The following is a 40,408-nucleotide window of genomic DNA, read 5'->3' on the forward strand; positions in this document are numbered from 1 at the left end:
GGTCTTTGTCTGACGAGGCTTCATAAAACTCACCCATTTCTGCAACTTTTTGGGCCTTATGGCGTATTTATAGCAAGATTTAGGTATTAACTATCGTATAAAAACACTTTTTATTCAAAGGGTTGCAAGCTATTCAGGGGCGACTAACGCTTAATATTTCGCGCCTCATCTTTAGCCAGTATGCTTTGATTAACTTTTTTAAGGCTTTCCACATAGTTGGTGCAATTTCTAGGCACTGACTTAAAGGATAAAGCTTACCAAGCATCATCGGATGCTTGGCTCGCAGGGGATCATCTAGCTGTCTACGCAAGGCGGTAAGAAGCGACATTAGCTGTGTGAAAACAGGGAGCTGGGCAAGCAAGTCTTACTGCCCAAAATTCTCTATTCGGGGCTCGTTGGGAACGATTATCCGACTGCAACATTCTTAATAAACTCGCCTATTCCTATTACCACCACCCTACCAACAAGAATTTACTTACTATAATCTGACAAATGAACTAGATTTATGCACATATCTACACCTACACATTTAACTAAGGTTATCTTTGATGACATCCCAACATTCTAGCGCCACAAAACAAGTCACTTTTATTGATTCTGGTCTACCTGACTATCAGGTATTGGTTGCCGGCCTGCCAGATAGTATGGAAGTTGTCTTAGTCAACCCTGATCAAGACGGTGTTCAAGTGATGGCGGATTGGGCTGCAACGCATTCTGATTACGATGCCATCCATATCCTGGGGCACGGCTCTACGGGTGCTCAGCGACTCGGTACGGCGACGCTCTCTACTGACAGCCTTAGCCAATACCAAGCGCAACTTAGCCAGATTGGCGGTGCACTGACTGAAGGCGGCGATATCCTGCTATATGGCTGTAATGTGGCCGCCAACCGAACGGGTATCGACTTTATTGGCAAACTGGCGCAAGTAACCGGAGCAGATGTAGCTGCATCGGAGGATTTGACCGGAGCAGAGATCTTAGACGGAAATTGGGTCTTAGAAAAGCAAACTGGAATCATTGATAGCACGGATTTGGCCGCTAGATTTACGTATTACAGATTTGTTTTAGATACCGCTACTTTTGCTGGTACTGGTGCTGCTGACAGTGGCGGGGCTGGTTTTAAAACCATTACTGACACCAATTTGGTAATAGATAATAGCTTTACGCCTTTCTCACCAGACATCGCCTACAATAATACGACTGACTTATCTAAGACATTGATCATTAAGGCTGATAATGTAGATGCTGAATCGTTTGATGTTAGTGAAATTATATTGTACGCCTTCAACGCTAATGGCATAATGATTGATTCCACTTCAACAATTGTATTCAAAGATAAGAGCGGTAATGCTCTTCAGACAATGACGTTGAACTCTGACAAATCAATGACTCAAAACATAGATACAAATATGTTTGACATGTTTGAATCAGGCAATAGCTCTCCTGTGACGGGCGTTAGCTCTATTGAGTTTAATTTCGTCCTTGATGGAAACACAAATAATGGAAATAATTTTTCCAACTTAACATTTAAAAGTATTACCTATGAAAATGTAGTGGCCCCTATTAACACCCCCCCTACCATTTCCAATTCACCTTCTAATATCACAGTAACAGAAGATGTTGCGTCTAACGTGGATTTATCGGCTATAACATTTACTGATGCAGACGGCGATACATTAACCGTTACTCTTGCTGCCTCCGCAGGTACCTTAACGGCAACCACTGGTGGCAGTGTAACGGTCACTAACTCAAGTACGAGCACACTGACACTGTCTGGTACAGCGGGGAATATTAATACCTATCTAGCTACCCCAACCAAGATCCAGTATTCAAGTGCGAGTAATGCCAATGGTGACAATGCGGCTACAATCACGATTACTGCCAGCGATGGCAATGGTGGCAGCTTAGCCAGCAACCCTGTTATCAATCTTGATATTACAGCTGTCAACGATGCACCAACGGTAGCGACAAACACTGGAATTCCCGTTAATGAAAGTTCAGTTGTTACTATTGCCAATACAGCGCTTAATGAAGGCGATCCTGATGACTCAGGGACAGGCTTAACTTATACGATCACAACTGCCACAAGCAATGGTCAATTATTCTTAGATGCGGATATCGACGGCGAAGTCGATAATGGTGAAGCGCTAGCGCTAAACGACACCTTTACTCAAGGTGATATTGATAATAATCGCATTAAATATCTGCACGATGGTTCTGAAACCACCTCGGATAGTTTTGGCTTTAGTCTTGCAGATGGTGGTGAAGACAGCGCGGCCACATTAACGGGGCAAACCTTTGCTATTACCGTGACAGCGGTTAATGATGCGCCAGCATTAAGCAATCTTGATAACACGCCAAGCTACACCGAAGATGGCAGCCCGGTTCTATTAGACAACAGCGTAAGTATTAGTGATGCGGAGCTAGACCCACTAAATAGCGGCAATGGCGATTATTCAGGCGCTAGTGTGAATATCGCTCGCACCGGTGGTGCCAACACCTATGATAATTTCGCGATTCAAAGTAGTGGCAACCTGACTGTCACAGGCTCAAATATCAGCGCAGACGGCCATATTATTGCGACGTTTGATACGTCCTCCACTGGTCAAGTAACGGTTACTTTCCAAAGTGATGGCACCACGCCGACCAAAGCATTGGTCGATGAAGTCTTGCAAGCTATCCAATATAGCAATAGCTCAGATGATCCAAGCAACACGATTTCACTCACCTATACCTTGAATGACGGCAGTGACAGCTCGACCAGCAATATCAGTGTAAGCGTTACTAATATAAACGACGCCCCCACCGTGACCGCCACCGGCGGTAACCCCACCTTTATTGAAGACGACGGTGCGCAAGACCTGTTTAACACCGTCAGCACAGATACGGTTGAAACGGGACAGAGATTCTCAGCACTGACTCTCACGGTCACCAATGTTGCTGATGGTTCTGATGAAATTCTCTCGTTCGATGGTTCAGACGTGGCTCTGACCAACGGTAACTCGGTCAACACCGACACCAATGGCCTAACGACCAATGTGTCGGTGACCGGCAGCACCGCCACAGTCTCATTTAGCAACGCCACATTAACCGAAGCTCAACTGCAAACTCTGGTCGACGGGCTGACATACCGTAATACCTCAGACAACCCAACCACTGCTGGCAATCGTGTCGTGACGATTACGAGTATTCAAGATAACGGCGGTGCTGACGGCGGCGGTAGCGACAGTGGCACGCCTAATATCACCAGCACTATCTCCCTGACGGGGGTCAATGACGCTCCTGTGATTGGTAATGTCTTTAGCGAGGCCAGTAGCGTTGTTGTGGGCAATGGGGCGCAAAATGTCGGTTTGTTCGATGATGCGACCGTTAGTAATATAGATAGTGCTGACTACGATGGCGGTTCGCTGGTGATCACCCAAACGTCAGGTGAGGAAAATGGTCACTGGAGCCTGGATGGCACTAATGTAACCTCAGGCGATGATGCCAGCATCAGTGCTGGAGAAACGATTCAAGTGTCTGGTACGACCATCGCGACGGTTGATGCAATCAATGATGGTCAAGGTGGCAAAGCGCTTACGCTAAGCTTTAATAGTAATGCCACCAATGCAGCCGTACAGACCCTAGTGCGCAATCTCGAATACGGCGCGCCGAGTGCCACTGGTGATCGAGTGTTTAACCTCACCTTGGACGATGCCGATGGTAATGCTAATGGTGGTGATAATGCTGTCACCGGCACATTTACTCTCTCGGTGACACCAAACCCGCCTGTCATCAGTAATCTAACGGGCGACAGTGTCAGTGTGTCCGAAGGCAACAGCGTACTGCTGGATTTAAACAGCGACGCAACACTAACAGATATTGACTCTAGCACATTAAACGGTGGCGCCTTAACAGTCAGTGTGACCAACAACGCCGATGCCGCAAGCGATCTTTTATCCGCGAATACATCAGGTGTTGTGAGCCTTGGCGGCACGACTGCAGGCTCAACTGTCAGCGTAAACGGCACTCAAATCGGTACACTGGCTAACGCCATTACAGCAGGTAATGATTTTGTAGTGAACTTTACCACCGGCGATGCCACGCCAGAAACCGTGCAATCTTTGATCCGCGCGCTTAATTTCACCGTCACAGGTGATACCCCAGCGGAATCCACCCGCAAGATAGACATTACAGTTACAGATGAAACCAATACAACTAGTTTGACGAACTCCGTTAGCGTTAATGTCTCAGCCGCCAACGACGCCCCGATGCTTACCACTGAATTCGGCAAAATCATCCAAGAAATTAATGATGGCACTGATCGTGGCTATGACGTGGTTATTCAGCCTGACGGCAAATCAATCGTTGTTGGGTACACATTCAATGGTGTCGACGATGATATTGCAATGGTACGCTACAACGCAGATGGCAGCTTAGATACCACCTTTGGCAGTGATGGCATTGTACAAACTTCATTGTATTCCTATACAGGGGACAACAATGACTCAGGGCTTGTTGATATAGGCGATGATCGTGCCTATAAGATTTTGCTTGATCAGCAAGGCAACATTCTCATTTCTGGTATCGCTAAGTCACCCGACATCGCAGCAAATGAAGAGCTATTACTTATGGCTCGCTATACATCGGACGGTATACTCGATAGCAGCTATGGTGATCAAGGTATTGCCTCTGTCGAAATTTTCCAACATGGCCAGATTGCAATCCCATATTTATTCAGCGATGGCAGCGTTTTACTAGCCGCTACAAATAAAAATGTCATGCTTACCGAAGATGGTGCTATTGATGCGACATGGCAGGACAGCGACTTGATGCAAACAAGGGTCGACATCACCCCAATGCAGACAATCGCTGATGCCAACGGTGGTCTTTATCAACTTGAGAAAAACTCAAATAGCAGCCAGTATCTACTCACATTTTTTGATCAAAATGGGGCGTTAAAAACAGATCAGGGCACAAATGGCAGCGTGGTTTTACCAGTACAACAATACCAGACTTACACTGGTATCCACGCAGTTGGCGAAGCCATATTTTTGCTTTCAACACAAATAGTATTGTCGCCATCTTTCATGCAGATTGCTTTACTGGAAAAGCTAGATATAAACAGCGGTACGTTAGATAGTTCATTTGGTACAAATGGGCTATTAGAGTTAAACACAGTCATGGGAAGTTACTTATTCCCAAGAGAAATTGAATCTGATGATCAGGGTAATATCAACTTACTGTTTTCAGGAACAGACTATCATGTAGCGCAGCTGCGTCCTGATGGTTCACTGAATACAGAATTTGGTGATGCAGGCCATGCCATTATCGATATGGCAAACGGCGCTAATAACTATGCTTGGGGAATGGACATAGCCAGTGATGGCAGTCTTTTTATCGCAGGCAATCACTACCAGACACAGGAGAACCATGATTTCGGGTTAATTAAACTGACGCCGCAAGGGCAGCTTGATAACAGCTTTAATCAGAGCCTTTTATACACTGAAGCTGACACCCCTATTGTCATTTTATCAGCGCTCAACATAACTGACGTGGACAATACTACACTGGTCTCTGCCGATATTCAGATCAGCTCTGGTTTTAGCGCAGGCGATACGCTTTCTTTTATCAACGATGGTGCGACAACAGGTAATATCGACGGCTCCTACAACACAGAAAGCGGTGTACTATCTCTTAACTCCGCAAACGGCTTAGCGACTATAGCGGAATGGAACGCAGCCTTAATGGCCATCACCTTTGCAACCAGCAACGAAAATGCAGCGCAACGCCATATCTCCTTCACCGTAAATGACGGCACCAGTGCAAGCGAGGCGTTAACTAAGGTTATTACAATCCTACCCAGTAATGATGCCCCCACCGCCTCCGACACGACTGAAACAGTGGCCTATAACGGCATCTTCACTTTTACCGAGCCCGATTTTGGTTTTAGTGATGTGGACGCGGGTGATACGTTTGATCACATTACCATTAAAACCTTACCGACTCAGGGCACCCTCAAACTGAATGGCATCGAGATCACGGCAGTGGATACAGAAGTCCCCTTGACCAACATCAGACAGCTAACCTTTACCCCAGACAGCGGTGATTCGGGCAGTGGCTACGCCACGTTTGACTTTACCGTCAGCGATGGCACGGTCGATTCGGTGACAGCGAATACCGTTACTCTGAATGTGGCCAACCCAACAGCACCTCAACCTGAGCCGCAGCCAGAACCTGAACCTGAACCTGAGCCGAATAACGTCGATGGTGCGACGGTTACTACATCAGAAGAAACAGACAGTAACGGCAACACCGTCCAAAAAATCACCGTCGCTCCCGTCTCCCGTGATCGCACCGACAGCAACGGCACCACACCAGAAGCCGATATCCCGTTACACTTCGCCAACAACAATGCTAATCAAGTGGTGACAACCGTCAGTTTACCGACTGGTGTCGGCATGACGGCTCGTTCAAACACCACCGCCAGTACTCAAAATCAACGTGATACTCTGATTGCGTTAATTAATGACAGCGCTTCCGGCGAAGATGATTTAAACGACATGGAAAACGCCGGTGGCAACTTCCTTGAGAACTTAGCCAATGCGAGCAACCTTTGGGTCAACCAAGTCACGTTGACGTCAAACAGCGCAACCCCGTCTAGCACCCCGATTCGTATTACTGGATCGAGCTCATCCGACAATCAAGAAGCGTTGGTCATTGATACCCGTGCCTTGCCCGCTGGCACTATTATTGACTTAGACGACATCGAATTTGCGGTGATTGTCGGCAATAACGTCACCATCCGTGGCGGCGGCGGTGCCAACATTGTTTACGCCGGTGCCAACTCGCAAAACATTGTCTTAGGCGAAGACGATGATATCTTGCACGGCGGCGCAGGCGACGATGTAATCGGCTCCAAAGGTGGCGATGATTTACTCTACGGCGACAGCGGTAACGATACCGTCGTCGGTGGTATGGGAAGCGATACTTTATTTGGCGGCTCCGGTAACGATGTTCTACAAGGTGGCCAAAGCGTACAAGGCACCCTTGAGTTTGCTCTCAACAATGACGGCAACATCGTCACTCATTATGTACCACTAGATGCCGATTTGAGCGACACCTCAGCGCAAGGCTTCAGTTTTGAAGGTGACTGGTACAGTCATGCTGTTTTCTTAGACAACGGTGTGGCGCGTGAGCTTCTTTTAAGCGAGGACAATCTCAGTAATATTGAGGACTGGGGACGGATGTTACAGGCCACCGAAAGCTATGCTTTTATGGCCCATAATAGCGACGCACTTACCCTGCTTAGCACCAGTTATCAAGCAATCTTTGGCCGCCTGCCTGACAGCGACACACTCAACAAGCTGGTCACCTCCAATCTTAGCATGGAAGACATCGCCGCCATCGGCTATCAAGCATGGCTAGAGGGGCAATCCAGCTTATTTGATGTGTACACACAAGCACAAAAAGTCAGTCAATTAGTCACCGATTTTGCTGGCAGTAACCAAGCTGCACTCATCAGCGAAAGCGTCAACATGATCGAATCAGGCGGATCTTGGCTCGCGCTGTTCTTATCCTTAGCGCAATCAGAGCAAGCTCAACATCATCTTATGAATGCAGAGGGCTTGATCTCCTTAACCAGCGCTACCGCATTGGGAGAGCTCAGTTTGTCGACGGATATCAGTGACGACCTGCTTTATGGTGGCGCAGGCAACGACACTTTAATCGGCGGCCATGGCAATGACCTTCTGGATGGTGGTGATGGCGTTGATACCGCAATACAGCAGCATCGTTTTGAGGAATACATCATTGAGCAACTGGCCAATGGTAGCGTCACCCTGACCTATCAAAAAGACGCTTATATCGAAGTGGATACCTTAGTCGACATCGAATGGGTGCAGTTTGGGGACCAACTTGTTGGTATCCATGAGCTGATCGATTAAGCCGAAATAAACCCCGAGGGACACTCGGGGTTTGACCACACAGGTCACCTGCTTCAACTTAATAATGGCACCAGCCCAGTGCCGGTTTTTGCAGAATGGCAACGGGCTGGTAAGGCTGTTGCGCCATCCGTTTGAACACACTGCGATGCCACAACGGATGCGTTTTTTCACAGGGCGTATTGCCCTTTAATACATGACATCGGCGAGGTGCTAATGTCGCTTTAGCAAAGTGTCCGAAGCGTTGTTGATAATGAGCTGGGGCTGTCACAGAAGGCGTCATCTCTAGCAACTCTGACCAGTATTGATATGTACTAGAGTCGCGATTAAATAATGGCAACCGTTCAACAGGGTGGTACAAAGTCGTACGATGACTTTTGAGTGTTCGCTGTAGCCATCGTGCTATCGTGCCAAAGCTAAGGTCCGCCAAACTGTCTTGACGAAACCCGCCGCCAACGTCGCTGTGGACGCCCGGCATCCAAAGCTCAGTGACACGAGCATCGTGATTCATTAAAGTGGGCCGAAACGCCAAGCGCTGCTCATCCAATGCCACTAAATGCAGAGCATGCTTGACACAACGAGGTAAATGACAGCCGTACTCAAAAACCACATCATGGGTTGGACGTTGCGTTTTGTCTAAATTGGGCCAGCCAATCGACGCTACCGTATCCATCACCGCTTCAATGACGACAGCCCCCTGCACGAAAGGATTAATCAAGGCGGCGAAGCGGCGTGCCAATGCCGCGCCTCTACTAAAACCAATCAGAACTATCGCCTCAATTTTGACATGATAATGGCATTGAAAATCAAGCAAAGCACGTTGAAGAATATTGGCCACATCCGCGTTTTCAAAGGCGAAACCAGCATTCAACCAACGCTCAAGCGCGCTCCCATACGTTCCTACGCCCGCATAATAAAAAGAACGGTTCGAAGACGGTATACTTAAACGCCCATTAGAATTATCCAGTTCACCGCCCAGTAACAGATGAGATTTTAAAACGTTCGAAATGCTCTCATCCGCGTTTGGGGGGGCATACGCATCACTGGGCGCGTTACACGTACCATCAAAATGAAAAAATAAAACAGACATAACAACATCCTTGCTGAGTCCTATTATTGAATCGTATTACTTATTGGATGGTACGTTTGATCTGCTCATTGGGAAAGCAAGTCGCGCTGTTTTCCTGATCTACATTAACACATGAATAGACAGTCCTATTCAGTCTCCCCCCATCTAATGGTTCCATTTTAATGGTATTGCAGGCATAGCATAGCCTGCGCTACCTTAATCAAAAAATAGGAAGACTCAGGCGTTAAAATGAAAAGACATCGTTGCCCGATTGACCATCAAACAATTTATCCAAATCCACTTTTTCCTCCAACGGCTTGGACGTATTCAATTGTTCGTGATGTGCTTGACGAACTTTTAAATCCTTCAAACGCGCCAGGCTAAACAATTGGGCATAGGCAATGCCGATGGCTCCAGATTGACTCAACGTCTCTAAAGCCTCTCCTTTAAGAGACTTCAACATTGACTCATTAACGCGATAAACACCGTTTACCGCGTGTTTGACTTGATCGTCATCTTCTGCTGCCCAGGATTCGAGTAACCCATGATCAAACAATGCTTGCACGGCTTTATCCGTGATCGTTTGCTGCGCAATACGTGCTTGCATAAATGACATGACGGACTGTAGCGCATCCGAAGGGCTGCCATCTTGGTTTAACACGGGCTGTGTACCGGCGTGCTCCGACTCGAAAAAGAACTCCGATGAGGTATCCGCTGCCAACACATAGCCTCCCGTGCCGTTCGCTGCCAAATTAAATGGGTAACTGCGCAACATAGAGGGCGTATAAGGCACTACCCATTTGCCTTGTGGATTAACAAACACATTAACCCCTGCTCGTAATGACAGAAGTGCAACCAGCTGAAAACGATCTGAGTCGGTTTTTAGGAACGCAAGTGGAAAAAAAGGCAACAATTGACTGACTTCTGCTCCCACAACTGGGATCACATTGGTCGATTTAGCGTGATTATAGTTTGTCGGCGACACCCATCCAGCAGACAGATGCCTTTCTTTGCTAAGCGCTTGCCAATTTGCGGACATACCTACTCCTTTTACTGTTTGGTTGAATGTCTTAAGCGTCAATTACAACGCTGCACTAAGTTCATTAGCGTAGGCAGAGCGAGCCGTACGCGCTAATGCCAAGTCACCTTCCAGTTTTGCTTTACACTTCTGCGCTTTATGAATGGAAAACACCAACTCTTGCGCTTCGCCTTCAAAATCACTCAACACATAGGTTTTATTATTGATCGTTACAACCTCATCTTTTGCATTGGGCATGGCTTCTTTTGGCATTTTCTGACCCAGCGACTGAGCATACGCATTGATCGCTGTTTGATGGATCGCCATCTCATCTTGTAACTCTTTGATACGCTGATCGGCAAATTGAATCGACGTTACCGTGCCGCGCTGCTCTGCTGACAACTGATCTAATGTGTAATCTTGGCCATTAATCGTAATGTTTGACATGCTAGTCTCCATATTAAGTTAGTTTTTTTTGGGTAAAACGGGGGATAAGGTCCGTTCCATCGCATTCATAGGGATCGAAATACGCGTCTGGTCAGACTCATTGGGTAACACTGAATGCTCCAGCCAACAGGGAAACAGCACCAGTTGACCGGCTTTAGGGGCGATGTGCACATCACCACTGCCAAAACGGCAACCGTCTGCTTGTAAGCGCGAGTATTTGGCCGCTGGACGTGGCTCATGAAACACAATATCGCCCGAGTTCTCTGGCACCGTAAGGTAATACACGCCGCTGTACAAAGACATGGCGTGGCCGTGCTGATAATTAAACGCCTGAGGATGGCTTAAGTTCACCGACCCTTGAACATCAAAATGCTCTGCTTGCGCTTGTTGCTGATGCTGCTCAAATACGTACTGAAAGCACTGTTTGCTTAAGCGTTGCAACGGCGCGAACAACGGTTCATCAAATAAGTCAAACGGTGTTTTCCAGCCATTGTAATTTGAACGGTTCATTTTCTCCGTTACAGGCTCGCTCGCTTGGCGCTGAGCAATGTAGTCAAGCCATGCTGGATGATGCTCAGACAGCTCTAGGTTGAAGGTAAACAGTCGCGTGACAAACACGTCATTGAACGTGATGCTAATATTTTTTGACATGGTGCGGTCCACTGAGATCCAAGACACTGGCAATTTTGAATGGCACAGCCTAACACTGCCACTGCAAAAAAAGAAACCCCTCAGAATGGATTCTGAAGGGTTTCGGACTTAGCGAAGGATGACTCTAGGAGTCGTCCAACTAAGAGATCACTTAGCTTATGCTAGGAAATCAGACACTGCAGTGTTGTAGTCAGCAGAACCTACTAGGTTCGCTACTTCAATTGTTGGATCAATGCTGTTACCGAAGTCCAATGTACCTAGTAACTGGCTGCCAGACGATGCAAACAAACCATCATCACCCGCTTCAGTGTTGCTCGAAACAAGGTTGAATACTTTGTATTCGCCTAGGTTTTGATTGTTCTCGATCATTACGATCACAGACTGAGTAGACTGTACTATTGTAGCATCATTCGCATCGGCATTAAGATCACCGTTGACTAGACCACCCGCTACCGTTGTACCACCTGTACCGTTCAACGCTGCAACCAATTGCGCCGCAGTTAGGTTGTCGAAGCTTACAGAGCTTGCAGTTGTTTCGTCATAAGACAAGAACGTTACACTGTTTTCTTCAGCAGTAGCATCAGTATTCAACGTCACGTCTACTGGTGTTTCAGAGAAGTTGTTTGTGTTGCTAGATGCATCCACTGTGTTGTTTAGGTACGCAGTGAAATCTAGAACGTGAGAACCTACTTCTGTTAGATCGTCTGCGTCAAAGAAGTTGGCAATCGATACTTTACCAAAGGTATCGTCGATTACTAGCGTGTTCGTGCTTTGAGTTAGCGATTGAGTAGTTTCTTCGAAAACTGAGTTGCCGTTGTTTGTATCATCAGCATCAACGTTAGAACCCAGTGCTACAAGATCGTTAGCACCTTTTGCTAGGTTGATAACAGATGTGTTTGTTAGCGTACCTTGAGTACCAGCAGTATCCGTCACTTCTACAGCATCAACGTCATCTACGATGATGTTAGCAACGTCCGTTGCAGTTGAGCTTGAAGTAATAGAGCTGTAATCAGTAAGAGTAGTTGCGCCAGTAGCACCCAATTCAAGCATACCTTGAAGCAATGCAGTGTAATCACCCGTGCTTAGATTTACTTGAGAACCCGTTGCACCTGTATTCACAACGTCAGGTTGCGTAATATCGAAGTCCATTAGGTTGTTGCCGTCGATTGTAGACGTTACTGTGATTTGCTGTGTGCCATCATCGTAAGTTACGTCAAGTAGACGGCTTAGCTCTGGGTTCGCTTCGATTGCACGTTCGATTGCATCGTTGATCTCAAGGTCTGTTGCGATGAACTTGTTCGCAGCCGTTGTGTTGATCGTTACCGTACTTTCAAAACCAGCAAACGTTACCGTCATAGTCGCTTTGTATAGTACGTCACGGTAAGAAGATACACCTGAGTCTGCACCGTGAGTGTAAACTGCTTTAGTACCATTGTTGTTGATGAATACGAAGTCAGAATCCGTACCAGTGTTGATGTCGTAACGACCGCCATCTGTTACTTCTACGTAGTCTTCACCAGAAGAAGTTGATACAGACAAGTTGTCTAGTACGTACATAGTTTCTTCAGAAACATCAGTTTCAGCCGCGATACCTGATAGGTACACTTCGTCATCACCCGCCGCAGTAGAAACTGTTAGGCTAGTGTTTACGTCGTCGATCGCATCGCCATCAGTGCTAACGCGGATCTCATCAGAACCAGCACCTGTAGAGTAGCTGTAATCGCCTTCTTCGTCGATTGCAACGTTGAAGTACACATCACCGCCGCCCGCTGCTGTCAACGTGTTAACGTTTTGCGCTGCGAACTCTTCACCGATGTTTAGGTCACCTAGGAAGCTGTTTGCATTCACTGTATCGATCGACTGATCTTGTGATGTTGTAGAACCAATGCCAAATGGCGTTACAGAATCCGCTTCAGCAGACACACCGCGAATAGTCAACGCTGCAAAAGTATCACCATCAACAAACGCTGCATCTGTTGCAATGTTTACTGTACGCAGTGCACCGTTAGTAGATGTGATGTAACCAAGGTTAGATGGCTTGTCTTCGTTACCCAATACAGAGATGTTGAATACTTCAATACCGTCTGCTTGGTCAACGTCTGTGTCGCCATTCGAGTTTTGGTCTTTACCACCGATGATTAGGTTGCCACCTTCACCATCACGACCTACTTTTTCAAGCTCTACGTTGATAGAGATTGGGTCGTTGCTTACTTGGCTTTGAGCATTGAAACGGCCGTAAAGGTCGTATTCACCGATTGCATCTTCTACTTGGCTGTAACCGATTGGTGTTACAACAGAACCGTCGCCAGTCGTTAGAACAATCGCAGGGATATCAACAGAACGCTCACCGCTGTCAAGGAACGTGAAGTCAGTGATGGTAGGGTCAAGTGTTAGCGTTGTACCAGCTGGAACAGTGCCATCAGCAATCAATGCTGCCAATTCTGTTTGAAGTGCTGCAACGAAACCAGCGTGCGTACCCGCTGTCGCCGCTTCTGGTGTATCAAGGTCGATGATAGTCGCGCCGCCATCTAGACTGAAACGGATACCGTCAACGTTGATGTTGTTTAGCAAATCTGGGTTGTTTGCAAGGTTTGCATCTTCGTCAAGAAGGAAGTAGAACGCTTGCGCTTCAGATGTTTGACCAGATACTAGGTAATCTTCATCGAAGTAAACTGTTAAGTCAGACGCATCTTGGTCAGAGTTAAAGTTATCTGTGTGAACCATCGTTACTGTTAGGTCACCTGTGTTGCGTAGGTTACCGTCAGATTCTAGAGTTGTTAGGTTCTCGATTACTAGATCGCCGTCAGAGAAGTTAGAACCGATTTTATCGATATCAGTCATGTTCTTCGCATCAACAGTTAATGTAGTTGCAGAACCTGCCGCATCAGTCAATGCATCGCGCGCTTGAATTTTAACGATTTCGATGTTTTGAGTCGATGGTTGAACGTCGATACGGTTTTGTGCATCACCGGTTGCGCCAAAGAACTCAGGTACTAGTTCAGCTGTTAGCGTGTCAACACCACCTTGGCCGTCTAGACGGTCAGCAGATGACAATGTGTTAGATACACCACCAGTGAAAGAGTTTTGAGATAGGAACGCTTCGTAAAGATCGTTACCAGACGTACCTACGAAATCAGCGCCACGGTCAGTCGTAGCAGTCAATTCGAAGATGTTATCACCAGTGTTGCTGCCACCGAATAGTGTGCCATCATCAATAGCGCCAGTTTTAGCTGTTACTGTAGCGTCTTCAGCGGTTACACCGTCTGTAACAGTACGCATTTGCTCTAGAGATAGACCAGAGTAGTTACCATTTAGTGCAAAGTACTCAGCTACTTCAACTTTGTTGTTTAGCTCAGCAACTGCTTGGCCCCAAGTCGCATCGTCTTCTGGAACAGAAGCCAATGTTTCGATTGCTACAGCAACCGCTTCACCGCGAGAAGCACCCGCATTAATTGCGCCTGCAACAAATGCAGCACCTTCTGCTTTTGCATCAGCTGAAACGTTGTCGCCTAGTAGGTTGTTAACGAAACGCTCAGCAAACTCTTCTGCTGTAAGGTATGTTGGGTAGATAGAAGAGAATTCAGCAGACTCACCTAGGTTAGCTGCGTAGCCCGCTAGTGTCGCGCCATTGTCTAGACCTGTTGCTAGTTCAGAAAGAAGGTCAGATGTTGGTGCTGCATCGAACATACCAACTAGAAGAGTCAGTAGTTCTGTACGCTGTGTTTGACTAATAGCCATTTATAAAACTCCTTGATCAAAGGTTATTTACTAAACTTCACAGTAGACCAATGTTCAATGTATTGGCCTGACTTGAGAAAGTCTTAGTGATTACTTACGCATCCGCGTTAGTACTGTTTGCATGAAATGTAACAGACACGATGATAAAGATTATCAACTATATTTGTTACACTTTGGTGAGAAGAACGCCTCTCATCCAGCATATGATTCAGAATAATCGAGATTTTGCCCAGAGTTTGTGATGGGCATCACACGAGTAATCTTTTGTCTAAATTTGTTAATCAGAATGTCTGTGTCTAAATGACATTTTTTCGGTTGATAAGACTGTCATAAAACTTCGTTTATAATCAACCACTTTTTGATGTGCTAGGCAATATTTACGCTATGTGTATGCAATGCTTACTTGTGTGCCCCAGCTTTGCCATTTGTTCAGTGAAGCCAAAAGCAAAACGTCATCAGGCGCATGACGTAGCCCACTTTGAAGGCTCTCCATAAATTTACCCATGCGACCCTGCTGCCAATATTGAGTAAGATGAGAAAACAAATAGTAATCGGTCAATTCCGTACATGCTGTTAGGTTCTTTGCACCTATCACAGAGTCAAAATAGGGGTTAGGAGTCTGCCAGTCGCAACCATATAAAGCGACTAACCAATTAATTGGCTCACTGAGATACCACGACTGTCCTACAGGTGTTTGTTTAAGCGTGGTATTAAAAACAGGGTATACGGTAATACGCTGTGTTTCACGAGCCAATCCTTTTGCCCAAAAGCCACCATAAGATGCAGAGCTACTCGCAGGCGTATAAAAACCACACACGTCTAACGCAACCCCCGAAACATGGCGCATCACTCGGGGGTTTTTCATACCAAAAGATGCACTGTCTTCCCACCACCCGTGCTGTGTTAACAATCTAACCACTTTGTTGAGGTGGCGATAATCTACGCCAACGTCTAGATCTTTATCAAAAGGCAATAAATGCCCTTCTCGCTCTAACCCTAAAAGACTGCCTGCGATCGGAAACACCTTAATGCCAGCATCATGACACAATTGCAATATTTGCCACAGAAGCGTCTCATTCTCTACGTAGTTAAAATCACATGCATTAGCCGTACATAAGTTAGATTGATGTGATCTGCTGAGAACGTGCTCCAACGCTAGTCTTTGCCATTTAAGCGCATGTGTCATCAGGCCTTTCCAGCGAGCTACCTCTGCCGCGGCATTGAGGATTTGCCAGTTCCCTCCCATGACCGTTAGCAGTGTTTGGGCATGAGACCAGGCCGCGTTTATTTGCCCTGTAAATAACAGCGTCCTTAATAAAAGCGCCTGAATAGCGTAGTGTTGTGGCATCAACTGAGTTGCTTTATGAGCATAAATTAAAGCCTGTTGATGCCATCCAAGCATATTAAACGCGTTTATTAACAGAAAATAGTGTCGGGCCGAACTCGGCTGACGGTCTAAGGTGCGTTTGCATACTGCAATAAGATCAAGACACTCTGTCTTCGTCATAAATGAGGGACTTTTTCTTTCTTACTGGAAAGTAACGTTGAGTAAAATCGACATGTCAGCTCTAGCCCTTTGTCTAACGTTACTTGGGGTGACCAGCCTAATTTATCGAGCGCTAATGATATATCAGGGCAGCGGCGCTTGGGATCGTCTATCGGTAAATCACGATAGATGATTTCGGAATGGCTATTTGTTAATGCAATCACTTTATGCGCAAGTGCTAACACTGTGATTTCGCTCGGGTTACCAAGATTAATGGGGGCTGAACATTCGGACTGAGCTAATTTTAACAAGCCATCAATGGTATCACTGACAAAACAAAAACTACGCGTTTGTTTTCCTTCACCAAAAACAGTGATCGGTTGGTCATTAAGCGCTTGGTTTATAAAACTGCTTACAACTCGTCCGTCGTTTACCGCCATATTCGGTCCGTAGCTGTTAAATAACCTAGCCACCTTCACGGATACACCCAACTGCCTTTGAAAATCGAAACACAGACTTTCTGCGCAGCGCTTTCCTTCGTCATAACACGACCTAGGGCCAATTGGGTTTACATTACCGTGATAAGTTTCTACTTGTGGCGATTGATCAGGGTCACCGTATACCTCAGATGTCGACGTGAATAATATTGGAATATTGAGTTTGGCCGCCAATTCTAATACGTGTAATGTCCCAATGACCGATGTTTTAGTCGTGCCTATCGGGTCAGCTTGATAGTGAATGGGGGACGCAGGACACGCTAAATGAAATATTCCATCAAGGCTACTCACATCAAATGGCAGTACGATGTCTTGCTGCAAAAAACGATACCGTACATGGGTTTGTAACTGAGCAATATTTGCCAACGACCCTGTTGCTAGGTTATCCATGCCGATAACATAATGCCCCATTTCCAATAAACGCTGAGATAAATGAAACCCTAGGAAACCCGCACCACCAGTGACTAAAAAAGTGCGATTTTTCTCCATTAACGGGAACACCTGTGTCATACCTGATGCCCAGATTTATTTAATGCTTTAGTGACAATCATGATAGCTCTTTGCAATATCTGGTTGAGGTAAGCATGATCTTCACCAAAATAGCTGTGTTGCATGGTTTGCGCCTTCTCTGCCGCTAGAATACCTTGATATGCTTGTTTAGCAGACAAACTTGCTCCCGTTTGCATGATTTTGGCAATGGCTTGTATCTCAGATACGGTTAACTCGGGATAATATAAACTTAATAGTCGAACCCTTAAAGGCGTTTTGTCTTGATTTATTCGCGGCGTATTTGCACTGATATTTCCTTCATGACGAAAATATTCGACCAGTTGATCCGGCATATTGTAGAAGGTAGCGCCCGCTTCGACCATCCGTAAATAAAACTCAAAGTCGTCGTCACCACGACGTTCGGCACTGTAATTGAGATTATGCTGCCGCATAAACGCCTTTCGAATCATGACAGTAGGATGTACAAAAGCACAGTCCATCATTAGCAATAACGCCTTTAATTGCGCGTCCCCGCTCAGCATATCCATGCGAACGCTTGTGTCTGAAAACACTTTCGTCGCTTGCCCTCCTACCAGAGTGATGTCTGGGTGCTGATCTAAAAATTCAGTTTGCAATGCCAACCGCCTCGGCGCGGCTCGATCGTCTGAATCCATAACAGCAATGTACTCCCCCTTTGCCGCATCATTTCCCAATGCTCGCGCCAATCCTTGACCACCATTGCTCGGAAGTGACAATAAACGAACCCTATTGTCGCACTTTGCATAATGCTCAACTACTTTTATCGTGCCGTCCTGTGATCCATCGTCCACAACGATTAGCTCAAAGTCCTCGTAACTTTGCGCCAGAATACTGTCGATCGCTCTTGATACTTGATGCACTCGATTATAAACAGGCATCACAACACTTACTTTTGGCGTATGATCGATTTTATTCATCCTTCTATTTCCTATTTTCCTTACACTGAACGTTACTGCGGATACTTGTAGTAAAGGCTCTCTATTACTGTCATATGCCACGATGCTTTTGGATTACCGCTAAAATGGCAACTCATTAGAGTCGCCTAATCAACGCTCGACGATTAAGGTTTTGCCCTCCTTTATCTAACGTCGGGGCAACTTCACTTAGTCTATCAAGACACTCAAACAGCATGAGTTTTCCCAAATCATCCACACTCCAACTGGAACAAATACATAGATCGATAATAAAAAACCCCCGACTCCGAAGAGACGAGGGTTTTGTATCGGATGATACTAGGTATCAGTAAGATTAAACTTTAAGTCACCCAACCTTAAGCCATAATAAAGTCGGAGGTGGCTACAGTATCACCCGTTACGACACCCAAAATTTGAATACTGTCTCCTGAATTATCAATGTCTCCGTTTCCGGCATCAGTTACGACATATACACCAAATGTCCCAGCATTATCACTGGATTCAACAACGACGAACCAAGATTCACTATTAGCCGGTACAGAGTTATTAAACTGATCATTAAGTGCCTGAAGTACTAGCCCGCCATTAGTTAAATTCGCCTCTGATACGCCTGAATTCGAAGAGTTCATAAAGATGGCTTCGGCGACAGACAAGTCCACCGTTTCAGACGCAGATGTATTATCATCAGTTGCAGAAACCCAAGTAAAACTAGTATCGACAGTCACATCATCTAGCTGAGTTTGCAAGGCGCCATCAATCTCGATTCGGTCTTCACCTGATAAAAAGCCAGTAATGATGTCTGTTCCGTCGCTAGCCGCAGAGTAAACTATTGTATCTACTGCATTATCAGCATCTGTCAAATCAATAATGTCCGCACCAGCACCGCCAGTGATAATATCAGCACCTGCACCGCCAGTGATGGTATCTGCATCCGCACCGCCAGTGATGGTATCTGCACCGGTGTTACCTGTGATGGTTAATGCTTCTGTTTGTGCACTGAAATCATACGCAGCATCGCCAGTATTTGTGATTTCAACGGTTTCAACATTCAGAAGATCAGCATCCAATAGGTTTGCCGCAGAAACAGCTGAATCGAAACGTACCGTATCGTTATCTGCACCACCGTCGATTGTGTCAGTGTCTTGCGCCACAAGGATGTCATCGCCCGCACCGCCAGTGATGGTATCTGCACCCGCACCGCCAGTGATGGTATCTGCACCGGTGTTACCTGTGATGGTTAATGCTTCTGTTTGTGCACTGAAATCATACGCAGCATCGCCAGTATTTGTGATTTCAACGGTTTCAACATTCAGAAGATCACCATTCGATAGGTTTGCCGAAGTAACCGCGGCTCCGAAGCGTACCGTATCGTTATCTGCACCACCGTCGATCGTGTCAGTGTCTTGCGCCACAATGATGTCATCGCCAGCGCCGCCATTGATTGTGTTAACAGAAGTGTCACCTGTCAGCGTATCAGCACCATCAGAGCCAATAATGTTCTCAAAGTTTACATAAGCATCTGTTGTACTAGTTAGATCAATTGTAACGGGGCCAGTTTGACCAGCCGCCGTAATAGTGTCGCTGTCCGCTCCACCATCCACAGAATCAGTAGCAATATCATCCGCGTCAAAAGTTACCGTATCATTACCAGCACCAGCGTCAATAGAGTCCGCACCTGCGCCGCCGTCAATAGTGTCATTACCATTACCAGCATTAATTATATCATCACCGGAACCTGTGGTAATGCTATCGTCACGGTCATCACCAGTGGCTGTAATGACCATCGTTGCGTTCGCCGCAGAAAGGTTTAACTGACTACCAAGCCCCGAAAACACTTCAACACCTGAGGTAAATGCAGTGTTAGCATTCACACCTAGCGTAAGGCTGAAGTAACCGGTAAAAAATGAATTACCACCAGCACCTGACACCTTTTCAATGCCTGTCATATTAGCAAAAGCCGCATCCGTCACAGTAACGTTTGCACCACCACCAATTGTCTGAGCTCCAAAGTTTCCATTGTAAAAACTCACTTCATCTGTTCCCAAGCCACCATTTACTTGGACTTTTGAGGCAAATGTACCGATATTATCGCCTTGGACCTGCAACACATCATCGCCATCGTTCAAGTTATAAATGTAGGAAGCGTTGCCAACTACAAGGACCGTGTCAGCATTGTTAGTGCCTTCAATGGTCAATTGATCGGATACATCTGTACTTAAACTGTATTGACCTGAGCTTGACCCCGTAATCAACTGCAATTCACTGAGTGATAAGGTCGCTGCATCATCATCAAAGTTAATCGCGGTGCCTGCTGAGCCTAAGGATATCCCTGTAAACAGTACTTCTTCACCGTCTAGATCACTGCCGCTGTCTGAAATAGTAATGGATTCTGCATTCACTAAGATTTCTCGAGTACCTGTAGGGTTGTTTACATTGGCCGCCAACAGGTTTTCTAGCGTGTCTTCAATCGAGTAGTTGTTAGTCAGATCATTCGTTTTAGTCGCCTCAGCAAGTGTGTAGTCAGCGTTGTCATAGATCTGTGTACTGTCATTTTTCGACGTCAGCAAGTTTTCAATGGCAGCATCCCACTCCGCTGAGCCTACCAATGGGAAGTTAATTGAGGCGCCAAAGTCGAGCGTACCCAACAAGGTCGCTGTATTGGTATCAAAATCGCCCGTTGTGTTGTTGTTTGCAGACGTTAGGTAGAAGACTTTGTATTCCCCTACATTCGCATCGTTTTCAACCATTACAATGTGCTTTTGAACATCGCCAACTAAGTTAGCTGTAGACGCAACAGCATCTAATGTTCCATCGACAATACCGCCTACTGAGGTGCCGCCGTTTAGCGCGGCAACAAGGTTAGAGGCCGTCAAATCTGACCAAGCAAGTGTGCCCGCTGTGTTATCAAAATTCAGCATGTTGACAGAGTTAGCTAACGCCGTACCTGTACTTGCCGCAGAACCGGTAAGCTGAGCATTGGTATTTAATGTTACCGCTATGGATTCTTCAGAGAAGTTATTTCCGTTACTGACCGAATCGTCTGTGCGATTGTCTAGGTAATGTGTAAAGTCAATGGCATGGTTGCCCACTTCCGTCTGATTAGCCACATCGTTTGGCGAGATGTCATGGAAGTTAACAACAGTAACCTTACCAAAAGTTTGGTTGATCTCTAGTACGTTTGCACTGTCTTCGTGAGAATGCATTACCACCAGATCGTTGCTGCCATTGCCAACATTGATCACTGAATAGCTGATACCAATGTTTGAATCGCTAGAACCACCGTCCGCGTAGGCTAAGTAATCCGCCCCCGTAGTACCAGTATTATCGATGTTGCCATCAATCGTTGCCAGCGCTGTAACAACGTCTGCTGCCGCCGCTGATGAACCATTTGGAACCGTAACCCCAGTTTGGATCAAACCTTGCAATACAGAGCTTACGTCCGATGTTGACAAGATTACTTGACCTGCACCAACCGTTGAACCACTTGCCAATACTTCTGGCTGAGCAATGTCAATACGCAAGTCATTTAAACCACCAACTAGTGATGTAATGGTTACTTGCTGTGTGCCGTCTTGTTTTGTCAGTTCAAGCAACTTAGACAATTCTGGGCTGTCTTCGATAGCCGCCGCTAGCGCTGTATTGATGTCCAGCTGAGTGGCTTTAAAGTTATTGGCAGACGTTGTGTTAATGCTAACCGTGCTTTCAAGGCCAGCAAACGTGAGCGTCAACTCCGCTTTGTACAGTACGCGTTCAGCAAACGTTTGCATGCCACTGTCATCGCCAACTGTCCAAGAGCCTGTCGATGCATCACCGTTCTCATCAACAGAGTTGACGCGAACGAAGTCACTGCCTTCGCCTGTGGCCACATAGAACTTACCGTAAGCATCCAAGTCCACTTCATCCGCACCAGAACCGGTGTTAATGCGTAGGTTTTGCAGTTCGTTTGATGTTTGTTGAGACAGACCCGCTTGATCTTCACCCATCACAACTTGAACTTTATCGTCGTTTGAGCCCGTAGAAATCGTTAGACTCGTATTCACATCGTCTACCGCATCGCCTTGAACGGTAACAATTACTTCATCACTGCCCGTACCGGTTGCGTAGTTGTATACACCTTCAGCATCCGCCGTAATGTTTGCGTTAAAGTACACATCACCACCGCCCGCTGCGTTTAGCGTATTTACATCTTGTGCAGCGTATTCTTGACCGATGTTCAGGTCTCCAAGGAAGCTGTTTGCATTGATGGTATCAAGCGTTCCGCCGAAAGGAGATTCGTCATTCGTTGTGCCCGCTAAGTCTTGGCCACGAACTGTCAAAGCGGCATACGTATCACCATCAACAAACGCTGCATCCGTTACGATGTTTACCGTACGTAGCGCACCATTAGTAGACATGATTGAACCAAGGTTAGATGGCTTGTCTTCGTTACCTAATACAGAGATGTTGAATACTTCAATACCGTCTGCTTGGTCAACGTCTGTGTCGCCATTCAAGTTTTGGTCTTTACCACCGATGATTAGGTTGCCACCTTCACCGTCACGACCTACTTTTTCCAGCTCTACCTTGATAGAGATTGGGTCGTTGCTTACTTGGCTTTGTGCATTGAAACGGCCGTAAAGGTCGTATTCACCGATTGCATCTTCTACTTGGCTGTAACCGATTGGCGTTACAACAGAACCGTCGCCAGTCGTTAGAACGATCGCAGGGATATCAACAGAACGCTCACCGCTGTCAAGGAACGTGAAGTCAGTGATGGTTGGGTCAAGTGTTAGTGTTGTGCCTGCTGGAACAGTGCCCGCAGCAATTAATTCTGCTAAACCTGCTTGAAGGGCTGCAACGAAACCAGCGTGCGTACCCGCTGTCGCCGCTTCAGGTGCATCAAGGTCGATAATAGTCGCGCCGCCGTCTAGGCTGAAACGGATACCGTCAACGTTGATGTTGTTTAGCAAATCAGGGTTGTTTGCAAGGTTTGCGTCTTCGTCAAGAAGGAAGTAGAACGCTTGCGCTTCAGATGTTTGACCAGATACTAGGTAATCTTCATCGAAGTAAACTGCTAAGTCCGACGCATCTTGGTCAGAGTTAAAGTTATCTGTGTGAACCATCGTTACTGTTAGATCACCTGTGTTGCGTAGGTTACCGTCAGATTCTAGAGTTGTTAGGTTCTCGATTACTAGATCGCCGTCTGAGAAGCTAGAACCGATTTTGTCGATATCGGTCATGCTCTTCGCATCAAGGGTCACGCCACTTGTGTTGGCTGCTAAATCTCGAGCTTGGAGCTCAATAATTTCAATATTGGAGGTTGTTGGTTGTACGTCGATGCGGTTCTGTACGTCAGCTGTTGCGCCAAAAAATTCAGGTACAAGCTCTGCATACAACGTGTCGATGCCACCCTGTCCATCCAAACGGTCGGCAGACGACAATGTATTGGATACACCACCAGCAAACGAATTTTGTGATAGATAAGCTTCAAACATATCGTTGCTAGACGTACCAACGAAGTCTGCACCACGGTCTGTTCCTGCCGTCAGCTCAAACACGTTTTCGTCGTTGCCAGTATTACCGAAAAGAGAGCCTGTGTTAATCGCAGTAATCTTCGCATCAACTGTCGCTGAATCTGCTGAAATGCCGTCTGTTACTGAACGCATTTGCTCTAAAGAAAGACCTGAGTACTCTCCATTCAAAGCAAAGTATTCTGCTACTTCTACTTTGTTGTTCAGTTGCGCAACCGCATCCCCCCAATCCGCGTCATCTTCAGGCACGGCTGCCAAAGCTTGAATGGCTTGAAAAACAGCTTGGCCTCGCGTAGCACCCGCGTCCATTAGACCTGCGACAAATTGTGCCCCTTCCGCTTTTAGCGCTTCAGCGACGTTGTCACCAAGAATGTTTTCGACAAATCGCTCTGCAAACTCTTGTGATGTTAGATAAGTCCCGTACAAAGATGAAAACTCTGCAGAGTTACCAAGGTTGTAAGCATAACCTTCCAAGGTTGCGCCGTTATCCAATCCTGTTGCAAGTTCAGACAGCAAATCAGAGGTTGGTGCGCCATCAAACATGCCTACTAAAAGGGTAAGCAATTCCGTACGCTGGTTTTGACTAATAGCCATTAACTAATCTCCTTGATCAAATTTTTTACTAAACTCTGCAGTTTAAAATCAGCTTGTCAGTTTAGTGTGTTTTTGTACATGATTACGCCAACCACATCGCATAACAACTTAAAATACGAATTATGGCTCTTAAGTATGACAACTTTATGTAGCGAATGCTTTTTCACTTTTACAATTCTATTACCATATTTACACGGTATGGTGTGACAATAATCACATTAACACAATAATTACACTATTTTATTTTCTTCAGCACTTTGCGCAGCCAACGTAAAGGTTGTGTTATTCGCCAAGAGTGTGATTGGTGCATTTGCTCTAAAGTACTCTCTAATTCGTGAATGCGTTGTTGCGACTGAGTCATCAATTGCTGGTCTTTTTGGCGCTCTTTTTCGGCTGCCATCAAGACTTGTGTCGTTCGACTTAGGCCACTCGTCTCGCAAAATCGTTTAAACTCACTTTTGTCTACTGTATAAAATGCTTCAGCATAATGAACTTCCATACCTAACGTATAAGACCGAAATTTATTGAGTCCTCGAATTTGTTCCGCGTAATCTTGTACTTGTAGTTGCGATGCAAATTGGTTCATGGCCAACCATTTTAGTTCTTGGCACTGCGTAATATCTTCTAAGCAGTTAGGTACCAAAGGTACACCCACTTCATAAAACGCTATACGCCTCACCGAATCCAGTCGCTTAGCTAAAGAAAGGCCAAGTTCTGATGTTGCCCTGTGGTCTCGATGCATTTCCCATATAGAAGGCACTACAAGGGTCGTGGGCATCCAGCTTTGAAGACGCTCAAACAAAAGTTCTTCTATATCTTTATCATTCAACAATGCGCCATCTTGACGTCCAAAAAATTCTGGCTCGGGTAAATTTAAAACTTTAGCCGCAGCCCGAGACTCATTGGCTCGTAACGCTATTTTGTTTGAGCGTTTGATGTCTCTACTTTCTTCTAGACATTCATCTGGAAGCACACCAGATGTTATTATGAATGCTTGGACTCGCTTGCCTTCATTTGACCATTTTCTCGCACTACCTCCGCAACCAAACACTTCATCATCTGGATGAGGCGCTAAAATAGCGATTCGATTACCAATCACAGCAGAGGTAACTTCATAAGGCGTAAAATGGCGCTCAAACATATAAACACCTAACCTTATATACACGCATTAATGGGCTCCTATCTAAAATCACTATCCCCCCCCATTAACCACCAATTACCTTTGGATTTTGCAAGGTGCTCGGGCTCATCAAGGGCATTCCCAGGAACAAAAACTTCTGTGGTTTCAACCGTTGAATCGTCTGTCTCAAGCCAGCTATATACATTTCCTGATAGCCAGCTAAACACACTCTGACGGCCCGTTTGAAATGCCTGATGACGTGCCGCATCCAACACTTTACCACTGTTTTTTCGCGCACAAATAAAATCCAGAAGCTCCATATGATCGGCTTCTGGGTGATCTTTCAGTACGATCAATCCTATATATTCTTGCGGTCTTTCTGAGCCCAATACAAACCAAACTTGATAACTGTCCATAGGTTTTTCTAAAAACCGAAAACGCATCCAGTCTTGATCACGCACTCCCACAAGATAGCTGCCTAAATAAGGTTTCATTTGCTGCCACAAAACATCTACTTTATCACCTAACCCTGACTCCCCAGTCCAAGCAACAAGCTGACACTGACTTTTCTTTGCTGGCCATTTTGCCTCTAAAATTCGGTCTGTAGCTTTATATAAGTTTTGCCGTTCACCAACGCGTAGGTGCCGTCTATTTGGAAAGCCGAATCCAAATGAAAACTCTCGATCAAGACCTATTTTCTCCGTTAGGAATCCATAAACACTTCTATAAAATGGTCCCGTTTTCGTTAATACTCCACGTTGACGTTTATCCACCATCACGTCACCTAACTGAGCCAGCATAGCAAGCTGGCCTTTTACCATGCCACGCCTTGGTGCCCCACCACAGAAACCAACAACCTCATCTCCTTCTGATACAACATAACCAGGGCTTTTGGCATATTTGTACTTCCAGTGCCAGATTTCTTCATGTAATGGTTGCTTAAACGTATCTTGAAAAAGCCTCTTGATACTTTCAAAATCTTTTGTGGCACTTGCCTCACGAACCTGCCAACGCTCACTTGGTTTGCGATCTTTAACTATCGCATCATCTTTGAGCAGCTTAGACGTTTGAGGGCAACTCCATACATGTGGTAACACTACCACTCCTCGCTCTTGACCTTCCTGCGTAACGTGCAATGTTAATGCTGGGTCTGCTTCATCATGTAAAAAAAGGCCGCGCTCGCAAAACAACAGAACTCCTACATAGTAGGTACCTTTTAAAAGAGGCAATTTGGGGAAGGATACTTGTATGTTCCCCATCCCATGATCATCAATACTGGGCGCTTGCCCCGATATCCAGGCCGCACAACTGGATATCAGTTGACCTGATGCACTATGGATAGCGATTGCTACTTGAGGAACTTCTTCTTGTAACGTTGATTTAAACTGAATATCTATTGTAACGTCAGATTGCCCACTAATAACATTAAGTACATCACCAGACTGACCGCCAGTAGAGGAGTCAATGCGAACAATACGTGCAGATTGCCCTACGGGCGCTTTAATCACATCCTCTGGCGCGCTCAATTCTTGAGCCTGGCGCTCCCTTTTTTCAATATCTGTTGGTTTTGCATCTGGATTCACGTTCAAACAATCTAAAAATGCCTGATAGTCCGCTAAAACTGCCGCAGGTTTGCCTTCTTTAATTAACTCGCCTTTTTCAATCCAAATTGCTTTCGAGCAAAGTACTTCGATTTGATATAACGAGTGAGAACAAAATAAAATGGTGGCACCACGCTCTTTCATAGACATAATGCGCTCAAAGGAGCGTCGAGCAAAGTCACCATCACCGACAGAGAGCGCTTCATCAATGATCAATATATCCGGCTCAACGCTTGTGGCAACAGAAAAAGCCAGCCGAACATACATGCCACTTGAGTAGGTCGAAACAGGTTGATCTATGAATCCACCAACTCCCGAAAACTCGATTATATCATCCAGCTTTTGATCAATTTCCTTACGGGATACCCCCATAATAGAAGCCGATAAGAATATATTTTCTCGCCCCGTAAATTGAGGATTAAAGCCCGCTCCTAGCTCTAATAGTGCAGCAATTCGGCCTTGAATATGAACGTGCCCTGTCGATGGCGTAAGTGTCCCGCAGATTAACTGGAGCAACGTTGACTTGCCGGCGCCATTTCGCCCAACCACACCCAGAACCTCTCCTTTCTTAATCGAAAAGGACAAGGATTTTAAAGCTTGAAACTCTTGAAAATACTGACGCTTGCCTCTGGATAGCATTTGCTTGAGTCTATCTACGGGGGCATCATAAAGGTGGTATGTTTTGGATAACTGATCGACATTTAAGGAAAAATCAGAGGACATCGGCAAAGCCCTTTTTCAATTTATGGAATATTGCTGAGCCTAAAATCATGATCACACCACTTATAATTCCGTATAAGACAAGCCCCCCCCAAAAAGGCCACTCCCCCACCATGACTAAAGCTCTTAATGTTTCAATTGGAAGCACTAGCGGGTTTAGTATCATGAAACCTTGCACTACTGTAGGTAATGCCGAGACTGGATAAAAAATCGGTGATAAAAACATTAACGGCATAAGTACTAACGTAATTATTTGTGTTAAATCACGTAGATAGACCCCTAACGCAGCCAACCCCCAACTTAAACCAAGCAACATTGGTATGCATAAAACAAACAGCACTGGCAAAGCAACGATATGAACACTTAGTTCCATACGCATAAAATAGGCAGCAACTACGAGTACAAGGAGGTTAATCAGGGCAAAAAACAAAGCAGATAAAACATTTACCCAGGCTAATATAGGCAGCGGAAATATCACCTTTTTAACCATGTTAGGTTGATCAGTAATTAAGCTGGATGCTCTACTTAGGACCTCTGAAAATAAATTAAAAACCAGTAACCCAGAAAATATTTGCAATGCGAACTCAATGTTGTTCGCATCTTCATTTCCAGGCCACTTGGCCTTCAGGACAGATTTAAAAACAAATGTATAGACACTCAGCATCAGGATAGGCGTAATAAATACCCAAGCGACGCCTAATATCGATCCTTTAAAGCGCTGAAGAATTTGTCGTCTAGTCAGTTGTATTATCAACTGTATATTGTGCTGCGGCAAAGCGTATTGCCAGAACCATTGAGTAGGTAACATGGAAGCGTCTTTATCCCCTAATACAAAAATGGCGGCTAAGATACCACTGTGCCGTATTTTGCGCAAAGCGAGATAGCATCGCTTGGATTGAACTCTGCTCAACTGCAGCCTATCTTCGCTACTATTCTATCGCTCTCAGTCACGTAGCTCACTTTTCACACTGGCTGGCATTGAGGCTGGTATGTTGGTGTTGAAAAGGCTACCATTTCGCGTTTAATTGGCTGTTTTTTGGTGGATTGTAATGGTGGATATGCCCGCGGTCAGCGTTGTAGTGCGCACAAAGGATCGCCCTGAGTTATTACGGCTAGCTATTGGCTCTGTGCTATCCCAAACATACCGACCTATCGAGTTAGTGGTCGTGAATGATGGCGGTAAAGATGTTGATCATCTACTGACGGCAATAATATCCGACACCCAAGACATTTATCTTAACTATATATCTCATGCTCACAGCCTAGGACGTTCGCAAGCGGCTAATGCCGGTTTTTTAGCCGCGTCGAGCCCTTTTTGCCTTTTCCTAGACGATGACGACTATTTAGATAAAGACCATATTGTAGGGTTAGTCGATGCTCATCAAAAACATTTTTCCGCAGATGAGTTAGGTGTAGTGCACTGTCGAGCTCGGACGGTGTCCACCAATGATAAGGGTGAGCAGAAGATATTGTCTTTTCAGGGACAACCTCTCGTTAAATATCAGTTATTTTATCATAATGTGATGCCTATCTTGACAGTGCTAATCCCCACAAATGTGAGAAAATTAGGCGTACGCTTTGATAACACAATCGACTTATTTGAAGATTGGGATTTTTGGTTACAAGTCGCTCAATTTTGTTCATTTGTTTTTGTCGATCAGACAACCTGTAATTATCTGATTCACACCGAAAGCTCAGGGGTGCGCGAACGTGAAAAGCAACACTTAGCGTATCAAACGATCTATCAAAAATGGTTAACTAAACTAACGCCTAGCATGTTGCATGATATGTTGGCCAGCACTCACCTGTGGCATGATCAATACATAGAAAGCCTACAGGCCAACAATGCTGCCGAGCTCAGCCGAATTGGGGATCTGCATTCTTTCGCCCTGGACACAATCGCTCAGAAAGACCGCGATATTGAGCATTTGACGCATTTATATAAAACAGTAGAACATGAGCTTATTACCCTTAGACACACCCAAAAAAGTGCACACGAGTCGTTAGAGGGCATTAAAAAACGTAGCCTAATGTATCGACTAAATCGTTTATATCACGGGTTGTTTAAGTAACCACCACTTACCTTACTAGCTCATTAGAATTGAGGAATTCATGAACCATCCTATTGATGTCATTATACCAGTCTATCGCGGTCTTCAAGATGTGATAGACTGCCTTGACAGTGTTAAGTTGTCACAAAACACATGCGCTTTTGAGCTTATTGTTATTGATGATTGTTCACCTGAACCTGAGGTCAGTCAGTTATTACAAGACCGCGCTGCTGCGGGCGATTTTACGCTGTTGGTGAACCATGAGAATCTGGGGTTTGTAGCGACGGTTAACCGCGGTATGCAACTACATCCTGAGCGCGATGTACTACTGCTGAATAGCGACACTCTGGTAGCCAATGATTGGCTCGATCGCATCGCAAGTGCCGCTTACGCTGATGACAAAGTGGCGACAGTTACGCCTTTCTCTAACAATGCCACTATCTGTAGCTATCCTACTTTCTGTCAAGACAACACCTTACCTTCAAACACACCACTGACAGTACTTGATCGTCTGTTTTCTGAAGCAAATAGCGGTACGGCTGTAGATGTACCCACTGGCGTGGGTTTTTGTATGTATATTCGCCGCGCCTGCTTGGTCGAAATAGGGTATTTTGATGTTGAAACCTTCGGTAAAGGCTATGGTGAAGAAAACGATTTTTGTCAGCGCGCGATTAAGGCTGGCTGGAAAAACCGTTTTGCACTGGATACATTTGTGCAACATACAGGCAATGTAAGTTTTGGTGATGAGCACAATGAATTAAAACACGGCGCTTTGGGCAAGTTGGTTAAGCATCATCCTTTTTACGAACGAGACGTTCACCGGCATCTAGCCGAAGACCCTGCACGCAATGCACGCGTAAAAACATGGCTTGCTTCGTTAATTGCAGGCACTCAACCCATTGTTGTTCACGTCAGCCATAACCGTGGCGGTGGTACATTGCGTTTTGTCGAAGAGCTAAACAAGGCGATTGAACAACAGGCTTATTCATTGTTGCTGATGCCAAGCCTTGAAAAGCCTGGTCATCTGGCGCTGACTACCGTTTCCGCTAGTATGGATGGCTCAGCACCTCAAGAGAGTGAATATACGTTGTATTTTGATGTACATACTCAACAACATACGCTCTTTGACGTGCTTAAGCAGTTGCCAATCGCGGGCTTTCATTTTCACCATATGGTCGATGTACCAACGTGGGTCATGGATCTTCCAAAACGACTAGCTCGTCCATGGTTAGTTTCACTACACGATTATTATTATTTGTGTGAATCTATCTCTCTTACTGGCGCTCAAGATCGTTTTGTGGGCGATAAAGCTATTACACCAAACAATGAATGGTCATCGAAGTTCTCATCTCTGCTTAACGGCGCAACCTGTTGTATTGCCCCTAGCAACTCATGCAATGAGTTTTATTATCAAGGCTTTCCAAATGCCAACATCATGACCGTTTATCATGAAAATGGACGTCACCTAGAACACGCAAAGTTCCCTGTTACGGACATTAAGTGCGAAACGGGACGACCATTAAAAGTGATTATTATTGGTGCCTTAAGCAAGATTAAAGGAGCCGATTTAGTAGAAGATGTGGCAACGCTTTGTGCTACTCATAATATCAATGTTGAATTTGAATTATTGGGCTATGCTTACCGTGATTTGCGTGAGAAGCCACGCAGTACATTATCAGTATATGGCCGCTATAACGAGTCTGAACTTGCCGATCTATTAGCGCAGCGTAAAGCGGCTGATGAGGCCGATTTGGTATGGTTCACGGCATTATGGCCTGAAACCTACAGCTATACGTTAAGCAGCGCAATTGAGGCTGGTTTGCCGGTAGTGGTACCTAATATTGGCGCTTTTCCTGAGCGGATTTATCAGCGACCGAATAGTTGGGTAATGCCATGGGACAGTTCAGCCATGTCATTTGCATCTTTATTTAAACAGTTGCTAAATGAGGGCGGGCGCGGCCTAGACTTAGCCAAAATGCACAGTAACACGCCTCCCGCTAAGCAGCTCGTAGATTATCGTGAAGGCTATACTGCACTATTGGGCATGAATGATGCTGATGTAGAGAACTTATTGACAGTTAGATCTATTGATAGCGATCAGCTACAGCACTGGCTCACTATTACTACACCTTGTGTTAACAGAGATTTGAGTTTTTCCGCTAGTGCGCGAATGCAGTTATTGAAGGTACTGTATCATTTGAAGACAGCACCTATACTAAGAGAACTGGCTCGATTTGTTCCCACTGGTTTACAGCGACGTATAAAGCAGAGGTTATCCCGATAGGCATGTTAATCAGCGGGAGGCTAGCCGTCTCCCGCCTCAAATAATGCTCTGAGTGACTTTTCATCTAGCACTAACAATCTAGTGGTTCCGTCACGCTTGACTACCTCTTGGGTTTGAAGTGTTTGAAAAACTCGCGTTACAGTTTCGCGACTTAAATTCAGCATAATACCCAACTCTTGATGGGTGGGCGGGTAAGCAATAACACCTTCTCGCCGATTTAGTGAATCCTGCTCTTCCAACATCATCCAAAGCTGTCCACATACTCTTGCAACGGTACTAGACAGACCTAGTAAGGCTCTTTGTGCAGAAAGTTTGCGTACACGTGTCGCCATACGTGTAAATAAACTCTCAACCATTTGATGGCTACCCTGTATGGCTGTTCGTACAGCACTAACAGGCATTAAAATTATTTGAGACTTAGACAGTGCAATAACACTTTCGGGTTGCCCTTGTTTGTCATACAGACCTAGTTCACCACAAAAGTCTCCAGGCTCGACAAAGTAAAGACCAACCTCTCGTCCATCAAGAGTGAAATCTACACCTTGAAGGCGCCCTTCAAATAAGAAGCATAAATAATCTGATGCCACACCGCCATTGATAACAACAGCACGCCGACTAACACTTTTAATGGATGATTGCTGAGCTAACTGCTCAAGCTCTTGCTCAGATAAGCTTTGCAGCATAGGAAAGCGTTTTAGCAACTCAACAGTCACAGCCATATCGATGTCCATTGTAGTTGACGATCATATTGCAACACATTCACTACTTCTTTATACAAGGGTAACTTTTTCACTATCTAACCTGAACGACGCACATTTAACCTGAATTCTTATCCACATACCAGTTTGCGCGGCACAATTTTGCCCACAGGCAGGCCGCGCGATGCCTACTGTGGATATCTTCATTTTCGATTAACTACGCTCTTAAACGCTTGTAAGGATTCGAAAACGTGTGACTGTGGTCACTTCACTTCAACTTTAGGCGCGTATTATTTACGCTAACTTTAAAATTATTTCTATGAGTTGCTTTATTTAAAGACTCAAAGGTGGATTCAACCATGCATCTGTTTAGCCTTATCAAATTCTATGCCAAGTCTTGCATTGTTGGTATTTCATTGCTATGCGCTTCGGTGCAAGCAGCGCCTAACATGAATGCGGGCACGGTTACTTTTACACTTGGTAAAGCCTACTTAAACGATAAGATTATCAATGTCGGCACAGAGGTAAACCAAGGTGATGTCATTGAAACTCTTAGCAATGGCCACGTCCATATTCGATTCATTGACAATGGTTTGGTCAGTATTCGTCCTAGCAGTAAATTGTTAATCGAGCATTACAGCTATAATGCGAAGGCTCCGGCTGAATCTGTGATTAAGTTCAATTTGGAAGAAGGCGTTATACGCTCTATTTCTGGTACTGGCGCAAAGTCCGCACGTGATAAATTCCGACTTAATACCCCTATTGCAGCTATTGGTGTCCGAGGTACAGATTTTGTTGTCAAAGCTTCAAATGAATTAGTGCAAGCTATTGTAAACGAGGGGGCTATTGCTGTGGCCGCCTTCTCAAGCCAATGCGATGCCAAGGCATTTGGTCCTTGTTCTAATTCAGTTGAGCTTAACGATTCATCTAAACAGTTACTTGAGCTAGACGCGATTTACAACAAACCACGATTAATTCCCCTCTCTGCCTCTGGTGCGGCTGCACTTTTGAAATCGGAAATCAATGCTCGTCAGAAAGAGTCTGATGAGTCAGACGATACAAACAGCTCTGACGATACAAACAGCTCTGACGATACAAACAGCTCTGACGATACAAACAGCTCTGACGATACAAACAGCTCTGATGCGCAAACAGAGACTAATATTGACGAAATCGTTATCAGTGACCCAAACAAACGAGATGAGTTTAAGTCTCCATTTTCTAAAAATATGTCTGACTCAGAAATAAAAGATATTATTGCAGATCACGTTGCTGTAAATAGCGATCAATTTACCGATGCTCCACCAACAAAATTAGCTTGGGGGCGCTTTTCTGGGTTTGGTGACACCTACAAAGATTCAGTTAAAGATACACTCATCACTAGTATTAATGATGCCGCGGCAGGTCGAGACAATAAACCTGTGGCCTTTTCTCTCGGTGTTGCCAATGGTTTCCCAAGCGCTACCGCTTTATTTCGTACTAAATCTGATCAAACTGCGATTGATCGAAGTTTAGGTAAAGTGGACTTTGATCTACAAGTTAGCCAAGTCAATCTTTATGGCCAAAATGGCGATGTTAAACCTATGACTATTAAAGATAGTTTCCTATCTGTGGATTTCACAAAAGGTAGTTTTAGTACAGGCTTAACATTAGACAGTGAGGTTACGTCAAATGTAGGCTTTAATGCCAATGGAACGATTGACGACAATGGACAGTTATTTATTTCAGGACCAGGAAAATCTGAGCACTTTAGTGGTGCGACGACTCTTGAGGGAGATGAAGCTGGTTATCTTTTTTATAAGGAAATTGAATCAGGGATGATCGAAGGCGCCACTATTTGGACTAATTAAACAGTTACCAATATGAAATACTTTTTTGGCAAAACGATGACATCATCTAATTCAGCTTTAAGTAAAAACTATGTTCGTTTGCCGTTCTTATTTGGCTTACTAACGATCGCTCTCTTAATAACGGTTTTTTTCAGCTTCACGTTCTCTAACCTAAGTTACGAATATGATGAGAAAGGTGGATCGTTATTATGGAGTCTTCTACCAGAGCAAGAACGAGAAGAGCGTATCGTAATCGTTGCTATTGACGAGCAAAGTTTATCTGAAGTCAGCGCTTGGCCTTGGCCTCGTAGCACTATGGCAGAACTGTCTAATCGCCTTGCTGAATATGGTGCGTCATTACAAATGTTTGATGTTGTTTTTCCTGAAAGTAAAATTGGTGATGCTAACTTCTCAAAAGCATTAAATGAAAATAATGGGGTGCTTGCTCAAGTTCCCATTTTCGACAAACAAACTGTCCTGAAAAGTGGCCAGCTCGGGGGCGCATTAACATCTAGTAACTGTGAATTCCCAATCCCTAAAGCCGTTAGTTACCTTGCTAATACGGCCTTACTAAGCGGTCATGAAATAGGTCACATTACCCCTATAGTAGATGCTGATGGTATGATCAGAAAACAGCCTCCATTGGTTTGTATTGATGGTCGCGTCTATCCTTCTCTAGCTTTACAAGGATTGCTTAGCAGCCTTGGTAAGAAAAGTGTTAGTGTCTCAATACGGCATGATAATAGCCTTTTCTCTTCTGCCCACAAAGTCGAGATTGACTCGTACTTTGGTTTGTCTATCCCTATAGATCAGCAGGGCAATATGCGACTCTCTTATCGTCAGAGTCCAGATAGCTTTCAAGTAGTTTCAGCCGCAAATGTTTTAAACGGTACAGCACCAAGTCAATTATTAGAAAATGCTTGGGTATTAGTCGGTGCTACTGCATTCGGCTTGGGGGATGTTGTTCCAACACCTCATAGCGGAATGTCCCCTGGTGTTGAGCTTCAAGCTCGCTTACTGAGTAATCTATTAGATGGCCGGACGCCGTACACGCCTAGTTATGCTCTTTATCTAAAGCTTTTTTGTGGCATCCTAGCCGCTGCTATCTTGATCTTATTAGCTCAAGCACCTAGCAGAGTATCCTCTTATTCGTTGCCTTGTGCTGCGTTACTATTGCCATTGGGGTCTTGGTTACTTCATAGCTACTTTTTAAGTTATGATATTTGGCTAGGTTGGTTTGATGTTGCACTCTTCTGCCTAATTGCCAGTACTCTTTTTGTGCTAGCAGACCATCAACTTGTACGTCATCAGCATTTACGTGTTTTTAGCCATCTTAGTAGTTATCTACCAAAGTCTGTTGCGCAAACACTGCTTCATAAGAGTCCTACCGGTGCGATAGAGGCCAGCAGACACGATTTAGTACTTCTTTGTGCCGACTTGCGTAACTTTTCGGCGTATGAAGAAAGTCGCCCTCCTGAAGAAGCGGCCGCTCTATTACATTTCTTCTTTGTGGAATCGACTCGCATCATAGAGTCCTTAGGCGGGCAAATTGAGGAATACAAAGGTGATTCATTATTGGCAAGCTGGTCGGGCAGCGAAAGCCAAGGTGCTACGAGAAGTGCTCTGAACGCGGCAGCAGAATTACAAGAAATGCTCACAAAAATAATTCCATCTCGCCCACCAAAAGGCTTAGAACCCCTAGCATTGGGAGTTGCGATTGAGCGTGGCCCAACATTAGTTGGTTCTATAGGCCCCGTTAATCGCCGACATCATACTCTTTTAGGTGATACTGTTACGATCGTTTTGCGTATACAAGAGATGACTCAAGACTTAGCTCAACCTATATTAATAGGTGAATGTGCGGCTAGAGACCTAACTGGAAGAGAGCTTGAGTCCCAAGGCTCTTTCCTACTTGATGGACTAACTACTCCTCATGTATTATTCGCTCCTCAGTCTCACCATGTCGACCCTCTAATGGATAAAGAAGGCAGTAGGGTGCTACGCATAGTGTAAATGAGATAATATTTGCCCTTCACTGGTTTATTTTGGAAGCCTCATCAATAACAACAAGGATGCTGTAACGGCTTATTTATAGATGAAGAACACCTTTGCAATTCTTGTCGTTATTACAATGGGCCTGCTATCGTCTTCTAGTATTGCTCAACCGGATTCAGATAATACTAGTGAATGTATTGTACCAAGCAATTTGTCTACTACTCTCGCTAAATCAGACTGGAAAAAGTTACATGATTTTTTATATCCGCAGTTTGAAAATTGCTTAGATCGCAGTGACTACTTCGCCTTATATGGTGCTTCTTTGCTCTATCTTGGCGATACAAACACAGCCATTGAAATGTTAGAACGTGCTCTATTAATTGATCCATACAATGGTTCTGCAAAAGTTGATTACGCTCAAGCTCTTTATCAGAGTGGTGAGCTTATTTCAGCACTTCAAACGAATGGCGAGTTATTACAAGAAACATCCATTCCGCCAGCTTTATATACTGCTTTACAGCGCAGACAAGACCAATGGGAACAACAAAAGAATCTTTGGCGAAGCCAGTTTTCATATTTATATGGACACAGCTCTAACTTGAACAATGCGACTTACATTGAAAATTATGAGCAAACCTACCAAGGTTACAATATTATAAGACCTATTTTAGGATCCTCACGCCCGCAATCCGGTGGGTATCATAATTTTAGGTTTACAGCACAATACTTTACTTTGTTAGCGGAAGGGATTTCACTTCTAACAATTTCCAGTCAATCAAGAAAGAGTAAGATAGACAGCGTCGATACCGATGCATTTTCAATGTATTACGGGAAAAATATTGAAGGACGAACTTTAAATCACCGTTGGCAAATAGGTTTAGAGCATGTTCGACTAGGCGATGAAGGGCTTTATTCTTCTTTCGAAGGTAACTACACCCTTACCCCGAGAGACTCCGTAAGTCATGTGAAATTTGAACTGGGCCATACTCATTTCAATGGAGATCACTCTTTAGATGATATCTCATTTAGCATTAAGCCTGGCGTGACCTATTCAATTGGAACACATCAGCTAGGGGCAGAAATTAGCTTAGGATTAAATGCTAGCCTAGAGGAACGTGCTGGTGGTAATCGAACTATTAAAAAAGCCGCAATTTTTTACGACCTTCCAGTATTAAATGGGCGTTTAATGTCAAAATTTAGCGTTACTGCTACACGAGATAGAGAAGGCTTTAGCCCTGCTTTAGCTAATAATGAAACTCGTAACACCGATTATTGGTCAGCTGAACTACAGTATATTTACCCTATCTCTGAAAACTTCACTATTCAATCAAGTTATTATTATCGAGATCAAGACAGCAATATTGAAATATTTAAAACAAAAAATGAAAGTATCGATTTTGGATTTAACTATAGATTTTAAGAAAATCTCAACATAACACAGAAAAAATAACACTTTATTTTTAATGATTAAAAATGACTTATATTAAAAAAGCAAAATCAATACTTGAAAGAGAAAAATGGATTTATGCAACTTTCTCAGGGATAGTAGTACTGTATATATTCTATTCCTATATTTCCCAAGAACCGACACCTTTTCCAGAAATATATATAAAAACAGTTTACATAGCAGCAACCATAACATTATCACTTTCATCAATTATATACTTCTTTTATTTGGTTATTAAAAAAGAGAGAAGACCTTTAGAAAAATTCAAGTTAGTTTTAAAAATCCCTTTCTCAAATCCTTTAGAAAGCCTAAACCTCTTAATAATATTATCTTTAATATCGGTTATATTCTCAATATACACTACTATTAAATTGGCTATACCAAAAAATATTTTTTTTTATCTTGACCCATACTTAATCAATTTAGACAGAACAATACACTTTGGCATTGATCCTTGGAAGATAACTCACTACCTTTTTTCATCACCTTTATTTAGTGCAGTCATTAATCTATTTTATAATCTTTGGTTTTTTGTATGCTGGATTTTTCTTGTTGTTTTTTCATGTTTATACAATATGAAAGAGCTAAGAAATACCACACTTATCTCTTTTTTACTTTGCTGGATAATCAATGGCAGCATTTCAGCCACATTGCTTTCCTCTGTTGGTCCCTGCTTCTATGACCTTCTTTATGAAGGAAGCCATCAGTTTAGCGAGCTAATGCAAATACTCAATCAGCAAAACATGTATCTTAAGAAAGAGGGTTACTTTCTGGGAGTTTGGTCTCTTAATACTCAAAACATGCTTTGGGAAAGCTATATATCCCAATCAAGTGAATTTGGGTCTGGCATTTCAGCAATGCCGAGCATGCATGTATCTATGGCTACTCTTATGGCGCTCGCAACTTATTCATTAAAAAAATGGATAGGCTTAGTTTTTTGGCTATATATGATTATCATAATGATCGGATCAGTGCATTTAGGTTGGCATTATGCTTTGGATGGATATGTTGGGGCACTCATGACAACCGGCATTTGGTTTTCCGTCGCCAAACTATCGAAAAAACGCTATAACAGTACGAGGAGTCTAGATTGAATAAAGCATTTATTATATAATTTTTGGAAAAATTTAATCAATAGGATTTGATTGTTTTGAAATTTATATTAAGATCTGCACTTACTCCAATTCAAAGAGACATCACTCTTTATGCTTTAGCTTTAACAGCCGTCTCTTACCAGTTTCTCCTATATTATAAATTCGAAAGCATCAATATAGAGTTAAACCTATATCGAGATTCGTTTATCTTTGGGTTAATATCAACTTTTTTCCTTTCTTCTTTTTTTATGTATATATATTTAATAGTGAAGAGAGAAAAAAGACCATTAAAGGTATATTTAAATTACTCATTACTTCCTTTTAAACATTGGAACGAAACTTTAAATTTTTTATTTTTATCAATTTCTGTATCAATAATTTTTTCGGTATATACTAGCGTAAAATACTCTATTCCAGAGATAATTCCTTTTTACTTAGACCCATACTTAGTAGAATTAGATCAGTTCATTTTTTGGGGATTTTCGGCATGGAAAATCACCCACTCAATATTCTCTACTCCACTGGCAACAGGAGTTATAAACTTTTTTTATAATATTTGGTTTTTCATTATATGGATTTTTTTAATATCTTTCATGTGCTGTGTAAAACACAACCAAATAAGAAAACAAGTCATTCTTAGTTTCTTATTATGCTGGATAATAAATGGTAACATTGCTGCATTACTTTTTTCATCAGTAGGCCCATGTTTTTACGATCTAGCTTACGAGACCTCTAGCCCTTACACTGAATTAATGCTTCTTTTAAAACAACAAAATACCTTTCTTATAGAGCAAGACAGTTTATTTCGTGTCTGGGCATTAACTTTGCAAGATGTATTATGGGAAAGCTATACGAACAGAACAAGTGGAATTGGTAAAGGCATTTCTGCTCTTCCAAGCATGCATGTCTCAATGACATGTTTAATAGCAATAGCGGTCTATAGCTTAAACAAAAACTGGGGCATCCTCGCTTGGTTATATGCCTTAATTATTATGATTGGCTCGGTTCATCTAGGGTGGCATTACGCTGCTGACGGCATTGTCGCTGTACTATTAACTTCGGCAATCTGGTACTTTGTTAAGAGATATACAACAAAGACAAATGAATTTAAGTAGTCGTCCCTGAATAATGGCGTTTTTAGTCTAAAATGCCATTTCATTTTCTAGTCTTCGCGGCAATAAGGCTTGTATCAACT

The 40,408-nt window shown here is 44.2% G+C and carries 21 protein-coding genes; 8 read left to right on the forward strand and 13 right to left on the reverse strand.

Going from position 1 to position 40,408, the window contains the following annotated elements:
• The first annotated feature begins 548 nt into the window (after window positions 1-548).
• On the forward strand, window positions 549-7,925 hold the full coding sequence (locus AYW76_RS16735; protein WP_067223306.1) for a DUF4347 domain-containing protein: 7,377 nt from the start codon (window positions 549-551) through the stop codon (window positions 7,923-7,925).
• A 58-nt stretch (window positions 7,926-7,983) separates the two neighbouring features.
• Here AYW76_RS16735 and AYW76_RS16740 read toward each other — a convergent pair whose 3' ends face one another.
• The 12 genes from AYW76_RS16740 to AYW76_RS16795 all read right to left on the reverse strand — a co-directional run bounded on the left by AYW76_RS16740 (window position 7,984) and on the right by AYW76_RS16795 (window position 28,623).
• Entirely contained in the window at window positions 7,984-9,012 is a 1,029-nt protein-coding gene (locus tag AYW76_RS16740) for a phospholipase effector Tle1 domain-containing protein (protein WP_067223308.1), read from the reverse strand.
• 223 nt (window positions 9,013-9,235) lie between these two features.
• The gene (locus tag AYW76_RS16745) at window positions 9,236-10,030 is read right to left on the reverse strand and encodes a SapC family protein (protein WP_067223311.1); all 795 of its coding nucleotides are present in this window, start codon (window positions 10,028-10,030) and stop codon (window positions 9,236-9,238) included.
• A 42-nt stretch (window positions 10,031-10,072) separates the two neighbouring features.
• Entirely contained in the window at window positions 10,073-10,456 is a 384-nt protein-coding gene (locus AYW76_RS16750) for a DUF6447 family protein (RefSeq protein ID WP_067223314.1), read from the reverse strand.
• Between the two features lie 18 nt (window positions 10,457-10,474).
• On the reverse strand, window positions 10,475-11,107 hold the full coding sequence (locus AYW76_RS16755) for a TIGR02466 family protein (protein WP_067223316.1): 633 nt from the start codon (window positions 11,105-11,107) through the stop codon (window positions 10,475-10,477).
• A gap of 156 nt (window positions 11,108-11,263) precedes the next feature.
• Entirely contained in the window at window positions 11,264-14,845 is a 3,582-nt protein-coding gene (locus tag AYW76_RS16760; protein WP_067223319.1) for a beta strand repeat-containing protein, read from the reverse strand.
• A gap of 382 nt (window positions 14,846-15,227) precedes the next feature.
• Window positions 15,228-16,352, reverse strand: coding sequence for a LicD family protein (locus AYW76_RS16765; protein WP_067223322.1), 1,125 nt, complete (start codon window positions 16,350-16,352; stop codon window positions 15,228-15,230).
• A complete protein-coding gene (locus tag AYW76_RS16770) occupies window positions 16,349-17,338 on the reverse strand; it encodes a UDP-glucuronic acid decarboxylase family protein (protein WP_231872644.1) in 990 nt (329 codons plus the stop codon). The genes AYW76_RS16765 and AYW76_RS16770 overlap by 4 nt, the downstream gene beginning before the upstream one ends.
• Window positions 17,335-18,273, reverse strand: a complete 939-nt coding sequence (locus AYW76_RS16775) for a glycosyltransferase family 2 protein (protein WP_067223329.1) — start codon at window positions 18,271-18,273, stop codon at window positions 17,335-17,337. Before AYW76_RS16775 ends, AYW76_RS16770 begins: the two co-directional genes overlap by 4 nt.
• A gap of 353 nt (window positions 18,274-18,626) precedes the next feature.
• Window positions 18,627-24,374: a beta strand repeat-containing protein gene (locus AYW76_RS16780; RefSeq protein WP_067223332.1), complete on the reverse strand. Its 5,748-nt coding sequence runs from the start codon at window positions 24,372-24,374 to the stop codon at window positions 18,627-18,629.
• A gap of 235 nt (window positions 24,375-24,609) precedes the next feature.
• The gene (locus AYW76_RS16785; protein WP_067223337.1) at window positions 24,610-25,515 is read right to left on the reverse strand and encodes a PIG-L deacetylase family protein; all 906 of its coding nucleotides are present in this window, start codon (window positions 25,513-25,515) and stop codon (window positions 24,610-24,612) included.
• A gap of 38 nt (window positions 25,516-25,553) precedes the next feature.
• Window positions 25,554-27,818, reverse strand: coding sequence for a GNAT family N-acetyltransferase (locus AYW76_RS16790; RefSeq protein WP_067223340.1), 2,265 nt, complete (start codon window positions 27,816-27,818; stop codon window positions 25,554-25,556).
• Window positions 27,808-28,623: an ABC transporter permease gene (locus tag AYW76_RS16795; protein ID WP_067223341.1), complete on the reverse strand. Its 816-nt coding sequence runs from the start codon at window positions 28,621-28,623 to the stop codon at window positions 27,808-27,810. Before AYW76_RS16795 ends, AYW76_RS16790 begins: the two co-directional genes overlap by 11 nt.
• Before the next feature lie 241 nt (window positions 28,624-28,864).
• Between AYW76_RS16795 and AYW76_RS16800 the strand changes: the two genes are divergently transcribed.
• Complete coding sequence (locus AYW76_RS16800) at window positions 28,865-29,887, forward strand: glycosyltransferase family 2 protein (RefSeq protein WP_067223342.1); 1,023 nt, start codon at window positions 28,865-28,867, stop codon at window positions 29,885-29,887.
• Between the two features lie 40 nt (window positions 29,888-29,927).
• Window positions 29,928-32,150 (forward strand): glycosyltransferase, encoded by a 2,223-nt coding sequence (locus AYW76_RS16805; RefSeq protein ID WP_067223343.1) that lies wholly within the window; start codon window positions 29,928-29,930, stop codon window positions 32,148-32,150.
• Window positions 32,151-32,170: 20 nt separating this feature from the next.
• Here the strand turns inward: AYW76_RS16805 and AYW76_RS16810 are convergent, their stop codons facing one another.
• Entirely contained in the window at window positions 32,171-32,869 is a 699-nt protein-coding gene (locus tag AYW76_RS16810) for a Crp/Fnr family transcriptional regulator (protein WP_067223344.1), read from the reverse strand.
• Window positions 32,870-33,207: 338 nt separating this feature from the next.
• Here AYW76_RS16810 and AYW76_RS16815 point away from each other — a divergent pair, with 338 nt between their 5' ends.
• From AYW76_RS16815 to AYW76_RS16835, 5 genes are all read left to right on the forward strand, one after another.
• Window positions 33,208-34,698 carry a FecR family protein gene (locus tag AYW76_RS16815; RefSeq protein ID WP_067223348.1) on the forward strand — a complete coding sequence of 497 codons (1,491 nt, stop codon included), beginning with the start codon at window positions 33,208-33,210 and terminating at the stop codon, window positions 34,696-34,698.
• A 36-nt stretch (window positions 34,699-34,734) separates the two neighbouring features.
• On the forward strand, window positions 34,735-36,690 hold the full coding sequence (locus AYW76_RS16820; protein WP_197467847.1) for a CHASE2 domain-containing protein: 1,956 nt from the start codon (window positions 34,735-34,737) through the stop codon (window positions 36,688-36,690).
• Window positions 36,691-36,772: 82 nt separating this feature from the next.
• Window positions 36,773-38,092 carry a tetratricopeptide repeat protein gene (locus tag AYW76_RS16825; protein ID WP_067223354.1) on the forward strand — a complete coding sequence of 440 codons (1,320 nt, stop codon included), beginning with the start codon at window positions 36,773-36,775 and terminating at the stop codon, window positions 38,090-38,092.
• Between the two features lie 53 nt (window positions 38,093-38,145).
• Window positions 38,146-39,213 (forward strand): phosphatase PAP2 family protein, encoded by a 1,068-nt coding sequence (locus AYW76_RS16830; RefSeq protein ID WP_082866285.1) that lies wholly within the window; start codon window positions 38,146-38,148, stop codon window positions 39,211-39,213.
• A 56-nt stretch (window positions 39,214-39,269) separates the two neighbouring features.
• The gene (locus AYW76_RS16835; RefSeq protein WP_067223357.1) at window positions 39,270-40,328 is read left to right on the forward strand and encodes a phosphatase PAP2 family protein; all 1,059 of its coding nucleotides are present in this window, start codon (window positions 39,270-39,272) and stop codon (window positions 40,326-40,328) included.
• Window positions 40,329-40,408 lie beyond the last annotated feature (80 nt).

The organism is Marinomonas gallaica, assembly GCF_001639745.1.
Classification (GTDB): Bacteria; Pseudomonadota; Gammaproteobacteria; order Pseudomonadales; family Marinomonadaceae; genus Marinomonas; species Marinomonas gallaica.

Bases quoted from the DNA above. Each gene is read 5' to 3' on its own strand.
- AYW76_RS16745 (WP_067223311.1), bottom strand. From the start codon at position 10,030: ATGTCCGCAAATTGGCAAGCGCTTAGCAAAGAAAGGCATCTGTCTGCT.
- AYW76_RS16740 (WP_067223308.1), bottom strand. From the start codon at position 9,012: ATGTCTGTTTTATTTTTTCATTTTGATGGTACGTGTAACGCGCCCAGT.
- AYW76_RS16810 (WP_067223344.1), bottom strand. From the start codon at position 32,869: ATGGCTGTGACTGTTGAGTTGCTAAAACGCTTTCCTATGCTGCAAAGC.
- AYW76_RS16790 (WP_067223340.1), bottom strand. From the start codon at position 27,818: ATGTCCTCTGATTTTTCCTTAAATGTCGATCAGTTATCCAAAACATAC.
- AYW76_RS16830 (WP_082866285.1), top strand. From the start codon at position 38,146: ATGACTTATATTAAAAAAGCAAAATCAATACTTGAAAGAGAAAAATGG.
- AYW76_RS16760 (WP_067223319.1), bottom strand. From the start codon at position 14,845: ATGGCTATTAGTCAAACACAGCGTACAGAACTACTGACTCTTCTAGTT.
- AYW76_RS16755 (WP_067223316.1), bottom strand. From the start codon at position 11,107: ATGTCAAAAAATATTAGCATCACGTTCAATGACGTGTTTGTCACGCGA.
- AYW76_RS16820 (WP_197467847.1), top strand. From the start codon at position 34,735: ATGACATCATCTAATTCAGCTTTAAGTAAAAACTATGTTCGTTTGCCG.
- AYW76_RS16825 (WP_067223354.1), top strand. From the start codon at position 36,773: ATGAAGAACACCTTTGCAATTCTTGTCGTTATTACAATGGGCCTGCTA.
- AYW76_RS16800 (WP_067223342.1), top strand. From the start codon at position 28,865: ATGGTGGATATGCCCGCGGTCAGCGTTGTAGTGCGCACAAAGGATCGC.
- AYW76_RS16750 (WP_067223314.1), bottom strand. From the start codon at position 10,456: ATGTCAAACATTACGATTAATGGCCAAGATTACACATTAGATCAGTTG.
- AYW76_RS16780 (WP_067223332.1), bottom strand. From the start codon at position 24,374: ATGGCTATTAGTCAAAACCAGCGTACGGAATTGCTTACCCTTTTAGTA.
- AYW76_RS16775 (WP_067223329.1), bottom strand. From the start codon at position 18,273: ATGAATAAAATCGATCATACGCCAAAAGTAAGTGTTGTGATGCCTGTT.
- AYW76_RS16770 (WP_231872644.1), bottom strand. From the start codon at position 17,338: ATGACACAGGTGTTCCCGTTAATGGAGAAAAATCGCACTTTTTTAGTC.
- AYW76_RS16795 (WP_067223341.1), bottom strand. From the start codon at position 28,623: ATGTTACCTACTCAATGGTTCTGGCAATACGCTTTGCCGCAGCACAAT.
- AYW76_RS16765 (WP_067223322.1), bottom strand. From the start codon at position 16,352: ATGACGAAGACAGAGTGTCTTGATCTTATTGCAGTATGCAAACGCACC.
- AYW76_RS16735 (WP_067223306.1), top strand. From the start codon at position 549: ATGACATCCCAACATTCTAGCGCCACAAAACAAGTCACTTTTATTGAT.
- AYW76_RS16805 (WP_067223343.1), top strand. From the start codon at position 29,928: ATGAACCATCCTATTGATGTCATTATACCAGTCTATCGCGGTCTTCAA.
- AYW76_RS16785 (WP_067223337.1), bottom strand. From the start codon at position 25,515: ATGTTTGAGCGCCATTTTACGCCTTATGAAGTTACCTCTGCTGTGATT.
- AYW76_RS16815 (WP_067223348.1), top strand. From the start codon at position 33,208: ATGCATCTGTTTAGCCTTATCAAATTCTATGCCAAGTCTTGCATTGTT.